This window comes from Pseudotamlana haliotis, assembly GCF_008806375.1.
Taxonomy (GTDB): Bacteria; Bacteroidota; Bacteroidia; order Flavobacteriales; family Flavobacteriaceae; genus Pseudotamlana; species Pseudotamlana haliotis.
Genome location: NZ_WAAT01000032.1, coordinates 340 through 55,490 on the forward strand (window position 1 = coordinate 340; position 55,151 = coordinate 55,490).

60 protein-coding genes, 2 tRNA genes and 1 pseudogene are annotated in these 55,151 nt (G+C 34.1%); 28 read left to right on the forward strand and 35 right to left on the reverse strand.

Annotated features, from left to right (window positions below; translation table 11 throughout):
• Window positions 1–204 (reverse strand): annotated as a pseudogene (locus F6U93_RS14610) (hypothetical protein); the annotation flags it as partial.
• A gap of 54 nt (window positions 205–258) precedes the next feature.
• Window positions 259–332, reverse strand: a tRNA-Met gene (locus F6U93_RS05705).
• Window positions 333–464: 132 nt separating this feature from the next.
• Between F6U93_RS05705 and F6U93_RS05710 the strand changes: the two genes are divergently transcribed.
• Window positions 465–857 (forward strand): START-like domain-containing protein, encoded by a 393-nt coding sequence (locus F6U93_RS05710; RefSeq protein ID WP_150937732.1) that lies wholly within the window; start codon window positions 465–467, stop codon window positions 855–857.
• Window positions 858–924: 67 nt separating this feature from the next.
• Window positions 925–1,767, forward strand: coding sequence for an aminotransferase class IV (locus F6U93_RS05715; RefSeq protein ID WP_150937734.1), 843 nt, complete (start codon window positions 925–927; stop codon window positions 1,765–1,767).
• Here F6U93_RS05715 and F6U93_RS05720 read toward each other — a convergent pair.
• From F6U93_RS05720 to F6U93_RS05740, 5 genes are all read right to left on the reverse strand, one after another.
• Window positions 1,764–2,324 carry a YqgE/AlgH family protein gene (locus F6U93_RS05720; RefSeq protein ID WP_150937736.1) on the reverse strand — a complete coding sequence of 187 codons (561 nt, stop codon included), beginning with the start codon at window positions 2,322–2,324 and terminating at the stop codon, window positions 1,764–1,766. The two genes, F6U93_RS05715 and F6U93_RS05720, sit on opposite strands and share 4 nt — an antisense overlap.
• A 122-nt stretch (window positions 2,325–2,446) precedes the next feature.
• A complete protein-coding gene (locus tag F6U93_RS05725) occupies window positions 2,447–2,719 on the reverse strand; it encodes an HU family DNA-binding protein (protein WP_150937738.1) in 273 nt (90 codons plus the stop codon).
• Window positions 2,720–2,909: 190 nt separating this feature from the next.
• Window positions 2,910–3,857 carry a methionyl-tRNA formyltransferase gene (gene fmt / locus F6U93_RS05730; protein WP_150937740.1) on the reverse strand — a complete coding sequence of 316 codons (948 nt, stop codon included), beginning with the start codon at window positions 3,855–3,857 and terminating at the stop codon, window positions 2,910–2,912.
• Between the two features lie 33 nt (window positions 3,858–3,890).
• The gene (locus tag F6U93_RS05735) at window positions 3,891–5,792 is read right to left on the reverse strand and encodes a RecQ family ATP-dependent DNA helicase (protein ID WP_150937742.1); all 1,902 of its coding nucleotides are present in this window, start codon (window positions 5,790–5,792) and stop codon (window positions 3,891–3,893) included.
• Between the two features lies 1 nt (window position 5,793).
• Window positions 5,794–6,342, reverse strand: coding sequence for an AAA family ATPase (locus F6U93_RS05740; protein ID WP_394349743.1), 549 nt, complete (start codon window positions 6,340–6,342; stop codon window positions 5,794–5,796).
• Between the two features lie 170 nt (window positions 6,343–6,512).
• Here F6U93_RS05740 and F6U93_RS05745 point away from each other — a divergent pair, with 170 nt between their 5' ends.
• Genes F6U93_RS05745 through murA form a run of 3 tightly spaced genes read left to right on the forward strand, consistent with a single transcriptional unit; the run spans window position 6,513 to window position 8,842 of the window.
• The gene (locus tag F6U93_RS05745; RefSeq protein WP_150937745.1) at window positions 6,513–6,806 is read left to right on the forward strand and encodes a DUF493 family protein; all 294 of its coding nucleotides are present in this window, start codon (window positions 6,513–6,515) and stop codon (window positions 6,804–6,806) included.
• Between the two features lie 20 nt (window positions 6,807–6,826).
• Complete coding sequence (locus F6U93_RS05750; RefSeq protein WP_150937747.1) at window positions 6,827–7,525, forward strand: DUF4290 domain-containing protein; 699 nt, start codon at window positions 6,827–6,829, stop codon at window positions 7,523–7,525.
• Window positions 7,526–7,531: 6 nt separating this feature from the next.
• Window positions 7,532–8,842: a UDP-N-acetylglucosamine 1-carboxyvinyltransferase gene (murA, locus tag F6U93_RS05755; RefSeq protein WP_150937749.1), complete on the forward strand. Its 1,311-nt coding sequence runs from the start codon at window positions 7,532–7,534 to the stop codon at window positions 8,840–8,842.
• A gap of 160 nt (window positions 8,843–9,002) precedes the next feature.
• Here the strand turns inward: murA and F6U93_RS05760 are convergent, their stop codons facing one another.
• Entirely contained in the window at window positions 9,003–9,218 is a 216-nt protein-coding gene (locus F6U93_RS05760; protein WP_067147546.1) for a hypothetical protein, read from the reverse strand.
• 293 nt (window positions 9,219–9,511) lie between these two features.
• Between F6U93_RS05760 and F6U93_RS05765 the strand changes: the two genes are divergently transcribed.
• Window positions 9,512–10,363: a DUF2911 domain-containing protein gene (locus F6U93_RS05765; protein WP_150937751.1), complete on the forward strand. Its 852-nt coding sequence runs from the start codon at window positions 9,512–9,514 to the stop codon at window positions 10,361–10,363.
• Window positions 10,364–10,437: 74 nt separating this feature from the next.
• Here the strand turns inward: F6U93_RS05765 and F6U93_RS05770 are convergent, their stop codons facing one another.
• From F6U93_RS05770 to F6U93_RS05835, 14 genes are all read right to left on the reverse strand, one after another.
• Window positions 10,438–11,412 (reverse strand): Gfo/Idh/MocA family protein, encoded by a 975-nt coding sequence (locus F6U93_RS05770; RefSeq protein WP_150937754.1) that lies wholly within the window; start codon window positions 11,410–11,412, stop codon window positions 10,438–10,440.
• A complete protein-coding gene (locus F6U93_RS05775; RefSeq protein ID WP_150937756.1) occupies window positions 11,393–13,114 on the reverse strand; it encodes a sodium:solute symporter in 1,722 nt (573 codons plus the stop codon). Before F6U93_RS05775 ends, F6U93_RS05770 begins: the two co-directional genes overlap by 20 nt.
• A gap of 120 nt (window positions 13,115–13,234) precedes the next feature.
• Window positions 13,235–15,751 (reverse strand): PIG-L family deacetylase, encoded by a 2,517-nt coding sequence (locus F6U93_RS05780; RefSeq protein WP_150937758.1) that lies wholly within the window; start codon window positions 15,749–15,751, stop codon window positions 13,235–13,237.
• A 230-nt stretch (window positions 15,752–15,981) separates the two neighbouring features.
• Entirely contained in the window at window positions 15,982–16,254 is a 273-nt protein-coding gene (locus tag F6U93_RS05785) for a hypothetical protein (RefSeq protein ID WP_150937760.1), read from the reverse strand.
• A gap of 166 nt (window positions 16,255–16,420) precedes the next feature.
• On the reverse strand, window positions 16,421–17,416 hold the full coding sequence (locus F6U93_RS05790; protein ID WP_150937762.1) for a PQQ-binding-like beta-propeller repeat protein: 996 nt from the start codon (window positions 17,414–17,416) through the stop codon (window positions 16,421–16,423).
• A 412-nt stretch (window positions 17,417–17,828) separates the two neighbouring features.
• Window positions 17,829–18,146: a hypothetical protein gene (locus F6U93_RS05795; protein ID WP_150937763.1), complete on the reverse strand. Its 318-nt coding sequence runs from the start codon at window positions 18,144–18,146 to the stop codon at window positions 17,829–17,831.
• Between the two features lie 120 nt (window positions 18,147–18,266).
• Complete coding sequence (locus F6U93_RS05800; protein ID WP_150937765.1) at window positions 18,267–19,322, reverse strand: hypothetical protein; 1,056 nt, start codon at window positions 19,320–19,322, stop codon at window positions 18,267–18,269.
• Between the two features lie 203 nt (window positions 19,323–19,525).
• Entirely contained in the window at window positions 19,526–20,599 is a 1,074-nt protein-coding gene (gene corA / locus F6U93_RS05805) for a magnesium/cobalt transporter CorA (protein WP_150937767.1), read from the reverse strand.
• Between the two features lie 32 nt (window positions 20,600–20,631).
• A complete protein-coding gene (locus F6U93_RS05810) occupies window positions 20,632–21,180 on the reverse strand; it encodes a mechanosensitive ion channel domain-containing protein (protein WP_150937769.1) in 549 nt (182 codons plus the stop codon).
• A gap of 57 nt (window positions 21,181–21,237) precedes the next feature.
• Window positions 21,238–22,185, reverse strand: a complete 948-nt coding sequence (locus F6U93_RS05815; RefSeq protein ID WP_394349745.1) for a septum formation inhibitor Maf — start codon at window positions 22,183–22,185, stop codon at window positions 21,238–21,240.
• Between the two features lie 37 nt (window positions 22,186–22,222).
• Complete coding sequence (locus F6U93_RS05820; RefSeq protein WP_150937773.1) at window positions 22,223–22,816, reverse strand: Maf-like protein; 594 nt, start codon at window positions 22,814–22,816, stop codon at window positions 22,223–22,225.
• A complete protein-coding gene (locus F6U93_RS05825) occupies window positions 22,813–23,754 on the reverse strand; it encodes a geranylgeranylglycerol-phosphate geranylgeranyltransferase (RefSeq protein WP_317132834.1) in 942 nt (313 codons plus the stop codon). Before F6U93_RS05825 ends, F6U93_RS05820 begins: the two co-directional genes overlap by 4 nt.
• 297 nt (window positions 23,755–24,051) lie before the next feature.
• Window positions 24,052–24,582 carry a KdsC family phosphatase gene (locus F6U93_RS05830; RefSeq protein ID WP_150937777.1) on the reverse strand — a complete coding sequence of 177 codons (531 nt, stop codon included), beginning with the start codon at window positions 24,580–24,582 and terminating at the stop codon, window positions 24,052–24,054.
• Entirely contained in the window at window positions 24,563–25,330 is a 768-nt protein-coding gene (locus tag F6U93_RS05835; protein ID WP_150937779.1) for a Rossmann-like and DUF2520 domain-containing protein, read from the reverse strand. The genes F6U93_RS05830 and F6U93_RS05835 overlap by 20 nt, the downstream gene beginning before the upstream one ends.
• A gap of 57 nt (window positions 25,331–25,387) precedes the next feature.
• Between F6U93_RS05835 and F6U93_RS05840 the strand changes: the two genes are divergently transcribed.
• The 4 genes from F6U93_RS05840 (at window position 25,388) to F6U93_RS05855 (ending at window position 30,297) form a co-directional block, all read left to right on the forward strand.
• Window positions 25,388–25,774: a group III truncated hemoglobin gene (locus F6U93_RS05840; RefSeq protein WP_150937781.1), complete on the forward strand. Its 387-nt coding sequence runs from the start codon at window positions 25,388–25,390 to the stop codon at window positions 25,772–25,774.
• Between the two features lie 36 nt (window positions 25,775–25,810).
• Window positions 25,811–26,440, forward strand: a complete 630-nt coding sequence (locus tag F6U93_RS05845; RefSeq protein ID WP_150937783.1) for a class I SAM-dependent methyltransferase — start codon at window positions 25,811–25,813, stop codon at window positions 26,438–26,440.
• A gap of 156 nt (window positions 26,441–26,596) precedes the next feature.
• A complete protein-coding gene (ccsA, locus tag F6U93_RS05850) occupies window positions 26,597–29,800 on the forward strand; it encodes a cytochrome c biogenesis protein CcsA (protein WP_150937785.1) in 3,204 nt (1,067 codons plus the stop codon).
• A 74-nt stretch (window positions 29,801–29,874) separates the two neighbouring features.
• Window positions 29,875–30,297 carry a DM13 domain-containing protein gene (locus F6U93_RS05855; RefSeq protein ID WP_150937787.1) on the forward strand — a complete coding sequence of 141 codons (423 nt, stop codon included), beginning with the start codon at window positions 29,875–29,877 and terminating at the stop codon, window positions 30,295–30,297.
• Window positions 30,298–30,447: 150 nt separating this feature from the next.
• On the opposite strand, the gene F6U93_RS05860 is transcribed toward F6U93_RS05855, so the two are convergent.
• The 4 genes from F6U93_RS05860 to F6U93_RS05875 are packed head-to-tail and all read right to left on the reverse strand — an operon-like array spanning window position 30,448 to window position 32,327.
• Window positions 30,448–30,735 (reverse strand): type II toxin-antitoxin system RelE/ParE family toxin, encoded by a 288-nt coding sequence (locus F6U93_RS05860; protein ID WP_150937789.1) that lies wholly within the window; start codon window positions 30,733–30,735, stop codon window positions 30,448–30,450.
• The gene (locus tag F6U93_RS05865; RefSeq protein ID WP_150937791.1) at window positions 30,728–30,967 is read right to left on the reverse strand and encodes a ribbon-helix-helix domain-containing protein; all 240 of its coding nucleotides are present in this window, start codon (window positions 30,965–30,967) and stop codon (window positions 30,728–30,730) included. The genes F6U93_RS05860 and F6U93_RS05865 overlap by 8 nt, the downstream gene beginning before the upstream one ends.
• Window positions 30,968–31,008: 41 nt before the next feature.
• Window positions 31,009–31,731, reverse strand: a complete 723-nt coding sequence (locus tag F6U93_RS05870; protein ID WP_150937792.1) for a DUF3307 domain-containing protein — start codon at window positions 31,729–31,731, stop codon at window positions 31,009–31,011.
• The gene (locus tag F6U93_RS05875; protein WP_150937794.1) at window positions 31,725–32,327 is read right to left on the reverse strand and encodes a SatD family protein; all 603 of its coding nucleotides are present in this window, start codon (window positions 32,325–32,327) and stop codon (window positions 31,725–31,727) included. Before F6U93_RS05875 ends, F6U93_RS05870 begins: the two co-directional genes overlap by 7 nt.
• 229 nt (window positions 32,328–32,556) lie before the next feature.
• On the opposite strand from F6U93_RS05875, the gene mscL reads away from it, so the two are divergent.
• Window positions 32,557–33,000 carry a large conductance mechanosensitive channel protein MscL gene (gene mscL / locus F6U93_RS05880; RefSeq protein ID WP_150937795.1) on the forward strand — a complete coding sequence of 148 codons (444 nt, stop codon included), beginning with the start codon at window positions 32,557–32,559 and terminating at the stop codon, window positions 32,998–33,000.
• Window positions 33,001–33,032: 32 nt separating this feature from the next.
• Entirely contained in the window at window positions 33,033–33,197 is a 165-nt protein-coding gene (locus F6U93_RS14615) for a hypothetical protein (protein WP_191963458.1), read from the forward strand.
• Here F6U93_RS14615 and F6U93_RS05885 read toward each other — a convergent pair.
• Entirely contained in the window at window positions 33,194–33,850 is a 657-nt protein-coding gene (locus F6U93_RS05885) for an HAD family hydrolase (protein ID WP_150937798.1), read from the reverse strand. The genes F6U93_RS14615 and F6U93_RS05885 overlap by 4 nt on opposite strands.
• A 223-nt stretch (window positions 33,851–34,073) precedes the next feature.
• On the opposite strand from F6U93_RS05885, the gene rlmF reads away from it, so the two are divergent.
• From rlmF to F6U93_RS05960, 15 genes are all read left to right on the forward strand, one after another.
• The gene (rlmF, locus tag F6U93_RS05890; protein ID WP_150937800.1) at window positions 34,074–34,952 is read left to right on the forward strand and encodes a 23S rRNA (adenine(1618)-N(6))-methyltransferase RlmF; all 879 of its coding nucleotides are present in this window, start codon (window positions 34,074–34,076) and stop codon (window positions 34,950–34,952) included.
• Window positions 34,953–35,060: 108 nt separating this feature from the next.
• The gene (bshB1, locus tag F6U93_RS05895; protein WP_150937802.1) at window positions 35,061–35,777 is read left to right on the forward strand and encodes a bacillithiol biosynthesis deacetylase BshB1; all 717 of its coding nucleotides are present in this window, start codon (window positions 35,061–35,063) and stop codon (window positions 35,775–35,777) included.
• A 113-nt stretch (window positions 35,778–35,890) separates the two neighbouring features.
• Window positions 35,891–35,966 (forward strand) — tRNA-His (locus F6U93_RS05900).
• A 145-nt stretch (window positions 35,967–36,111) separates the two neighbouring features.
• Window positions 36,112–37,005, forward strand: a complete 894-nt coding sequence (locus F6U93_RS05905; protein WP_150937804.1) for a MerR family transcriptional regulator — start codon at window positions 36,112–36,114, stop codon at window positions 37,003–37,005.
• 201 nt (window positions 37,006–37,206) lie between these two features.
• Window positions 37,207–38,178 carry a fasciclin domain-containing protein gene (locus F6U93_RS05910; protein ID WP_150937805.1) on the forward strand — a complete coding sequence of 324 codons (972 nt, stop codon included), beginning with the start codon at window positions 37,207–37,209 and terminating at the stop codon, window positions 38,176–38,178.
• Between the two features lie 58 nt (window positions 38,179–38,236).
• On the forward strand, window positions 38,237–39,718 hold the full coding sequence (locus tag F6U93_RS05915; protein ID WP_150937807.1) for a phytoene desaturase family protein: 1,482 nt from the start codon (window positions 38,237–38,239) through the stop codon (window positions 39,716–39,718).
• Entirely contained in the window at window positions 39,702–40,544 is an 843-nt protein-coding gene (locus tag F6U93_RS05920; RefSeq protein WP_150937809.1) for a phytoene/squalene synthase family protein, read from the forward strand. Before F6U93_RS05915 ends, F6U93_RS05920 begins: the two co-directional genes overlap by 17 nt.
• Window positions 40,544–40,981: a hypothetical protein gene (locus F6U93_RS05925; protein ID WP_150937811.1), complete on the forward strand. Its 438-nt coding sequence runs from the start codon at window positions 40,544–40,546 to the stop codon at window positions 40,979–40,981. The genes F6U93_RS05920 and F6U93_RS05925 overlap by 1 nt, the downstream gene beginning before the upstream one ends.
• Window positions 40,978–41,433 (forward strand): sterol desaturase family protein, encoded by a 456-nt coding sequence (locus tag F6U93_RS05930; protein WP_150937813.1) that lies wholly within the window; start codon window positions 40,978–40,980, stop codon window positions 41,431–41,433. Before F6U93_RS05925 ends, F6U93_RS05930 begins: the two co-directional genes overlap by 4 nt.
• Entirely contained in the window at window positions 41,430–42,128 is a 699-nt protein-coding gene (locus F6U93_RS05935) for a lycopene cyclase domain-containing protein (protein ID WP_150937815.1), read from the forward strand. The genes F6U93_RS05930 and F6U93_RS05935 overlap by 4 nt, the downstream gene beginning before the upstream one ends.
• Window positions 42,118–42,591, forward strand: coding sequence for a TspO/MBR family protein (locus F6U93_RS05940; RefSeq protein WP_150937817.1), 474 nt, complete (start codon window positions 42,118–42,120; stop codon window positions 42,589–42,591). Before F6U93_RS05935 ends, F6U93_RS05940 begins: the two co-directional genes overlap by 11 nt.
• A 9-nt stretch (window positions 42,592–42,600) precedes the next feature.
• Window positions 42,601–44,019, forward strand: a complete 1,419-nt coding sequence (locus F6U93_RS05945; RefSeq protein ID WP_150937819.1) for an SDR family oxidoreductase — start codon at window positions 42,601–42,603, stop codon at window positions 44,017–44,019.
• Window positions 44,020–44,029: 10 nt separating this feature from the next.
• The gene (locus tag F6U93_RS05950) at window positions 44,030–44,530 is read left to right on the forward strand and encodes a CIA30 family protein (RefSeq protein WP_150937821.1); all 501 of its coding nucleotides are present in this window, start codon (window positions 44,030–44,032) and stop codon (window positions 44,528–44,530) included.
• Between the two features lie 34 nt (window positions 44,531–44,564).
• Entirely contained in the window at window positions 44,565–45,050 is a 486-nt protein-coding gene (locus tag F6U93_RS05955; RefSeq protein WP_150937823.1) for an SRPBCC family protein, read from the forward strand.
• Window positions 45,040–46,332, forward strand: coding sequence for a cryptochrome/photolyase family protein (locus F6U93_RS05960; protein WP_150937825.1), 1,293 nt, complete (start codon window positions 45,040–45,042; stop codon window positions 46,330–46,332). The genes F6U93_RS05955 and F6U93_RS05960 overlap by 11 nt, the downstream gene beginning before the upstream one ends.
• A gap of 88 nt (window positions 46,333–46,420) precedes the next feature.
• On the opposite strand, the gene F6U93_RS05965 is transcribed toward F6U93_RS05960, so the two are convergent.
• Window positions 46,421–47,431, reverse strand: coding sequence for a M28 family metallopeptidase (locus F6U93_RS05965; protein WP_150937827.1), 1,011 nt, complete (start codon window positions 47,429–47,431; stop codon window positions 46,421–46,423).
• Window positions 47,432–47,639: 208 nt separating this feature from the next.
• Here F6U93_RS05965 and F6U93_RS05970 point away from each other — a divergent pair, with 208 nt between their 5' ends.
• On the forward strand, window positions 47,640–49,229 hold the full coding sequence (locus tag F6U93_RS05970; protein ID WP_150937829.1) for an aspartate:alanine exchanger family transporter: 1,590 nt from the start codon (window positions 47,640–47,642) through the stop codon (window positions 49,227–49,229).
• Here the strand turns inward: F6U93_RS05970 and F6U93_RS05975 are convergent, their stop codons facing one another.
• The 7 genes from F6U93_RS05975 to gldF all read right to left on the reverse strand — a co-directional run bounded on the left by F6U93_RS05975 (window position 49,230) and on the right by gldF (window position 55,060).
• Window positions 49,230–49,937 (reverse strand): LrgB family protein, encoded by a 708-nt coding sequence (locus F6U93_RS05975; RefSeq protein WP_150937831.1) that lies wholly within the window; start codon window positions 49,935–49,937, stop codon window positions 49,230–49,232. It lies immediately after the preceding gene.
• A 9-nt stretch (window positions 49,938–49,946) separates the two neighbouring features.
• On the reverse strand, window positions 49,947–50,309 hold the full coding sequence (locus F6U93_RS05980) for a CidA/LrgA family protein (protein ID WP_150937833.1): 363 nt from the start codon (window positions 50,307–50,309) through the stop codon (window positions 49,947–49,949).
• Window positions 50,310–50,419: 110 nt separating this feature from the next.
• A complete protein-coding gene (locus F6U93_RS05985) occupies window positions 50,420–50,815 on the reverse strand; it encodes an FUSC family protein (RefSeq protein WP_150937835.1) in 396 nt (131 codons plus the stop codon).
• Window positions 50,816–50,907: 92 nt separating this feature from the next.
• Window positions 50,908–52,026 (reverse strand): DNA polymerase III subunit beta, encoded by a 1,119-nt coding sequence (gene dnaN / locus F6U93_RS05990; protein WP_150937837.1) that lies wholly within the window; start codon window positions 52,024–52,026, stop codon window positions 50,908–50,910.
• Between the two features lie 172 nt (window positions 52,027–52,198).
• Window positions 52,199–53,866, reverse strand: coding sequence for a gliding motility-associated ABC transporter substrate-binding protein GldG (gene gldG / locus F6U93_RS05995; RefSeq protein ID WP_150937839.1), 1,668 nt, complete (start codon window positions 53,864–53,866; stop codon window positions 52,199–52,201).
• Window positions 53,859–54,344, reverse strand: a complete 486-nt coding sequence (locus F6U93_RS06000) for a hypothetical protein (RefSeq protein ID WP_150937840.1) — start codon at window positions 54,342–54,344, stop codon at window positions 53,859–53,861. The genes gldG and F6U93_RS06000 overlap by 8 nt, the downstream gene beginning before the upstream one ends.
• Window positions 54,341–55,060: a gliding motility-associated ABC transporter permease subunit GldF gene (gene gldF / locus F6U93_RS06005; protein WP_150937842.1), complete on the reverse strand. Its 720-nt coding sequence runs from the start codon at window positions 55,058–55,060 to the stop codon at window positions 54,341–54,343. The genes F6U93_RS06000 and gldF overlap by 4 nt, the downstream gene beginning before the upstream one ends.
• Window positions 55,061–55,151 lie beyond the last annotated feature (91 nt).

Consider the following 55,151-nt stretch of genomic DNA (forward strand, 5'->3'; position numbering starts at 1 on the left):
CGCTTTTCCATAGATATTACCCATTCGTTTCAATCGACCAGTTTCAGGATTTCTAAAGCTGTAATACACAAACCAACGTTGATTTAAATCTCCGTTTGCAGTATAAATTTTTGGTGTAGAAAAAGACTTTTTAATTGACAATTTGTGTTCGTTTCCGTGTTCGTTTCTGTGTTCCAAGGTAAGAAATTCAATTAATTTAGGCATAAAAAAACGGCTTAGTGAACACTAAACCGTTAAACCTCAATTCTTTAAAACTTGTAGCGAGAGCGGGGCACGATCCCGCGACCTCCGGGTTATGAATCCGACGCTCTAACCAGCTGAGCTACCTCGCCATAATTTGAGGCTGCAAATATAGAAACATTATTAGAGTTACCAAATAGAACTGATAAAAAAATAATATTAAATTTTATAGGCTCACTTATCAATTAATGTATATATTGGCAATATAAATTTCTAAATTACCTATGGACGACAAAGTTAGATTTGATATTGAATTCGTAATACACGCATCCCCTCAACTTTTATACAATTATATTTCTACACCTTCTGGCTTATCAGAATGGTTTTCTGACAACGTAAACTCTCGTGGTGAAATGTTTACTTTTATTTGGGATGGTAGCGAAGAAAAAGCAAAATTATTAAATAAAAAATCAGGAGAACGTGTGAAGTTCAGATGGTTAGAAGATGAAGAGGACGGACAGTCTTATTACTTTGAAATCAAAATTCAAGTAGATGAAATTACTAAAGATGTCTGCTTGATGATTACCGACTATGCTGAAGATGATGAGGTTGATGAGGCTAAAATGCTTTGGACCAACCAAATATCTAGTTTAAAGCAAGTATTAGGTTCGGCTTAATTACAAATCACATATTTTAAATTATATTTGTCCCGCTTACTCAAAAAACGTTTAAGCGGGATTTTTTATGACGAATTTTAACGGAACACTTTTAGACGGAAACACTTTTTTATCAATAAATAATAGAGGTTATGCCTATGGCGATGCTCTTTTTGAAACGATAAAAGCGAGTAGTGGTAAACTCTTATTTTGGGAAGATCATTATTTCAGATTAATGGCTTCTATGCGTATTATGCGTATGGAAATCCCGATGAGTTTTACGATGGAGTTTCTAGAAAGTGAAATTTTAAAAACTTTAGAGGCTAACGATTTAGAAAAAGCTTCGGCACGTGTAAAATTAACAGTTCATAGAAACGAAGGTGGCTTATACACTCCAAAAACGAACAACGTAAGTTTTGTGATTGCCGTTAATGAACTTTCAGATAGTTTTTATACGCTTTCTGAGGACTTCTACGAGGTTGATTTGTTTAAAGATTATTATGTGTCACCAAGTTTATTATCGACTCTAAAATCGAATAACAAGGCTTTAAACATAGTAGGAAGCATTTATGCGAAGGACAACAGTTTAAATAATTGCCTGGTATTAAATACCAATAAGCATGTGGTTGAAGCCCTAAATGGTAATGTGTTTCTAGTAAAAGGAAATACCATTAAAACGCCTGCGTTAACTGATGGCTGTTTAAAAGGAGTGATGCGTTCACAACTTTTAGAAATTATTAAATTAATTCCTGAATATGAATTGGTAGAAGATTCTATTTCACCTTTTGAGCTTCAAAAAGCAGATGAAATGTTTATTACAAATGTGATGGTAGGGATTCAGCCCGTGAGTAAGTACAGAAAAAAGACCTTTAAAAACGAGGTTTCTAAAAGTTTACTTCAAAAGTTAAATGTGAAAATTCGATTGAGTTAATTGTAACTCGGGTCTTCTGGGGCGTTAGACCAAATACTGTATTCGCCACCAAATTCTAACATTTTTTCTTTCCAAAAGGTCTCATAGTCTTTTTCTATGATGTTCTTTTTATATACGTTTTCAGAAACGACCCAAGAGTTTGATTTTAATTCAGAATCTAATTGGTTGATATCCCAACCTGAGTAACCTAAAAAGAAACGAATATCATTTTCGTTAATCGTATTGGTTTTAATAAGCTCAGCAACACGATTAAAATCGCCACCCCAATAAATACCTAAAGATATTTCAATACTATTAGGTATTAAGTGCGGAATTTTATGAATAAAATATAAGTTATCCTGCTCAACAGGACCACCATTATAAACTTTAAACGTAGCTTCCAATTCAGGAATTAACTCGTTAATTGTATAATCTAGGGGTTTGTTAAGGATGAAGCCTATAGACCCTTCTTCTGAATGATCTGCTAATAAGACTATCGAGCGGTTAAAAGAAACATCTCCAATAATTGCTGGTTCAGCAATTAATAAATCTCCTTTTTTGGGTTTGATTGTCACCATATGTAGAGGAATTTAGTAACTAAAACTAAGATTAATTTATGGAAAATGCAACTCTTTAGTTAATATATAAAAAAAAAGCCTCCTAAATAGGAGACTTTTTCTAAATATAAAGAAGTAAATGATTAGTTTACTGCGTTTGATAAATCAGAACCAGCTTTAAACTTTACAATGTTTTTAGCTGCAATTTTGATAGTTTCTCCTGTTTGAGGGTTTCTTCCGTCTCTAGCAGCTCTATTAGAAACTGACCAAGATCCGAAACCTACTAAAGAAACTCTATTTCCTTTTTTTAAAGCTCCTTCAATTTCAGTTAAAGCACATTCTAAAGCTTTCTTAGCAGCTGCTTTAGTAATTCCTGCTTGCTCTGCCATTGCGTCGATTAAATCTGTTTTGTTCATAATGTATAATTTAATTATTAATAAAAGTTGGATTACATTTTTGTTTAAATCCTTTACAAATTTATACGGATTATGCAACCACGCAAGTAATAGCAAGGGAAATACACTGTTTTGTTAATAACTTCAGGTATTTGTTAATAAAGCTCATACACTTTATCGGATATTTAATAATATCAATGGTAATAGGGGTTTACAGCATTTTTGCATTTTCTTCAAAACGGTATCCGTTTAAAAGAGATTTTATATCCATGGCACGTTTCCCTGGGAGCTTAATTTCTGTCAGAATTAGGTAACCTTCTGTTACTGCTACTTTTAGCTCTTTTTTAGTGGAGATAACAGTTCCTAAGGCTAAATTATGATCTGATAGTTCCTTTTCAGAAGCATAAATTTTAACATCTAACGCATCTTCACCATTAATTAAGGTCGTCCAAGCGGCAGGGTAAGGGCTTAAACCTCTAATATGATTGAAAATGGCGTCGATCGAAGCTTCCCAATTAATTTTACAATTGGTTTTATTGAGCTTGTAAGCGGTTTTAATATCTGATGAATCTTTCTGCGGAATCGTTGTTACTGTGCCTTTTTCTATGGCTTTAACCGTTTTTAAAACTAAAGCGCTTCCAGTTGTCATTAATTTATCGTGAAGACTTCCGGCATTTTCATTGGTGTCAATAGAAAGTTCTTCCTGTAGAATCATATCGCCGGTATCAATTTCTTCGTCTATAAAAAAGGTGGATACACCTGTTTTAGTTTCTCCATTAATAATAGCCCAATTGATAGGTGCGGCTCCGCGATAATTAGGTAATAAAGAAGCGTGCAGGTTGAAGGTGCCAAATTCCGGCATGTTCCAAACCACTTTTGGTAACATTCTAAAAGCGACTACAATTTGTAAATTGGCATTTAAGGCTTTTAGTTCGTCTAAAAAATCATCATCTTTTAAATTGGAGGGTTGTAATACCGTTAAGTTTTGTGAAACCGCATATTTTTTCACAGCACTTTCGTTAAGCTTTCTTCCGCGTCCAGCTGGCTTATCAGATGCAGTAATTACACCTACTATATTATGGTTGTTTTCTACTAAAGTTTTTAAGGTGTCTACCGCAAAATCGGGTGTGCCCATGAATACGATTCTTAACTCTCTCATCTTTTGATGTTTTATTTTGATGTCTTTGTAAGCTTACAAATGACTTAATTTATATGTGTTTTTTGGTGTAATAATTATAATTTGATGTTCCAAAAGTAATTTTAAAACGTCTTTGAGTTCGTCTTCAGAACAGTTTAATTTTTCTAAAAGACTTCTGGAATTGTAATCTCCAGATTCTAAAATTTCAATTAACTTTTTTCGAAGATTATTAAGGTCTTGTGGGGTTTTCTTTTTCTGCTGAATGCAAACGGAGCATATCTTACAATCCTTAACTTCGGTTTCTCCAAAATAAGAGAGGAGCTGCACGCTTTTGCAAACCGAATCATTTTTAACATAATCAAGCATGGCTTTAACCTGATTTTGTTTCAGCTTATTTTGTTGCTTAATGATTGGTGCAATTCTATTGATGGTGATTTCATCTTCCCGAGGCTCAATAAAAGTGATTTGAGCATCGGTTTTGGCTAAATTGAGCGCGATAATTTCATCGTCTTCCAATTGCTGTAAGGTGTGGATGAGTCGGTTTTCTGGGGTAGAAGCCTTTTTCGAGACCTTTTTTAAATCTACTTTGGTGAGATTATCAAAAATACCACCATACATTCTTAAAATAGATTTTACAATGATACCGTATTCTTGATGGGTGTCTAGGTAATTAAAAAGTGCATTATTCGAAATGATGAACTGAACCGTTACCTTGTTTTTAAATTGTTTTGAAAGCGTAATCACACTATTTCTATCCAAATAAAGCAAGGCATTGTAGCATAAAATTGACGGAAAGTTATAGGCTTTACAAAAACTGCTAAAATCAAAATCAAAAGTTTCATATTCACCCTCTCCATAAGAAACTTGAAAATAGTTACAGAGTTTTCGGTAGACCTGTTTAATAAAATCTACAGGAGGAAGCACGCTTAAAAACTGATTTTTAACGAGGTCTTCATCGCTATTATTTTTTAAAATAACCGCAAAAGCTTTATTGCCATTTCGCCCGGCACGTCCAGCTTCTTGAAAGTAACTTTCAAGGCTTTCGGGTAAATTTAAATGGACAACGGTTTTCACATCGGGTTTGTCAATGCCCATACCAAAAGCATTGGTAGCCACCATAACCTGACTCTGGTTTTGCAACCAAGCCGTCATGTTTTTATCTTTTTCGGCATTGGTGAGTCCGCCGTGATAAAATGTAGCGCTGATGTTTTTTGATTTTAAAAAGGAAGCGACTTCAATGGTTGCTTTTCTGTTACGGACATACACAATGGAAGATTCCGGGTTCTTTCTTAAAATAGCTTCGAGCTTGTAATATTTGTCATTTTCATGAAAAACCATGTAAGACAGGTTGCTTCTCCAAAAAGACGTTTTAAATATTTTAGGCTGAATAAAATCAAGTTCCTTAATGATATCTTGAACCACCTCTGGTTTTGCTGAAGCTGTTAAAGCTACCACATTAGCCGTAGGTCGCAGTTGCCTGAGCAAAGCAATATTTTTATAGGCAGGCCTAAAATCGCTACCCCATTGCGAAATACAATGGGCTTCGTCAACAGCAATTAAATTGACATTCATTAACCGAATACGGTCTTGAACAAGTTCTTGCTGTAAACGTTCTGGCGACAAATATAAAAACTTGTAATTGCCATAAATACAATTATCAAGCATGGTGTCAAGTTGATTATAACTGATGCCACTAGTTAGCGCCATAGCTTTAATGCCTTTGTCATTTAAGGTTTGTACCTGGTCTTTCATTAAGGCTATTAATGGCGAAATGACAATACAAATACCATCTTTGGCTAAGGCTGGTATTTGAAAACACAAGGATTTTCCGCCTCCGGTTGGAAGTAGAACAAAAGTGTCTTCGCCCTCAATAACGGCATTGATAATGGCTTCCTGTTCTGCTCTAAAACTGGTGAAATTCCAATAACGCTCTAATATGTTAATGGGGTGTTCCATATTAAAGTTTACAAGTTTTTAATATGAAATTGGTTCGGTTTTCAACAGTATCAAAAGGCACATCAATCAATTGATATTGATAAGCCTCATAAGTTTTTACCAAATATTTATAGATGTCTTGCGCTTGTTCGAAGGTTTCGTAACGCTCGCTGTCACTGATGTAAATGGCTTTCCAAGGTTTTAAAATAAAAACCATGTCGTATCTGGCGTTTTTACAAGTTTCTGTAAATTCAGTAGGGTAGGCGTCTCCAATAAAGTCCATGTAAGCCAAAACATCATGAACCCCTCTATCAAAAAAAACAGTCTGGTCTTTTATTTTTTGAGCATCATAAAACTGTTGCGCTCTGCCTTTTAAAAGCATGTTGCTAAACTGCATGGGGTCGGTTAAAAACAACTGATCAATGCCTTTTTTCTGGGCTTCAATAATTACCTGGCGTGAAATTTCTTCCATACACAGGAAACCACGGGCTATTAAGGCATTAATTAAAGTTGATTTTCCAGTTCCGGGTCCACCAGTAATAAGAATTTTTCTTGTGTTCAAATCCACCATATTTGTTGTAAAAATCGGAATTTAACAGCGATAAAAAAAATGGAAAGTTAAATCGGGTGATTTATTGTAAACCTTAGCCTCGAAATCTATTTTTACTAGAAGATTTCAATACGTTAATAGAGTGGGATAACAACGAATGAAATTGTATCTTTGTCGCAGAAAAAAATACTATGAGCACACCACCAAATTCAGAAGCCTTTTACAAGAAATTAAAAGAACAATTATACGACACAGCAAAATGGCCCTCAGAATATCTTTATAAGTTTATTGTGATTTCAGAACAGGATAAAATCAATCAAATTGAAGATATTTTCGATAATTTAGGTGCTGTCATTCAAACTAAAGCCTCTAAAAACGGCAAATATACCAGTGTTTCAATTAATGTGACCATGAAAAGTCCAGAGGCCGTAATTGCCAAGTACAAAGAAGTTACAGAAAATATTGAAGGCGTTATCAGTCTTTAGATATTTTTTGTATTTTGCACATGCAGAAACACTTCATTCAATACCAAAACTCTACAACTTTTATTTTGATAGATACCTTAGAATACAACACAGAGCGTGAGCATTTAATCATTCCAGAGTACGGAAGACATATGCAGAAGATGATTAATTACGCCAAATCACTAGAATCAAAAGAGGAACGCAATAAAGTAGCCAAGGGGATTATAGCTGTAATGGGCAATATGCAACCGCACTTAAGAGACGTTCCAGATTTTCAACATAAATTATGGGATCAAATGTTTATCATGTCTAATTTTGAATTAGATGTTGATTCACCATACCCAATTCCTACCAAGGAAATTTATGAAGAACGTCCAGAACCTTTAAAATATCCTCAAAACTTTCCTAAATATCGTTTCTACGGAAACAATATTAAAACCATGATTGATGTGGCTAATACTTGGGAGGATGGTGAGCTTAAAGAAGCCTTAACCTATACCATAGCCAACCACATGAAGAAGTGTTTCTTGAATTGGAATAAGGATACGGTAGAAGATAATGTGATTTATGATCATTTATATGAACTTTCAGGTGGAAAAATTAATTTGAAAAATTCAGAAGAAGATTTATCAGATTCTTCAAGTTTAATGCGTTCAAAATCGAAGTTTTCTAATAACAACAATAAGAAAACGCATCATAAAAAAAGCAATTCTAATAACCGACAAAGAAAACGCTACTAAAATTTCATGGGAACATTTAAAATTGAAGGCGGTCACGCGTTAAAAGGAAGTATTCAACCTCAAGGAGCAAAAAACGAAGCTTTACAAATTTTATGTGCTGTTTTACTAACGCCAGAAGCTGTAACCATTCATAATATTCCTAATATTATTGATGTCAATAAATTGATGTTATTACTTGAACATTTAGGTGTGAAAGTAAATAAAATAGGGAAGGGCTCTTATACTTTTCAAGCAGATGAAGTTAATTTAAAATACTTAGAATCTGATCAATTTAAAGTGGACGGACGCGGTTTACGCGGCTCTATCATGATTGTTGGTCCGTTACTAGCCCGTTTTGGGAAAGGTTTTATTCCTAAGCCTGGCGGTGATAAAATTGGTCGTCGTCGTTTAGATACCCATTTTGAAGGTCTTATTAAATTAGGAGCGAAATTTAGATACAGTAAGGAAGAGCAGTTTTATGGTGTTGAAGCCGAAAAGCTAAAAGGTGCTTACATGCTTTTAGAAGAAGCATCGGTGACAGGAACCGCTAATATTTTAATGGCAGCTGTTTTAGCCGAAGGCAAAACCACTATTTATAACGCGGCTTGTGAGCCTTATTTACAGCAATTGTGTAAAATGCTGAATAGAATGGGGGCTAAAATTAGTGGTGTAGGCTCTAATTTATTGGTGATTGAAGGTGTTGATAGCCTTGGCGGAACTGAGCACACCATGCTTCCTGATATGATTGAAATAGGAAGTTGGATTGGTCTTGCTGCGATGACTAAAAGTGAATTAACCATTACCAATGTTTCTTGGAATGATTTAGGATTAATTCCTGAAACTTTTAGAAAATTAGGCATTACCGTTGAAAAACGTGGCGAGGATATTTTCATTCCAGCACATAAAGATGGTTATGAAATACAAAATTTTATAGATGGTTCTATTTTAAATATTTCTGATGCGCCATGGCCAGGATTCACTCCAGATTTATTAAGTATCATTCTAGTAGTAGCTACACAGGCTAGAGGAAGTGTTTTAATACATCAAAAAATGTTTGAAAGTCGCTTGTTCTTTGTAGATAAGTTGATTGATATGGGGGCTAAAATCATTTTATGTGATCCGCATCGTGCAACAGTTATTGGTCATGATTTTAAATCGACTTTAAAATCCACAACCATGACTTCCCCTGATATCCGTGCTGGTGTTTCTTTGTTAATTGCAGCGCTTTCAGCAAAAGGAACCTCACATATTCAAAATATTGAACAAATAGATCGTGGTTACGAGCATATAGATGATCGTTTACGTGCTATTGGTGCTAAAATTGAGCGTATCGATTAGGGAACGGTCAGTTTTTATAATATATAAAAGGACTTGTTTGTTTTAAAGCAAGTCTTTTTTTATGGCTAATAATTGGTATAATTAGGTAATGTAAATATGCGGTGTAGAGATAAAAAGCCCTTGCTCATTGATATAAATTAGCAAGGGCTTTTTGAGTCGTTTAAGGTCTACCTTTTAACCTTTTTTCAATTTTTTGTTTAATTGCGGTTAAGCGTTTCATCAAATCCATAATTTCAGGATCTTTTTCTTCTTTATAAATGGTATTTAAACTTAAAATTAGGTCTTTTACTTCCCTAGACGATTCAATGCGTTCACTAGTTGTTTTAAAGGTGTGCTTACGCTGCTCGAATTCTAAAGCTCGGTCTATTATCTCCATACGGTGTATTTAATCTTTAATCAATTTTAAGGGACGTGACAAATAGTTCTCTGTCACAATTCGCCAATATAATAAAATCTGTGATATATTCGATTTTTATAGTGAATAATTATGTTAATTTTAGTATTCTATCGATAATAAGACATGTTTTTTTGATATATTCATTTTATTGATTGCAGATTTTAGCTTTTTTTGAATGCGATCTTGTGGTCTTTTTTTTATGTTTTTGTTAACAAAAATAGAATTTTCGATACGTAATTTTATAGCTAATGAAAATTTCAAAAAAAACAAAAATGAAAAAATTACTTTTACTTTTTATGGCTTGTGCTACAGTATATTCTGTGAATGCTCAAGTGCAAACGCCTCAACCAAGCCCTGCAGCGAAACTGGAGCAAAAGGTTGGTTTAACCGATGTAACTCTTGAATATTCTAGACCAAGTGTAAAGGGCCGTACTATTTTTGGTGATTTAGTACCTTTTAATAAAATGTGGAGAACGGGAGCTAATAAAAACACAATAATTACATTTAGTACTGATGCCATGGTTGGTGAGTATAAATTAAAAGCGGGATCTTACGCTATTTTTACAGAGCCAGGTGAAAGTCTTTGGAAAGTATATTTTTATGCTGATACCGATAACTGGGGTGTTCCAAAAAAATGGGACGAATCTAAAGTTGTAGCCGTGACTTCAGTAAAAGCTTATAAAGTACCTTTTAATGTAGAGACGTTTACATTAGACATTAACAGTATTACTAATGGTGGTGCTACGCTTGAACTTATTTGGGAAAAAATGTATATCGGTGTACCTTTTACTGTTGGTACGGATGATGCTGTTTTATCAAGTATTAATGACGTTTTAGGTGGATCTCCAAAAGCTAGTGATTACTATGCAGCGGCTTCTTACTACTTAGAAGAAGGTAAAAGTCCGAAACAAGCGATGGAGTGGATTGATAAAGCTGTAGAAATGACCAAAGAGAAACCTCTTTTTTACTACTACAGAAAACAAGCTTTAATTCACAATAAAGCTGGTGACTCAAAAGGCGCTATTGCAGCAGCTAGAAAGTCATTAGAATTAGCTGAAATTGCTGGAAATGATAACTATGTTAAAATGAATCAAGAGTCTTTAGCTGACTGGTTAGGCGAGTAAGCTTCGTTTAATATTCATAAAATATAAAAAACGTAACCGAAAAGGTTGCGTTTTTTTATGGGAATAAGTGCCGTTTAGTACTCTAAATGTATAAGCTCTCGAACACGGTCTAAAGTGGTTATAAGTTGTTTGCTGAAGTCAAAAGTCATCAGATCACTTTCGGTTTTTCCTTGGTGAATTAAAGCGTTAAAATGACCTGCTTCATAACTGTAACCAATAGTTTTGTAATTAAAATCAATGGTTTCCTCGTTATTATTAGTTGTGACTGTAACGGTTGAAGGTTCATGAAACTTACCGTTTATTTTAACTGTAGCTTTTTCAAAATGAAAAATGGCTTCGGTAGGTAAATCTTCTTTCAGTGAACTTTTTAAATGGGCGATTACACCATTTTTATAATTGAAAATCATGTTACATGAAGAATCAGCACCATTGTCGAAATAGGTAGCTTGAGCGTTAATATGTTCTGGAATACCTAAAGTTGATAGGGCTGCAAAAATAGGGTAGATGCCAATATCTAATAAGCTACCTCCTCCTAAAGATTTATTGAATAATCGTGAGTTATCATCAAAAGCTCTGTAAAAACCAAAATTAGCCTCTAGTTTCTTGATGTTTCCGAAGGTTTTTTGATGAACACAATCTAAAACATATTGATAATGCGGTAAGAAGTATGTCCAAAGCGCTTCCATTAAAAGGACATTGTTTTGCTTTGCTTTAGCAATCATGTCATTGACCTCTTCAGCATTCATAGCGAAAGGTTTTTCACAAAGTACAGGTATACCGTGCTCTAGACAAAGTAAGGTGTTCTCTATGTGTAGGGCGTGAGGGGTGGCTATATAAACCGCATCCACCTGATTGTCTTTAGCCAATAAGTCATAACTGTTATACGCTTTTGTAGCCTGATGTTTTTCCGCGAAAGCGTTTGCTTTATTTTGAGTGCGTGAAGCGACTGCATAAAGTCTTGCACCAGGAACACATTGTAAATCTGTGGCAAATTTATCTGCAATTTTTCCGAGGCCTATAATGCCCCAATTAATTGTTTTCTGTGTCATAATTCGTCTTACTTGGTAATATGAATTGTAGGATACAGGCTAAGGTAATCACGATGATACAGCCTACAAAATTTAACCATAAAAAAGGCAGGTTAATGTATTCATATTCATTGAGTAAGAATAAACTAATCACGATAACTTGTGTGATTAAGGCGGCAACAAATACGGCATTTCCTTTAACAAATTTGAAGAAAAAAGCTAACAGGAATATTCCGAGAACGTTACCATAAAATATAGACCCGATGATGTTAACTAGCTGAATTAAATTTTCTGCTAGATTGGCTACACAAGCAATACCAATAGCGATGAGGCCCCAACCAAAAGTGAACCATTTAGAGGCAATTACCATAGCTTTTTCAGTTTTTTCACCAGCATTACGCTTGTATAAATCCATGGTGGTTGTAGAACCTAAGGCGTTTAACTCACTGGCTGTACTAGACATGGCTGCGCTTAAAATAACGGCCAATAATAAACCAATTAAGCCACGAGGTAAGTTGTTAAGTATGAAATGAATAAAAACATAATCTTTGTCATTGCTTTCTACTTTAACGCCTTCACTTTCTGAAGCTTTATCAATCAACAATCGGGCTTCACTTCTAATATCCTCTTGAACCGCGTTGGCAATAGCCATGTATTTTCTGCTATTTTCATCTTCCGAATTAATGAAAGACGTGATAATCTTTTGTTTGTCGTTAAAAACTTCTTGCTGTTCCTTCTGAAGGGTTTGGTATTCATTGGCGTATTCAGAATTTAAAACCACTTCGGTTGCTGTAGGATTGAAATTGACAGGTGATGCGTTAAACTGATAAAACACAAAAACCATAACCCCAACAAGTAGAATAAAAAACTGCATCGGGATTTTTAAAATACCATTAAAAATTAAACCCAATTGCATTTCTTTTACCGATTTCCCGGAAAGGTAACGTTGCACCTGACTTTGGTCTGTACCAAAATAGGAAAGCATTAGAAAGGTTCCTCCAATAATACCACTCCAAAAGGTGTAGCGATTATTTAAATCGAATGAAAAATCAAGGACTTCCATTTTACCACTAGCACCGGCAATATCTAAAGCTTTTTTAAAGGTAATATCCTGCGGAAGTTTATCTACAATCAAAAAGAAAGCCACTAACATACCAAAGAAAATAACAACCATTTGGTGTTTTTGCGTAACGTTAACGGCACGTGTTCCGCCAGAAACCGTGTAAATGATAACTAGTAAACCAATGATAATATTGAGGGTGAGGAGGTCCCAACCTAAAACAACAGACAATATAATAGCTGGGGCAAAAATGGTAATCCCAGCTGCTAGTCCGCGTTGAATTAAAAACAAAATGGCGGCTAAAGTTCTGGTTTTTAAGTCGAAGCGGTTTTCAAGAAATTCGTAAGCGGTATAAACTTTTAGTCGGTAGTATAATGGAATAAACACCATACAAATAACCACCATGGCAATAGGTAAACCAAAATAAAATTGTACAAAACCCATACCGTCGTTAAAGGCTTGTCCGGGTGTGGATAAAAAAGTAATGGCACTAGCTTGTGTTGCCATTACCGATAAACCAATGGTCCACCATTTTGAGGTGTTTCCACCACGTAAATAATCGGTAACATTTTTACTACCTCGAGTTTGCCAAGTGCCGTAAGCCACAATCGCAATTAATGTGGTACATAAAACGGACCAGTCAATCCAACTTAAAGTTTGCATGAATTAAAAAGATTTTGTGATGAAGTAGAAGGCAATAAAATAAAGGGCATTGGCAATTAAAACCACTGTATATAATTTAAGCCAGGTTTGTTTTGGTGCTTCGTCGTTATCCATAATATTTTATTTTTCAGAAGGATTTAGGTCTTCTTTGCCTAGAGAAAGCATGTTTGCAAAGAGTCTGTAAGCGCCAGAAACCCCTGCAGGAAACTCTCTAAAAAAGCTTAATCCAGTGTAAATATAATAGCCTTTTCCGTGTTTAGCGATGAGTAAGCTGCCTTTTTTATCAGATTCTTTTTTGTCATGTAGTTCTAAAATAGGTGTAAATTCTCTTCCCCATGAATCTGGGAAATATAAACCACGCTCTTGAGTCCAACCTTCAAAATCATGTTGGGTGATTTTATTAGGGGTGTTTAAAACCGGATGATTTGGTTTTAAAAAGCGTACTTCGGCGTTTTCATCAGTGACACGGTCTCTAGAAAGATTGAGTTTGTAAGGCGCAATGTTTTCAACTTTTAAACGACGGTTGGTATTGTATTGCACGATCATATTTCCGCCTTGAGCGACAAAATCAAATAATTCTTGCTGTTTAAATTGTAAATTATCTAGAATGTTATAGGCGCGTATGCCCACCACAACAGCATCGAACTGACGTAATGTTTGAGCTGAAATTTGCTCAGGAGTTATATATTCAACTTGGTAACCAATTTGTTCTAAGCTTTCAGGAACCACATCACCGGCGCCTTCAATATAGGCAATACGTTTCCCTTTTTTCTTGATATCTAAACGGACCACTTTGGTTTCACTTGGCAATAAAACGGTTTGCTGTGGCACGTGGCTGTACACCATGCTAATAAGTTCTTTGCTGTAAGCTTCGTTACCCACGTAAACAATAGGGGTGATGTAGGCTTCGCTACCTGTTTTTGGAGGCGTTACCGTAAATGTGAAATTTTGGTCGGCGCCTTTGTGAGCGATATTTACCTTTTGAGATTTTGGTGTAATTTGCCAATCTGCAGGATGTTCAATTTCTATGGTGCCCTCTAAATTGTCATGACCCGCTTTTACAGTGACATTAATAAAACGCTTTGCGTCAGTATTAAAAATAATAACCTTTTCACTAATGGATGCTGAAGCTTCAGGGATGATTTCAAATGGGCGGTACAATTCGCCTTTGTCGGGCTTAGAATAACGCTGAATCACATCTTTTGTTATAGTAAATGGCGCATTGTTAATTAACAGGTTGAAATCCACTTTATAGGCTCTAGGGGTTTCTGGCAATCCGATGAGGTTTTCATCTTCAACGTAATACATGCCTAAACTGCCTTTTTTATTTAACCAATATGGCGTTGTAGGTTCTTGGCTGTCTTTGATATTTAAAACCTCGTTGAAATTGTATTTGATATTGTTTTTTAGGTTGATGTTTTTTGAAATATGAAGGCCTTCGGAAGTTTTAAAACCTACTAAAGTTACTGGCGTTTCACTTCGGTTTAAGACTTCAATTTCGAGTTTTACAGCTTCACTAGGTGTGGCCCAGTTGGTTTCTGCGGAAGCTTCTAAATAGAGTCCGGCACACATTTCAATGATGTGAATCAGTTCTTTTGATTTTTGGGTTTTCCAGTGTTCATCTTCAATATTTTGAAGTAATTGGTAAGCTTCAACTAACTGCGGAAGATGGGCTCCCGGGTTTTTAAAGTTGAAGTTTTTTTCTATTTCATATAGAATCTCTCCAACAGCATTACCGCCTTTTACACGGCTCCAAGACGTGTCTATACCTTTAAAAATATTTTCGTCTTTTTTAAGGGGATCACCTTTTAGAAATTCTAAATACTCCTGTTGAGTACCACGCTGGGTTAAGTTTCCAAAACCTTGACATAAATGCTGACTCCTAGCTAAGGCAGCGACTTCGTTGTTGGAAAGCCCTTTAAGCGGGTAGTAGGTACCTATGTCTACGCTATGCATATCACTTTTATCGGCTTTCTCAAACTTTTCCTTACCGCCGTAAAACCAGTAACTGGTATTGAAAAACAGACGCTTAGGCTGCCATAAACTGGTTCTGTTTAATTGATTAGGGAAAGCGGTCTTATCGTTTGCTAATTCGAAAGCTTCTACGCTAAGCACGGCCGAAGCCGTATGATGACCATGTGTGGTTCCTGGAGATCTGTGGTCAAAACGGTTAATAATTATATCGGGTTTGAAAGTTCTAATGGCTAAAACCACATCGCTTAGCACTTCGTCTTCATCCCAAATTTCGAAGGTTTCTTCAGGATGTTTTGAATAACCAAAATCGTTAGCTCTTGAAAAAATTTGTTCGCCACCGTCAATACGACGCGCCGCTAGTAATTCTTGGGTTCTTAAAACTCCTAAAAGTTCTCTCAGATCTGAACCAATTAAATTTTGTCCGCCATCACCGCGGGTTAATGATAAATAAGCCGTTCTGGCCTTTACATGGTTAGACATGTATGAAATTAAGCGTGTGTTTTCATCGTCTGGATGTGCCGCAACGTAGAGTACAGACCCTAAAAAGTTGAGTTTTTGTATGGATTCGTAAATTTCAGAAGATGAGCTTTTTACTGGGGCTTGTGCATGTATTATGGATAGCGAAAAAAGTGCAATATAAACGGCAAGTATAATTTTTTTCATTTGGGTTGTTTAGTAAAAAACCAAATATAAAAAGTTGCTCGCGGCTTGGCTAGGTTTTAATGTTTCTTTAACGGTTTATGTCTGATAATTAAGTTTTTTTAAATTATAAAATAAGTAGAGATTGCACACAATTTTACACAATAGACCCATGCTGTATATGAATAAGTAAATAGGATAATTGGTAAAGGTCTCTCTATATTCACCTGTTAGCAGGACGATTCCTAAATAAGCTAATTTTCTTTAAATATTTTCAGACCATTTTTAAAACTAATTATTGCAAATAAAAAAAAGATTACAACCAATACATACCTCCAGTTGCTCTGTTCTATTACGGATATAGAGTATGCAATAGCTGACTGTTTAGAAGAGCTTATTTCACTATACGACTTACCTCCAAGCGTAGAAGAAAACCATTTAAAAGCAATTGCTAAAGCCATTAAGGTAAAAATTATTGATGTAATTATATAGTCATACCAATTCATTTTATAATTTGTTTTTGCCATTTGTTTTAGGTTATTCTTTGTTATAAAATTTATATTTTTTACTCATATTAATTATTTCTGCTACTCATAGAATCAACTAATTCTTTTAATAGAACACAGTAATATTCGGACGACCAAAAGAAAACAGTTATGGATTTACTTTATGGGTTCATGTTTAAACTTAATCTTAAACATCAGTCGAGGTAGTTTCTTTTTTGAATATATGGAGAGTGTTCAAGCTATCTTTCACGTACAACTTATTATCTACTACAATTGGTTTTTCCAAGCCAATTCTAAATGATTTTTCTCCTTCAATTTTTACTTCTTGTATAAACTCTAGTTTTCCTGATTTTACATTAACTGCGCCAAATACAGGAATGTTCGTATCTCGATAACCTGAGAAGTATAACAAGTCTTTGCTATTGAAAGTAAGATGTGATGCTATGTGTAAATTCTCACTAAACTTTTGGTTGACTTCTTTCTTGCCTGTATTTGCATCAATTACCTCAAAGAAATTACCCGTTATACCATAAAGGTTATCATTCTGCTCCGCGTAACTATAATGAGATAAGGAATTTTTATTACTCCAAACTTTTTCCCCTGATTGCCTATCAAACGCGATCAAGCTATCTGACATAGGAATAATGATATATTTCTTTGTTTCTATACTTTCCCCATTAATGATACTATTTAAGTCTGTTTGCCATAATATATTACAGTTTTCAAAATTTAAATATGCAATCTTATTTCCACCCCTGTTCGATAATAATAAATGTGATTGATAAACATTTCTAAATGACATTTCTCCATTTATGGCCAATAATAATTTGCAACTTTGATCATAAATGGAGTTATCATACTTTTTGTCTTTTCTACGGTAAGAGGAAGATATATACCTATGATTTGATAAAGCCATAATATATTGATCATTAGATTTGCATACTTTTTCTAATTTCAAGTTTTCAACATCCAAAGATAAAAGGTCACTATCAACAGAAATATACAAATGACTATTAATAAGCTTACAATCAAAATCCCTTGTAAATTGATGCTCGAACTTTAATGTCAAATCTCTGATATCAAAAAATTTTAATACATGCTTACTTGAATAGTAAACAATACATTCATCATTTATGCTTGGGCAGGAATAAACATCATCTATTTTTGTAACTTTTTTAAACATTACTTTACTGAGAAAATTAAATCAAAATTGTCATCAATTAAATCTATCAATGCGTCTTTGGTTTTGGGTCCTATTTTAACTAACTTATTAATCACATCTTGAGAAATTATGCCCCTCCCGCTAGCGCTCGACTGTGTCGGGTGCCCGTTATTGTGTCTACTTCATAAAAAAATCTAATCCCGCTAGCGCGTACTTGTAGTCCGTGCAACACAAATAGCTCAAAACAAATATAATGTAAAAACATCTAGCCAACTTGCTGTTGTTTTTGATGTAAATAGGCGACGTCCTTTTCTGTAGTTTTATATTTTGTAGACTTCTTTTATTGTTTTTTAGAAACTTTCTTGTGGTGCTGCTTTTGTATTTTATGTTTGGCACGTACTATATGTTCGCTTTAGCGGGGTTCTTAAATTAATTATTTTTCATTAAACATTTTTAGACCATTTTTAAAACTAATTATTGCAAATAAAAAAATGATTATAACTAATACATACCTCCAGTTGCTCTGTTCTATTATTGATATAGAGTATGCAATAGCTGACTGTTTAGAAGAGCTTATTTCACTATACGACTTACCTCCAAGCGTAGAAGAAAACCATTTAAAAGCAATTGCTAAAGCCATTAAGGTAAAAATTATTGATATAATTATATAGTCATACCAATTCATTTTATAATTTGTTTTTGCCATTTGTTTAGGTTGTTCTTTGTTATAAAATTTATATTTTCTACTCATATTAATTATTTCTGCTACTCATAGAATCAACTAAGTCTTTTAATAGAACACAGTAATATTCGGACGACCAAAAGAAAACAGTTATGGATTTACTTTATGGGTTCATGTTTAAACTTAATCTTAAACATCAGTCGAGGTAGTTTCTTTTTTGAATATATGGAGAGTTTGTTCTGTATCTAATTGGTACAAATGAGTATTGGTAATCTTTGGAACGTTTGTACCAAGCCCTACATCCTTAAAAATATGAATCCAATCCACTTTTTTTGTTTTTCTATTTAAAGAAAGGACCGAGCTTAAATCAACATTTGGAACTTCCTCTAAATAAGTATGTGCCGTTAAAAAAAGATGCTCTGGTGTAAAAGAGTTATTATTAAAAGGACGAAAATCGCTTACACCATACTTGGACAACTCATCTTTCAACTGATGATAGCTGATTTCTTTAGAGTCTAGGTTAATTTCAAAATAAAAGGTATCAAAAACACCAATCAGCTTAGAAGCACTTTTGTCCAATACAAAATTCGTTGGGTCTGGAAGTACGTCTTTGTAAAATGATCCAACCTCAAAACCTTTCAGCTCACGCCATTGGTGAAGTATTCCTCCTGTATTCACATCAATCGATAATAGTAAATGATTACTACAGGCTACTAATAATTGATCCTGATATATACCTAAAACCCTTTGGAGTTCAACTTCTTCAAATTGATTAAGCATTAACTCCCACTTAATTTGACTTTCTTTGATATCTAAAGCAGATATTTTATTCTTATCAAAATATCCGATGCCAACACCTGCAACTACCAATTCTATAGTATAATTTTCAAAGGGAAGTTCTCTTGCTTCGCTACAAGATTCAAGATCGAACATTCCAAGATTCCACATCCATTTCCTATTTTCTCTCCGAAAATTAATACAACAGAATACCTGATTGTTTGTAAGTGATTTTGGAAACAACGGAGTTTCTATTTCTTTGATTCGATTTCCAACCTTTAGAAACTCAATCCCATCATTATTATGGAAATAAATCGAATCATATAAAAACCAAAAAGAATAACCTTCAACATCTTTTATCAATTCAACATTATTATTATACAGGATGTTATTTTGATTTATAAAGACGTTACCCTTGAAGCATTTCAACCCTGATACATTACTCTTTCTTTCTATAATTTTATACATATCCCTATTCGACTTTTATAAACTTGAACAAAGCATCATCTTGGAATTCTATCATTTCTAAAAATTCAGTTTTCGCTCTTGCTTTATTAGTTGTAGAAAATAAACTTTCCTTTAAACCTCTTTGATTTCCCCCGCTAGCGCTCAACTGTATCAAGTACTCGTTATTATATCTACTTCATAAAAACAATCTAAAAGAATTGGCACTACAACCACTTTTTACGTTTAAAATAATACAGCATACCTAAAAACATGGCAATCATAACCCCCCAAACTACAAAATAACCGTATTTGAAATTGAGCTCTGGCATGTATTGAAAGTTCATACCATAAATACCAGCAATAAAGGTGAGGGGGATAAAAATGGACGCCATAATGGTTAAAACTTTCATGACTTCATTCATTTTATTGCTGATGCTCGTCATGTACATATCCATTAAACTGGCAGCCATTTCTCTGTAAATATCAATACTTTCTATGACCTGAATAAGGTGGTCATAAATATCTCTAAAGAAGGTAACGGTTTTTTTCTCTATAAGTGGATTTTCATTTTTGTCAATTTTAATAAGCATTTCACGCAGCGGAAACATAGCAAGTCTTATTTTTAGAATTTCATGCTTTAAATCACGAATGTTTTTACTAGTTTGATCATTCACATCACCAGCAAAAATAGCGCTTTCAAAATTTTCGACTTTATCGCCCAAAATTTCAATCACACTAAAATAATGATCCACAATGGCATCAATAAGTATGTATAAAAGATAATCTGAGCCCAAAGATCTGGCACGACCTTTACCTGCTTTTATACGAGCTCTTACCGCATCAAAGACATCGCCTTCAGATTCTTGGAAGCTTAATACATAATTTTCACCTAAGACAAAACTGATTTGCTCTGAAATAATATTATCATCATTCTCGTCATGATAAAGCATTTTTAAAACCACAAAAAGGTAATCGCCATAATCATCTAGTTTAGGGCGCTGAGATATACTCACTATATCTTCAATCACTAAGGGGTGGAGGTTAAAGTGATTTCCAAGATTTTGAATGGCGCTTACATGGTTAAGGCCATTGAGGTTCACCCAAGTAACAGAGTCAGAGTTTTTAAAGTTATAGCTTTCTTCAACCGAAATTAATTCTGTGATGTTACAGCGTTGCTGATTGTAATCAAAAGCTTCAATAAAGAGTTTTTCTTTGGAGCGTTCACCGGTGTAAATAGGACTGCCAGGAGCTTGTCCTAACTTTTTTTTAGAATGCTGTGTGCGTTTTTTTTTAGACATAGAAAAAATAATATTATAAATATAATGAAATATTAAACCGCATCACCATCGTCTTCTTGAGGTTTTACAATGGCATCTTTCTTAATGAGCGTGACTGCTTTTTGAAGCATTAAATTATTGGGGTAGGTTACTAAATTGCCATTGTCTAAGCGTAAAAGTATTTGAAAGGCACGAATGTCTTCAATAATAGCGGTAATAGGGAAGTCCTGATCGTGAATTTCTATTTTGTCACCTACTTTATAAGGAAAGTTGAAAAACATGATAATTCCTGAAGTGACATTGCTTAGAATAGACCAAATCGCAAAAAGCCCAATACCAATAACTGCAAAGATGGAAGAAAATAAAACGGTGAGCTCTTTTAGGTTGGCACCGAAAATTATGGACTCAAACAGTAAGCCAATTATAAAAAAAATGACGGTAACGTAACGACGCATTAATCGGATACGGGCTTCATTAATTCCATTTTTTCTAGCCACCTTTGAGATGGTAAAATTGACGATAAAACGTAAAATGAGCAGCGCAATAATGATTAGTGCTGAAATAATTAGCTCGTTTTGATATACCTTATGAAAATCTAGCATATGAGTTGTTTTAGTTTTGGGTTTAATGAGAAGTGTAATCGTTTTGAAGCGGCAAATTTACTCTAAAAACAGTGTGTCTCGTAAAATTTCATGCTTGTTTGCATTCTTTTTCCAATAAGCAGATTTTATGGTTTTTAGCTTGCTAGCCTTAGTTGTAATTTCCTTAGTATTTTCTCCAAAACCACTTTGGAAGGTTTCTTCCCAACTTAGTATGTCATAAGGAAATTCTGGGTTGAATGTAATTTTTAGGTTTCGGTTTAATTCTGGGTACTTAATAATGTACTGGCCGGTTTTTAATTCCGCGAAAGCGTGATAGGCTTTGATATCAATATGTTTTAATCGTGTAAATTCAAAAGAAGGAATAATTTGTTGTTCACCGGTAGGTAAAGACTTTGGGTCGATACGCAACTGTGTCCATAATTCGTTTTCTAAAATGGTTTTGTTGAGGTTGAATTTTTCATCAGCTTCACCTTCAAAATAGGAATGCGAAGTGATTTCAAATTGCTCACGATTATTGAGTTGTGTATATACTTGTCCGCACCACTCCTGTACCGAATTTGATACTTTCAAGGCGTGTTGTTGGTTAGATACGGGGTAGAACACGCTTTGCATGATGGAATACGGATAAATTCCGGTATTAAAATTTTTGGTTGCATTCAGCTTTAAAACGGGAATATTTTCTGGGTTTTGACGATCGGCTTTGACTTGCTTTTGCGGAAGAAAATCTTCAGTCACATAAATTAAAACAGCGGTGCCTTCACGAAGTTCACCATAACGTGCTTGTTCGAGTTTGTATGATGAAATTTCAGCTTCACCCGCATACCAATAGGTTTTGAATGCTGAAGATAAATTTGATTTGGGATTTGAAGTTTCTGTTTTAGCTTCTGCAGTTTCTTCAGTTTTGGTAGTTTCTGAAGTGTTTTCCGTATGCGTTGATTGGTTACAAGAAAACAAAAAGGTACATAGCAGAAAGCTTGTCAAACAGTGTTGTTTTATAGTTGACATTTTGCTCATAATAACTTTTAACCCTAAAGTTAAGAAGTTATTTGCCTTCCGCAATGGCGTTTAAGGTTTTATAAACTTGATGAACGGGTAAACCCATCACATTGAAATAAGAACCTTCAATTTTTGTAACGCCTATTTGCCCGATCCAATCTTGAATACCATAAGCCCCAGCTTTATCGAAAGGTTTGTCGTTTTCAATGTAATATTTAATTTCAGCATCACTTAAAGCTTTAAAAGTCACTTTGGTGATGTTGTGTATGGTTTTTTCAAAGGTTGTGGTGGTAAAACACACTGAGGTAATCACTTCATGCGTGGTGTCACTAAGCGACTTCAGAGTTTCAAAAGCATCTTGGGCGTCTAATGGCTTGCCTAAAGCTTTGTTATTGTGCCAAACAATGGTATCGCTGGTTATTAATATATCATTTTCTTGAAGCTCATTTTTAAAAGGCAGGGCCTTAAGTTGTGCTAAGTAGTTACTAATTTCAAAATGTGTTAAGCGATTTGGATATTCTTCTTTAATGGGTTTTAGCCGAATTTCGAAATCTAAATCTAAATTTTTGAAAAATTCTTGTCTTCTAGGAGAACCTGAAGCTAAAATAATATGGTAGTCTTTTAAAAGGTCTTTAATCATGAACTCAGAATTACAAACTTGTATAAAAGTAAGGAAAGCATTCCGAAAAGCATAACGATTTTATAGACCGAACTTATATGGTGAAAATCTTGCTTTGTAGTTGCCGAAAAGGTTTTTATGATGATATAAATGAGTGGTGCTACAATAAGAATTAAGAAATAAATCACAGCCGTTTGTTGTTTGTATAATACAGATGTGATGTAATAAATGGTAGCGAATAAAGGGATGAAATTTAGTCCGATTAATATGTTTTTAGTACGATCGCGACCTAGGACAATAGGCAAGGTGTTCATACCTGCTTTGTAGTCACCGTCAATGTCCTCAATATCTTTAGCTATTTCCCGTAAAAGGTTAATTACAAAAGCGAAAACGGCATAATCCCAAAGGATTTTAAAAAAAGTGAGCTGCATGGAACGGTTTTCGGGTGTCATGACCGGAAGCAAATCGAAAACACCAACAATAAGAATGCTTGACGCAACTAGTAAAGAAATGACTAGATTCCCTATTAAAAGTGTTCGCTTTAAAGTATTGGCGTAAACATAGAGTAGTGCTGAAATTAAAACGAAAATGGTAAAAAACGGTGCTTTTCCAACGTGATGCGATAAATAAAAACCAACACCAACACCTATTAAATTTAGTACAATAAAAAGATTATAAGCGGCCTTTTCAGAAACGGTTTCACCTACAATAATTTTATCTGGTTTATTAACAAAATCGGTTTCAATATCCTGTATATCATTCATTACATTTCCTGCTGCTGCAATACAAACGGTAGCTAAAGCTAGTAAGGAAATACCAAAAAGATCTAAAGCCGTTTGTACGCCAAAAGGTTCTAAAAGCGCGTATTTAATTAAGAATTGCACAAGGGCAATCATTATTAAATTTTTCCAACGAATGAGGTTTAATATGGCGTTTAGTTGGTTGATGGTTAAAATGATATATTATAAGTTAAATATAAAAAGTTAGAAGTGAACTCTGAAGTTTCAATTTGTGTTTTCGGTTTCACGATTAAACAAATAAACATATTTAAGTTAAAAGTTAAAAATGAAATATTAGAAGTTAAATATAAAAAGTTAGAAGTGACCTTTGAAGTTTCAATTTGTGTTTTCGGTAACACGATTCAACAAATAAACATATTTAAGTTAAAAGTTAAAAGTTAAGAGTTATGAAGTTTCAATTAGTGTTTTCGGTTACACGATTAAACAAATAAACGAATAAACATATTTAGTTAAAAATCAGTCATAGTTAGCCGAAAAATGACCACTCCAATTGTTTTGTACCTTTAATACCTGTTCAATAACATCGCGTACGGCACCTTTGCCACCTTTTTTATGTGAAATGTATTTAGAAATATTTTTTATTTCAGGAACGGCGTCTTGTGGGCAACATGGTAAACCTATGAGTTGCATGACCGGATAATCAGGAATGTCATCGCCCATATACAAGACGTTTTCTGAAGTAATATTTTTTTTCTCAAAATAATCTTGAAGCTGCTCAATTTTGTTATGAGCGCCTAGATAAATATCAGTAATGCCTAAACCTTGTAAACGAATGCGAACCCCCTCGTTAGAACCTCCAGAAATAATACAAACATTAAAGCCTTTGTCTACAGCTGTTTTTAAGGCATAACCATCTTTAATATGCATGGTTCTAAGCATTTCTCCTGTGGTGGTTACAGTCACCGAACCGTCGGTTAAAACCCCATCAACATCAAAAATAAAAGTGGTAATGTGTTCGAGGTATTCTTTATAGCTTTTTTCTTCCATGGGTGTTTTGAATTGAATCGGTTAGGAGTTTGTAGATCTCTTGATGTTGCGGCTTTTCGAGCAACTTTAAATGTGCCTTTATTGTTTTTTTATCGTTTCGTTTGGCTGGGCCAGTTTGTGCCATGAATGGCGACATGTCTTGCACTTTTTTAGCGGTTTCTAAAATAAGCGGTTTGAGCATGTCAAACTCGGCACCTTCACCTTCTGTAATTTCATGTCCGATACGATACAACTGATTCGTGAAATTATTCACAAAAACCGCAGCCAGGTGGAGCACACGGCGTTGGTCGCTGTTTACACGTTTTGTTGGGCTACCAAGACTTTTTGCCACTTGTTTTAAAAGCGGATAACTTTTTTTGTCTATGGTTTCAATACAGATAGGCACATTGGCAAAATCAACTTTAGCATCTTTACTAAAGGTTTGTAAAGGATAAAGCACGGCACGTTTGTGTTTTTTGTCTAAATCATACACACTCACGCTTCCTGAGGTATGGGCAACTAGTTTATTTTCAAAAGGTAATTTTGAAGAAAGTTCACCAATCACATCGTCGCTAACGGCTAAAATATAAATATCGGCATCCTTTAAAGCGTTTAAATCATTGGTTATTTCAACCTGATTACTAAATGGTCTTAGAGCATCTAAATTTCGGTTATACCATTGTATTACAGAAACTTCAGAAGATGTTTTAAAGGCTTTGAATAGGTGCGTGGCTACATTGCCAGCACCAAGAATTATTACTGAAATCATGGGGCTAAATTAAGCATAATTCGTCTATTTAAAAACCTATTGCCTTATCTTTGTTAGATGGAGAAAAAAGATATTAAAACGAGAGAAGATGTGTTTTTACTCGTGTCTTCATTTTATGATGGCATTCGAGCCGATGAAGAATTAGGGCCTTTTTTTAATAATTTGATTCACGATTGGGATGCACATATTGAAAAACTAACCAGCTTTTGGGAGGCGAGTTTGTTCTTGAAAACCAAATATAAAGGTGATCCTTTAGCTGCACATATTAAGGTAGACCAAGATAATAATAACGTGATTAATGAGCGTCATTTCGGACTCTGGTTAAACCTGTGGTTTAAAACCATTGATGATCTTTTTGAAGGCGATTATGCCCAAAATGCTAAACATCGGGCTAGAAAAATGGGCACTTTTTTATATATGAAAATATTTGAGGCGCGCCAATAGAGCATTGATTTTTTATTATAAAAAAAATTAAATACCATGGCAGAATTTTGGGAAGAAAATTTTAAAGAAAAGCAAGCAATGTGGGGGCTTAATCCGTGTGATTCTGCTGTGTCTACGGCAAAATTGTTTAAAGAAAGTGGCGTACATTCTGTTTTAATTCCCGGGTTTGGCTACGGCCGAAATGCCCAAGTTTTCCTTAAAAATGGCTGTGAGGTTACAGGTATAGAAATTTCTGAAACCGCTATAAATTTAGCTGAAGAACATTTTGATAATGACCTTACGATACATTCTGGTTCAGTAGGAGAGATGCCTTTTGATGGTGAGTTTTATGATGGTATTTTTTGTTATGCGCTCATTCATTTGCTTGATGAAGCCGAACGTATTAAATTTATCAAAGATTGTTATAATCAACTCAAACCTGATGGGCTCATGGTTTTTATAGCGATTTCTACGGAAGACCCCAATTTTGCAAAAGGTGAAGTTTTAAGTGAAAACCGTTTTAAAACCAAACATGGCGTAAATTTGTTTTATTATGATGCTGAAGCTGTAGAAAGTGAATTTGGAGATTTCGGACTCATTGATGCCGAGGAAATATCTGAGCCCGAAAAAATAATTGAAGGAAAGCCGTATCAACAATTTTGGAAAATTATTTGTCAAAAGTATTAGAGTTTAGTGTTTTGGTTTCTTTATTTTCCTACTAAATCCAATAGCTCAGGAAGCACTTTGTGAGCCTGTAAAGTCTTTCTTCTTTTTTGAAGACTTTAACAATTGAACTAAACTTAAATCCTTAAATTTGCGCGACCTCAAAATAGGCTAACTATCATGCAAAAAAAACTTGCCAACATTTTATTTTCGACCAAACTAACAGCTGTTTTATTTATCGTTTTTGCTGCGGCTATGGCTGTAGGCACATTTTTAGATGCCGGACAAGAAACATCGCCTACGCCGTACACTCGTAATTTAATTTATAACGCATGGTGGTTTGAGGCTATTATGGTGTTTTTTATTGTCAATTTTATTGGAAATGTATTCCGTTTCAGACTTTATAAAAAGGAAAAATGGGCAACCTTTATTCTGCACTTATCCTTTATCTTCATCTTATTTGGGGCGTTTATTACCCGTTATGTGAGTTTTGAAGGCATGATGGCTATTCGTGAAGGGGCTACCGAAAATACTTTTCTTTCGCAAAAAACATACGTTACGGCCTTTATTGACGGTGATTATGAAATAGATGGGGTACCACAACGTCTTCCAATAGAACGTGAAGTTGATTTTTCTGGACGCATGGAAAATCATTTTGAAATTGAAACGAATTACAATCAGCAACCTGTAAAAATTGAATTAGAAAAATTTATTGTTGGTGCTGAAGAAGATATTATTCCTAGTGAAAATGGTGAAGAATACCTTAAAATTGTTGAAGCCGGAAGTAACGGTCCGCACAACCATTTTCTCAAAGTAGGCGAAGTACAAAGTGTTCATGGTATTTTATTAGCCTTGAATAAACCAACCGATGGTGCTATTAATATTACTCATAAAAATGGTGAATTAACCATACAATCACCTTTTGAAGGCGAGTACATGACCATGGCAACCATGGCACAAGGGAAATTGGTTAAAGACAGTTTACAGCCATTAATTTTACGTTCACGGTATGTGATTGGAAACATGCAAATGGTGTTTCCTAAGCCTGTGGTTAAAGGCGAATTTGATATTGTTGAAGGCTCAGCTTTACTAAAAAATAGTTCAACCGATGGTGCCAAATTACGCATAACTTCAAACGGAGAATCTAAAACCGTTGGTGTTTTAGGGAACAAAGGAAGCAGCGGTACATTTAAACAAATTAGTGTTGGTGGTTTAGATATTGCCTTAAAATATGGTTCTAAAGTATTGGAGTTGCCATTCGCCATCAAGTTAAACGATTTTGAAGCCGAGCGTTACCCAGGAACCGAACGTGGCTATTCAGCCTACTCCAGTGAGGTGACGGTTATTGATGAAAATCAAGAAGATTACGACTATAAAATTTACATGAATAACATTTTAGATCACGGAGGATACCGCTTTTTTCAATCGAGTTTTGATCCCGATGAAAAAGGAACCATTCTTTCTGTTAATCACGATTATTGGGGGACTTTAATCACTTACCTTGGTTATTTTATGCTCTATTTTGGTTTGTTAGCTATTATATTTACTAAGCATTCACGTTTTGGAGATTTAAGGCGCCAGTTGGAAAAAGTAAAATCGAAGAAATCGAAATTATTAAGCATTTTTATTTTGTGTTTTGGATTAACAGCTGTCGCTCAAGATCACGATCATGGGGCACATTCAGCAGATGATGGTCATAACCATTCGCAACCTACAAAAGCACAAATTGACTCTATACTTCAGAAAAATATAACGCCTAGAGAACACGCCGAGAAATTTGGAAATTTAGTGATTCAAGATCTTAGCGGACGAATGATGCCAGTGAATACTTATGCTTCAGAGATGCTTCGTAAGCTAAGTAAACACGATACTTATGAAGATTTTGATGCCAATCAAGTGTATCTGTCCATTCAGGAGAGTCCGATGCTTTGGTATAATGTGCCTATCATTTACCTAAAACCTAAAAAAGGCGATTCTATTAGAAGTTTAATCGGAGCTCCAAAAGAAAAGAATTATGTGGCTTTGGCAGATTTCTTTTCAGAAAGAGGCGAATACAGGTTAGCACCGTTTTTGGATGAGGCTTATAAAGCACAAGTACCAAACGGATTTCAAAAAGAATTTAAAGAAACTGATCAGCGTGTGAGTTTGTTGTACAATGCGATTGAAGGGATGTCTTTAAAAATATTCCCAATTCCAGAGGATGCTAATAATAAGTGGATTTCTCATTACGATTTTACACAGGATATTTCGGTGATTAAAGACTCACTTTATAGTAATTTTGTGAAAAATGGATTTAGAACCTACTTATTCACCTTAAACCAAGCTAAAAAATCTGGAGACTACCAAGAAGCTGAAAAGCTTTTAACAGCATTTAAAAAGACGCAACACCGTTATGGAGGTGAGGTGATGCTTAGTGATGATAAGATTAAAGCGGAGGTGCTTTATAATAAGTATGACATCTTCAAAAAGTTATTCAGTTGGTATTTATACGCCGGAACCTTCATGTTTATCTTACTTATTTTTCAAATATTTAACGATAAACGTAAATGGGTAAATACTGGGGTAAATGTCTTTAAGTACATCATTTTTGCACTGTTCATATTACATACAGCAGGCTTAATTGCACGATGGTATATTTCTGGTCATGCGCCTTGGAGTGATGCCTATGAGTCTATGATTTACGTAGCTTGGGCCACTATGTTGTTTGGTTTAATTTTTGGTAGAAAAAGTGATTTAACGCTGGCGTCTACGGCCTTTGTGACGGCCATGATTTTAATGATTGCACACTGGAACTGGATGGACCCTGCTATTGCCAATTTACAACCTGTTCTAAACAGTTACTGGTTAATGATTCACGTGGCAGTTATTGTGGCGAGTTATGGGCCGTTTACCTTAGGAATGATTTTAGGTATCGTGGCTTTATTCCTTATGATTTTTACCAACAAGTCCAATAAAACAAAGATGGACTTAAACATAAAAGAACTTACCGTAATTAATGAAATGGCTTTGACTGTTGGTCTAGTAATGCTAACTATTGGAAACTTCCTTGGTGGTATGTGGGCTAATGAAAGTTGGGGACGCTATTGGGGTTGGGATCCTAAAGAAACGTGGGCGCTTATTAGTATCATGATTTATGCTTTTGTTATACACATGAGATTGGTACCTGGTTTACGCGGACGATGGATTTACAATTTACTTTCTATTGTGGCCTTTGCAAGTATTATTATGACCTACTTTGGGGTGAATTTCTACCTTGCAGGACTTCATAGTTATGCTAGTGGCGATCAAATTGTAAGTGTGAAGTTTATTGCAATCGCTTGTGTTTTAGTCGCTATTTTAGGGTTTTTCTCTTACCGTGGCTATGCCAAACACTATAAAAAGTAATTTTTGTTATAATTTAGTGTAAAGTTTGTAGTTTTTTCCGACTTACTTGATGATTCTAACTTATACTAAATTTTATGAAAACCTATTTTTTACTTTTTTTTAGTCTTGTAGCTTTAATGTCATGTTCATCTGATAATGATGATAGTCCTTCTATGGATACCTCTGGTGATGACGTTATGGAAATTGTTGCTTATAGTGGAAATTTTGTTTCCGTGGTACATCCTACCGAAGGTACTGCAGAAATTAACAAAGAAGAAGCGACTTTAACTTTGTCTAACTTTAAATCGGATGAAGGTCCGTCTTTGGAATTATATTTGTCTACCGATGCATCTGCTACCAAATATGTTAGTTTAGGTGCTTTACAGGGTTTAGATGGAAACTATACATATGATTTGTCGGCAAATATAGATTTAGACTTTTCGGAGTATAACCATGTTATCGTATGGTGTGTACCGTTTGGTGTGAATTTTGGGAATGCCGTTTTGGAAATGAATTAAATTATATCTGCTACTGGCTATGAGTAGAGGCGTGGTTTAGTACTTAATTTTATAAGTACCCATCAAACTGAAAATGGAAAGGATTTTTCCAAATAGGAAGGAATAAGCAATTACTTATAGCCATTTTAGGAAACAGTTTTTATGGTTTCCTTATAGTTTTTCATTCAAGTCTTGTCTTCCTACAATCGCCATGATTTCAATAATATCTTCATTTACTTTAAAATAAATACTATCAGCTCCACAGGCACAGCGTCTATAATCTTTTTTTATATATTCTACAGATTCAAAGGAATAAGGTCTTTGGGCGATAGTGTCAAAATATTCAAAAAATGATTCAAAATACTTATCCGCTTGAGTCATTCCAAATTTTTCAACTCCGTAATGATGAATTCGTATTAAATCGTTTTTAGCTTCGTTACTTAACCTGTATTTAGCCATTCAGCAAGGACTTTGATTGAGCTAAAATTTCATTTTTATCATCATTTGTAAATCCACTTTCTTCTGCTTTATCCAGTTTGGCTCTAACCCAATCAATTTGGATTTGCTGTTTTCTGGCTTGTCTTATTAAATCATTTACTAATTCGCTTTTACTTGAATATTCATTTTTATTCACTTGCGCTTTTAGCCATTCGTCGTTTGGTTCTGTAAATGAGATACTTTGTCTAGGCATGATTTTATGTTTGATGTAAATATACACCAAATACGAATCGATTACAAGTCGTTGATAACTAATATATAGTTATAACCTAAAGCAAATAAAATAGCAAGACCGAAACTTAATAGGGTACCAATTAAAACGTATTCGGTTAATTTTCGGTCTTTTGCTTTTGATAAATCTCCAAAACGAAACACCGATTTGGCAGCAATTAAAAAGCCAACACCTTCCCAATGGTTGGTAATTATAAACATAAATACAAACAAACGCTCTAGAATACCTATATATGCTCCAGCGTTTTTTAGAGATGATTCATTGTCAAAATCGCGTAAATCCCACTTTGAAATGATGGTTTTCATAACGACTGAAGCTACCTGTGTTAAGCAAACCAAACTAGTTATAAATAGTAGTGTTTCTGCTTCAAATAGAAAATTTAAATCGAAGTCATAAGGTTCATAAATACAAACCACAAGGGCGATAATTATAAAATGCGCTAATTGATCTAAACCAAATAAAAGGCGGCTGTTTATGTACTTGTTGAGATAAAGTTTTAGAAGATCAATGCTGTAATGAGAAGCTACGATGATCAAAATACCTAACCAATAATTGAAGTTAAATTGTAAAACGATAATAAGCGCTAAAAAATGTACTAAAATATGCCAATATAGGAATTTTGATTTGTGTTTGTGTTTTTCTTTATGTTTCACCCATTGGTTTGGTTGAAAGAGAAAATCGCCAATGAGGTGCGCTAAAATCAATTTGAGGGCTAGAATTAGCATAAGGTTTGTATTTGGATTTTATAGTAGTTAAGTAACTTAGAAAGCTCATCTTGGCCAGCACGTTTTAGTCCTTGACTGATGTTTCCTTGGGTTTTCCCTAATGTTTCGGCTAGTTCGTTTTGTGTGAAACCTGGGTGATCTAATGTGGTTTTTATTAATAATGCTGAAGTGCTAGACCAGTGGTTTATGGTAAGCTGAGCTAATTCAAGCATGATGTTTATTGTAGTGTCAAATTCAGGAAAAGGTGATTTTATGGCTAAAGTTGTTTTCTTTAAATCTTCAAAACATTCACCAGAATTTACAAAGGCTTCACCGTTAGATTCGGTTATTTTTTCAGAGGTAAAAGATTTTTTACCAATGCCAATAGCGAGTCGCACATCAATATTTTTAAATTGTTTGATGGTTGCTTTTATAAGCAAGCAAGCTTTTAGGGCATCTTCTGGTGTCACTTCAAACTGAAAGCTGTCGCCTCTGTAAATCTCCCAAGTTGAAGGACTTGTACCAAATTGATTGAGCACGGCTTTAAGTGGTTCTAACCATTGTTTTGGTGAACTTTCTTTAGAGTTGATAATGTCGCCTGTAATAATGCTTGTCATGTATTTATGATAACTAATTGGTTACCAAATGTATTCTTTTTTATTTACAACGGCAAATTATTAGTTAATTAGCTAATAAAGTAGATTATTAGTTTTTAGGCTAATAATTGTAAATATAATCCTTTAAGCTGATATTAAAGTAGCTTTGAATGCCTTTATAGCTTGTAAATAGAAGTGAATATCTTTACCTTTAAATTTAAAATGGTATTAATTAGAAAAATAAGCGCGTATGAAGTTACTTAAAGAATTTAAAGAGTTTGCTGTAAAAGGCAATATGATAGATATGGCTATTGGTATTATTATTGGTACTTCCTTTAATAAAGTCATAGATGTATTAGTAAAACAAGTATTTTTGCCACCATTATCGGTATTAACCTCGGGTGTAAATTTTGAGAATAAAAAATTCATTCTTGAAGAAGCTGTTTTAGACGCATCGGGAGCAGTCACAAAGGAAGAAGTTGCTATTGGGTATGGTGCTTTTTGTGAAGTTGTAATTGATTTTTTGATTGTTGGGTTTACGGTGTTTCTTGTGGTTAAAGTTGTGAATAGACTAAAAAGAAAAGCAGATAACGCCAAAGATAAAACCGTAGTGACGCCTAAAGATATTGAGTTGTTAACAAAAATGACAACACTTATGGAGGAACAAAATAGCCTTTTAAAAACTAAAAAATAGTACTTTTTTTAAGAATACATTCTACATGAATTATGGCAAAAACAGGAAGAGAAAAAAACACTAAAAATAAAGCCAAGCATTCTAAACTTATGGCTAGAAAAATAAACAAAAAGAAAGCCGAAGAAGCCAATAGAAAAGCACGATTAAAAGCTATTATTGAAAAGGCAAATGCTGAAAAAGAAAATGGTCAAGCTTAAAAGTGTTCGACCATTTTTTTATAGCTAATGTCTTTAAAATCTGAAACCACCAAATCAGCCTGACTGTAATCTTGGTTTTTAGAATGAAAGCTATCATAACCTACACAAAAAAGATTGGCGCCTTTAGCTGCTTTTATCCCATTGGTAGAATCTTCAATAACAAAACATTCTTCGTTTTTAAAGCCCGTAGCTTCGGCAGATTTAATGAAAATTTCAGGATGTGGTTTTGATTCTTTTAAATCACCACCACTAAATTTAGCCGAGAAATACTGGTGTAAATCAAAGCGATCAAAAATCTGATTAATACTTGTCATGGCTGCAGATGAACCCAAAACTAGGGTTAAACCATTACTGTGGTAATCTTTTATTAAATCTAAAACACCATCAATAAGTCCTAAAGTAGAGTTGTGCTCAAAAAAGTGCTTAAAATGTTTACGTTTCAGCTGGACTAAAGTTTCCGGAGCTTCTTCCAAGTTAAAATGATCGCAAAGTTTTTTGCAAATATTTATAGTTGATTGCCCCGTAAAAGACTGATAAAGTTCAGGAGACACATCAATACCAACCTCATCAAACATATCGTGATAGGCTTGATTGTGCATAGGTTCACTATCAATAATAACCCCGTCCATATCAAAAATAACAGCTTTTAACATCTTAATTTTTTTTCAAATATACTAAGATTAAATAGCTTATTTAAACGCTCTTTTGAAAAATAACGGACACACTTCCGCGGAAGCAAAACACTAATATTTATAGATAATCATGTAAATAAAATGGACAAAACCGAAATTAAGCCGTTTTAGAACAAAAATTATTTTGACCTTTGTAACTTACAGGAATTATACGAGTTAATTCTATCATTCAAATTGAAGCGCTATCAAAACAAATTTAAATTTTCACTCTAAGAACAAACATAAATCAGGTTACGATTTGGAGGTATTACGAACGGTATTTCCTGAATTGGAGGCTTATGTTTTCGAAAATAAATACGGAACACAAACGATAGATTTTGCAAACCCGAAAGCGGTAAAGGCTTTAAATACGGCTTTGTTAATTCAGTATTACGGTATTAAGTACTGGGAGTTCCCTGATACGAATTTATGTCCGCCAATTCCTGGTCGAGTAGATTATATTCACCATATCGAGAGTTTGCTCAATAAATCTGGTGTTAAAGCACCTATTAAGGTCCTAGATATAGGTACAGGAGCCAGTTGTATTTACCCTATTTTAGGTCAAGCCGAATACGGTTGGCATTTTGTAGGGACCGATATTGATAAAAAATCTTTAGCCTGTGCTCAAAAAATCGTTGATAAAAATGATTTAAGTGCAGTTATAAAATTAAGGCAACAAGCAGCAGCTTCTTTAATTTTTAAGGGTGTGATTCAAGAAGACGACCAGTTTACGGTTTCGATGTGTAATCCGCCATTTTTTAATTCGGAAGAAGAAGCCTGGGAAGCTACAGAACGAAAGTTAAAAGGGCTAAAAAAAGCAGGGGATAAGCCGGTTAGAAATTTCTCTGGGACTCAAAACGAATTGTGTTATAAAGGAGGAGAAAAGGCTTTCCTTCATAATTACCTTTATGAAAGTTCGCTGTATAAAGATCAATGCCAATGGTTTACAACGTTGGTTTCTAAAAAAGATTTAGTGAAAGGCATGCAAGTTTCTTTGAAAAAATTAGGTGCTACAGCTGTTAAAATCATTCCAATGGGGCAGGGGAACAAAGTTTCTAGATTTTTAGCGTGGACTTTTGCATAGTTTTTAGCCAAATTTTATTTGAAAGGAATTCTTTTATTTTTAGACAAACTCCTTTAAACAGACCATTAAAATTAAAGTTTATTAATTTGTGATTATAAATACAAATACATGAAAGTAGATATTCTAGCTATTGGTGCGCATCCAGATGATGTTGAATTAGGTTGCGGCGCAACTATTGCGAAAGAAGTTGCTAATGGTAAAAAAGTGGGTATAGTAGATTTAACAAGAGGCGAATTAGGTACTCGAGGAACTGCTGAAACTAGACAAGTTGAGGCCACAGATGCTGCAGATATTTTAGGGGTGGCCTTTAGGGGAAATTTAGGTTTTGCCGATGCTTTTTTTGTGAACGATAAAGAACATCAGCTAGAAATTATAAAAATGATAAGAAAATACCAGCCCGAAATGGTGCTGTGTAATGCTATTGATGACCGGCATATAGATCATGGAAAAGCGAGTAAATTGGTAAGTGATGCTTGTTTTTTAAGCGGATTAACAAAAATAGAAACCACATACGATGGTTTTTTACAAACCCAATGGCGCCCAAAACATGTGTACCATTATATTCAGTGGAAAAATATAGAACCTGATTTGGTTGTAGATGTTTCTGGGTTTATCGATAAAAAAATGGAAGCGGTATTAGCTTATAAAACCCAATTTTTTAATCCGAGTATAAAGGGCCCTGAAACACCTATTTCAAGTGCTAATTTTACAGATAGTGTCAATTATAGAGCAAGAGACCTGGGTAGGTTGATTGGTGTAGAACATGGTGAAGGTTTTACAGTAGAACGTTATGCTGCTGTTGATAGTTTGTTCGATTTAAAGTAGTTAGCTTTTTGATATAAATTTTTTAAAAATTTATGTAAAATTTTTAAAAAAGTCTTTGCTGATAACGCTTAAAACGTTTACATTTGCACACGCATTACAAAATGCAGTTACACGGTGGTTGTAGCTCAGTTGGTTAGAGCATCGGTTTGTGGTACCGAGGGTCGTGGGTTCGAATCCCATCTTCCACCCAAAAGTAAAAGCCTTTCAAGAAATTGAAAGGCTTTTTTTGTGCTTATAAATCATTGTTTTTTATACTTTTTTAAAATTATCTACCACCAAAAGCCGTATGATACTATTTTAAATTATAACTTTGTTTATTAAAAAATAGATTTCGTTGAACAATATTAAGACAGATTTTACAATTAAAGATCTTGAGAACCTCTCAGGTATAAAAGCACATACCATTCGAATTTGGGAAAAAAGGTATAATCTATTAACGCCTAATCGAAGCGATACAAATATTAGGTACTACTCATCAGAAAGTCTGCAAAAGTTATTAAATGTCGCGCTTTTGTATAATAATAACCATAAGATTTCTAAAATAGCAGAAATGTCTAATGACACTATTAAAATGAAATCTAGAGAGCTTGCAGTGAAATCGGCCGCTGCAGATGAAGCCATTAATGCTTTAAAGCTCGCCATGTTTAATTTTGATAAAGTACTGTTTAATAACACGTATAATAAATTGCTTCACAGAAAAACCTTTCGTGAAATCTTCAAAGACGTGTTTGTACCTTTTTTAGATCATCTTGGCCTGTTGTGGCAAACAGGGACAGTGCTTCCTGCTCATGAGCATTTTATATCAAACTTAATTTCTCAAAAAATTCAAATAAGTATAGATCAATTAGAGTCTACTGTAACCAATTCAGGAGCGATATATGTGCTGTTTTTGCCAGAAAATGAAATCCATGAATTGGGTTTGATGTTTTTAAATTACGAATTAACGCTTAGAGGGTATCGTACCATTTATCTCGGACAAAGTTTGCCATTAAATAACTTAAATTACTTTTTTGATAGCGAAAATGATATTTGTTTTGTAACCTCATTAACTGTAAAACCGTATGATGATAAAGTTGTTCCTTACCTTCAGGAAATAGAAGCCGCTTTAAAGGGCACAAAACATAAGTTTATTGCCATAGGAAAAAAAACAGCCTTTGCTAATGATTTAAATTTAAGTTCTAATATGGCTATTTATCCATCACTTCTTGATTTTTTGAAAATATTATAATACCATATATAATTATTTTGTTTAACTTTATTTTGTTTTTATTAAACAAAAAGTCTAAATTTGACTAAAATTCTTCGCAAATTTTTTTTTGCTTGAATTTAAATTGTTTAGCTTTCAAGTAATTTTGTTAAACAAAAGTCTAGTTAACCGAAAATGGACTAAAAAAAATAGAGTAGGTTTTAATCGAAAAAATGTAATATCATGTTATTAAAAAAAAGATTACCTGTTTGGGCGCTATGTTTATTATTTTGTTTAAGTGTTTTTACTTCATGTAGTAGTGACGATGATTCAAATTCAGCCCCTGATCCTAAAACTATTGTGGATTTAGCTGTGGAAACTCCAGATTTAAGCATTTTAGTTGCAGCTTTAGAGCGTGCTGATTTAGTGGATGCTTTAAATGCAGATGGACCTTTCACTGTTTTCGCACCAAATAACGCTGCTTTTCAGGCCTTATTAGATTCTAATCCAGACTGGAATGCTCTAGAAGATATCCCAGTGGCAACTTTACAATCTGTATTATTATTTCATGTGTTGAATGCTGAAGTTATGGCTTCAGATCTATCGGACACCTATGTAAATACGATGGCTACTGGACCGAATGATGAGGCTTTGTCTTTACAAGTAGAAACAATTGGAGCTGTAGAGTTTAATGGGGATGCTAAGCCAATTACTACGGATATTGTAGCATCTAACGGCGTTATTCATATCATTGATAAAGTGATGTTTCCACCAAATATTGTATCTTTAGCTTTAAATAATGCTGGATTTTCAACTTTAGTAGCTGCATTAACAGATAGTAGACATACTACAGATTTTGTTTCTGTGCTTTCGGGAGATGGTCCTTTTACTGTTTTTGCACCAACAAATGATGCTTTTCAAGCCTTATTAGATTCGAACGATTCATGGAATGGATTAGGCGATATCCCTATTGAAACTTTAGATGCTGTTTTAAAATATCATGTGGTGAATAATGCAAATGTTCAATCCGATCAATTGTCTAATGGTGACATTACCATGTTAAGTGGAGGAATGATCACTATAGATTTATCAAGTGGTGCTCAAATTAAAACCTCAAGTAGTCAAACGGTCGACATACTTGTTGGTGATGCAACTAGCGATGTGCAGGGTACAAATGGTGTTATTCATGCTATAAACGCTGTGCTTTTACCATAGTAATTTCTATTATGTAAATCAATTAATAAGAACATTTAAATAAAAGTTGAAAAAGACATTGAAAAAAAACATTTACATTATTGGTTCGGGGTTTTCTGCCTTATCAGCCTCATGTTATTTAGCAAAAGCTGGATATCAAGTGATTGTTTTAGAGAAAAATAAAACAATAGGAGGTCGGGCAAGGCAGTTGTTAAAAGACGGATTCACTTTTGATATCGGACCAACCTGGTATTGGATGCCAGATGTTTTTGAGAAATTCTTTGCAGATTTTGGGAGAAAGCCTTCAGATTTTTATGAGTTAGAAAAATTAACTCCTGCCTATCAAGTCTATTTTGATAAAGCCGATTCTATTACCATTCCGGGAAACCTAGAAGGTATATATAAGGTTTTTGAAGAAGAAGAAAAAGGCAGCTCAAAACATTTGAAGGCTTTTCTTAAGTCTGCCGCTTATAATTACGACGTATCTATTAATGATTTGGTTTATAAACCAGGTGCCTCACCTTTAGAGTTGGTAACACCAGTAACTATTGGTAAAATCACCCAGTTTTTCTCAACGATAAGAACTCAGGTAAGAAAACATATAAAGAGTAAAAAGCTCATTCAAATTCTGGAATTTCCAGTATTGTTTCTAGGGGCTAAACCTAGTAACACGCCTGCATTTTACAATTTTATGAATTATGCCGATTTCGGATTAGGCACTTGGCATCCCAAAGGCGGTATGTATAAAGTTATTGAAGCGATGGTCGATTTAGCCACATCTTTAGGTGTCGAATTTAGAACGGATGCCAATGTTCAAGAAATTAAGCTAAATACAGATGGTGAAGTGAATGGTCTAGTTGTAAATGATGAAGTGATTGAAACGAACATCGTTTTAAGCGGAGCGGATTATCACCATACTGAAACCTTATTACCCGAATCGTTTAGGCAATATTCAGAAAAATATTGGGATAGTAAAGTCTTTGCGCCATCTTCATTGTTATTTTATGTAGGGTTTAATAAAAAATTGGAACATGTTAGTCATCATACTTTATTCTTTGATACCGATTTTGATGCGCATGCTAAAACGATTTATGACACACCAAGTTGGCCAGAGAAACCTTTGTTCTATGCCAGTTTTCCATCTATAACAGATGCTAGTTTTGCGCCAAATAGTCAGGAGTCTGCTACTTTTTTAATACCCTTGGCTCCTGGTATAAAGGATACACCAAAAATTCGTGAACATTATTTCAAACTCATTGTCGATCGGTTAGAGTTATTAACCAATCAAAAGGTTGAAGAACATATTCTTTTTAAAGAAAGTTTCTGTGTAAACGATTTTGTAAAAGACTACAATTCATATAAAGGAAACGCCTATGGTTTGGCAAATATTCTAACACAAACGGCTTTTTTAAGGCCGAAAATTAAGAGTAAAAAAGTGAAGGGTCTATTTTTCACAGGCCAATTAACGGTTCCCGGCCCTGGGGTTCCACCATCACTTATTTCAGGAAAAATCGCTTCAGATTCAATTTTAAAAACTTACAAGAATGAAACAATTATTTGATGATGTTTCTTACTCGTGTAGTAAGTTGGTCACCCAAAAATATAGTACTTCGTTTACTTTGGCAACTAGAATGTTGGCACCTAAAATACGTCCCGATATTTATAATATTTATGGTTTTGTTCGCTTTGCAGATGAAATTGTAGATTCTTTTCATGATTACAATAAAGAGCAATTATTTTTAGAATTTGAAAACGAATACTACGAATCAAAGTCTAGAGGTATTAGTCTTAACCCAATTATAAATGCATTCATTCATACGGTTTACAAATATGACATTTCCGAAGACTTGGTTAAGGCTTTTTTGAAGAGTATGAAAGCCGATTTATATAAAACTACCTATCATTCTGATGATGAGTATAAAGCTTATATTTATGGATCTGCAGATGTGGTTGGGCTTATGTGTTTAAAAGTTTTTGTAAATGGTGATCAAGAAAAATACGATGCATTAAAAGATGCCGCCATGCGCTTAGGGTCTGCCTTTCAGAAAGTGAATTTTTTACGTGATTTAAAGGATGATTTTGAAGTTTTAAACCGATCTTATTTTCCAAATATAAATTTTTCATCTCTAGATGATAATTCTAAGGCTTCCATTATTAAAGAAATTGAAGAAGATTTTGACTATGCTTTCCAAAATGGTGTTTTAAAACTTCCGGTTGAAGCCAAATTTGGAGTTTATATGGCATATCGATATTACCTGAGGCTATTAAAAAAATTAAAAAGTGTATCTTTTTCTGAAATTATGGAAACAAGAATTAGAGTTTCTAATACCATGAAAATAAATTTATTAGCAAGAAGTTACGTGAAGTATAAATTAAATATTATTTAATGACACTGTTAATTTTACATATAGTCATGATGCTTGTATCAAACTCGAATACTCCAGATTTTATTCAAGAATATCATAAGGCTTTAACCAAAGAGAAAGAGCAAGAATTCATTGCTAAGTATGAAAAAAGTAATGAAATTGATATTAAAGCTTATGTGGTTTCGTTTAAAATGAAGCAAGCAAAATACGAGCGCATGCCTTGGAATAAAATGAAAGTTTTTACTACTTATAAAAATCAATTAGAAGAACTAATTTCTAAACATCCAGGAAATATGAATTTAAGATATGTTAGGTTGGTTATTCAAGAAAATGTACCAAGTATTTTAAATTATAGTTCGGATATAGAAAACGATAAGGCCTATTTAAGCAAAATGATGAAACGTAAAGATGACACCGATTATCTAGATCCTTATATCAAAAAAAATACATCACTATGAACGCAGTGGTTTTTATAGGAATTACAATGCTAACCTTTGTTGTTATGGAAGGGGTAACCTGGTGTACCCATAAATATGTTATGCATGGTTTTGGTTGGTTTTTGCATGAAGACCATCATCAACCGGGATATCCGCATGTTTTCGAGAAAAATGATGCGTTTTTTGTCGTTTTTGCTATTCCTAGTATTTTATTGTTTTACTTTGGAATTAGACGTGAATTAAATTACCTTTTCTTTATAGGATTAGGTGTTTTATGTTACGGTGTAGCTTACTTTTTAATTCATGATGTATTGATTCATAGACGATTTAAATGGTTTAAAAACACTAAAAGTCGCTACTTAAAAGGGTTGAGAAAAGCTCATAAAATACATCATAAGCATTTAGATAAGCCTGACGGCGAATGTTTTGGTATGCTATTAGTGCCTTTTAAATATTTTAAAAAATCACAGTGAATACATATTTATACTTATTTCTAAATTTAGGAAGCTTAAGCATCCCATTGCTATACAGTATTTTTGAAAAGAAATTTCATTTTATACAGTATTTTAAAGCAGCATGTTTTAGCATACTAACGGTTGCTGTTCCTTTTTTAATTTGGGATGCCTTGTTTACCAAAATGGGAGTTTGGGGATTTAACCCAGATTATCACTTGTCGGTTATGGCTTTAAATGTGCCAATAGAGGAATGGCTATTTTTCTTTTGTATTCCCTATGCTTGTTTATTTACTTATGAAGTGATACGGTATTATTTGCCAAATTTTAAGTTGTCTAAAGCAGGTGCAGTACTGGTTTGTGTGCTGTTATTAATTTTAACAAGCACCTTACTGGTATTCAATTTTGGAAAATGGTATACCTCTGTTAATTTCATTTTTTTCATTATTTTAATTTTATACGGACTCAAAAATCATCTAGAAACCTTACAATCTTATTTACCTGTTTTTGCAATAATCTTGATCCCGTTTTTTTTAGTAAATGGCGTGCTAACAGGAAGTTTTATTGAGTCGCCAATTGTTTGGTATGACGATACTGAAAACCTTGGGTTTCGTTTATTCACTATTCCTTTTGAGGATGTTTTTTATGCCTTTAACTTGTTGTTTTTAGTTCAATTAGTCTTTAATTTTTTTAAAATAAAATACCATGCTAAATAACAAATACATTCGTTTTCTAATTTTTATAGCTGCTAATTTTCTAGCATTGGGTCTTGGGGTTATTTTCATGGAAAATGGGCCACAGTCAGAATGGTATACTTCGCTTAATCAAGCGCCGTGGACGCCTCCCAACTGGGCTTTTGGTGCAGCATGGTTTACGATCATGTTTCTCTTTTCTTTTTACATGACCAAGTTGAGCTTTCAATTTCAACTATTCAGTAAATACCTAATAACGATATACAGTGTACAATGGATTTTCAACGTGAGTTGGAATTATATTTTCTTCAATAAGCATGAGGTTTTCATCGGGTTGATTGTAATTACTTTACTTTGGTTGCTGGTGGGTTATTTTACATTTAAATTCTTAAAAGAACTTAAATGGTATACGCTATTAATAGTTCCTTATTTAATTTGGATGAGCATCGCAACCAGTTTAAATACCTATATATTATTTAATAATTAGAATACCTAAATGAAGATTCTCGTTACAGGAACTACTGGTTATATAGCAAAGCGTTTAATCCCGATTTTGTTAGAAAATAACCATGCTTTAGTTTGTTGTGTTCGAGATATAAATAGAGTTCCTTTAGAATTTAAAAATCATCCTTTAGTAGAATTTTTAGAAGTTGATTTTTTAAAGCCATCAAAAGTAAAATTTCCAGACGATTTAGATGCTACGTATTATCTAATTCATTCTATGTCCACCAGCAGTTCTAATTTTGAAGATTTAGAAAATACATGTGCTGAAAACTTTAAAAGTTTACTTGAAAGCACCCAGTGTAGGCAAGTGCTTTATTTAAGCGGTATTGTAAATGCAGATACTTTATCTAAGCACCTAAAGTCGCGACTTCAGGTTGAAAAAACACTGCGTTCAGATAGCTATAGTTTAACCACCTTCAGAGCAGGAATTATTGTTGGTAGCGGAAGTGCCTCCTTCGAAATTATTAGAGACCTTGTTGAAAAATTACCCGTGATGGTCACGCCTAAGTGGTTAGATACAAAAACGCAGCCCATAGCTATTCGAGATGTTTTAAGTTTTTTGGAAAAAGCTTTAGGACGGGAAGAAACCTTTAATAAATCATTTGATATTTGTGGTCCTGAAATTTTAACCTATAAAGAGATGTTGCTTCAATTTGCCGAAGTTAGAGGCTTTAAACGTTACATCTTTACTTTACCAGTTTTAACGCCGAAACTATCTTCATATTGGTTGTACTTCGTGACGTCTACTTCGTTTAAGCTAGCGCAAGCACTGGTAGATAGTATGAAAGTTGAAGTTATAGCAAAGCCTAGTGAAATTAATAAAATTATAGGCGTAGAACCCATAGATTATAAAACTTCTGTAGCATTAGCATTTCAAATTATCGAACAAAACACGGTCGTTTCTAGTTGGAAAGATGCTATAAGTAGTGGAGTTATTCACAACCAACTAAGTGAACACATTCAAATACCGGAATTTGGTTGTTTTAAAGATATTCGTTCTAGAAAGATAGAAAATGAAGCTCAGACCATGCTTAAAATATGGTCTATTGGTGGTAAAAATGGTTGGTATAAACTAAATGGCTTATGGAAGTTAAGAGGGTTTATAGATCAAATATTTGGAGGCGTAGGTTTGCGTAGAGGTAGGAGAGATGATACCGACTTAAGAGCGGGAGATGCCCTAGATTTCTGGAGAGTATTATTAGCAGATAAAGAAAAGAAAAGAGTATTGCTTTTCGCTGAAATGAAATTACCTGGAGAAGCTTGGTTGGAGTTTGAAATTATAGAAGGAAACTTGTACCAACGCGCTGTTTTTAGACCTAAAGGGCTCTTAGGAAGATTGTATTGGTACGCCGTACTCCCTTTTCATGCTTTTGTATTTAATGGCATGATTGACGAATTAGTAGCTACTTAAAAATATAGTAATGTCCAAAAATAACGATATAGAGATCTTCGATTTTAATTTAAATGTAAACCCAAACAAATGGTATCAAATTAGTGATACGGTTATGGGTGGCGTTTCTAGTTCAAACATGCTCATTGATGAACATGGTAATGGTGTTTTCACTGGAAATGTGTCACTTGAAAATAATGGCGGGTTTACCATGACACGCCTGCCAGTAAAAATTAAAAAAGAAAAGCATCATAAAAAAATAGAGCTACACCTGGTTGGTGATGCTAAGAGGTATCAGTTTAGAATAAAATCTACAAGTACTCAATTTTACTGGTACATACATCCCTTTGAAGCGGAAAAAGGGAAACATAAAGTTGAGCTTCTTCTAAAAGACTTTTACCCATCATATCGTGGTAATATATTAAAACTGGATAATTTTTCAGAAGATTCTATCATGGAAGTTGCCTTTTTCATAGGAAACAAAAAAAATGAAATTTTCAATTTAGTTATAGATAAAATAATCTTAACATAATTAAAGAGAACCTTTTAAACTTAATTGAAGTAAAATGATCCAATTCAAAAAACATTCAGGAATATATACGCTTAGTACTGAGCAAATTTTAAACATACCATTAGAGGAAGCTTGGGTATTCTTTAGTAATCCTAAAAATTTAGCTAAAATAACACCTTCTAAAATGGGTTTTGAAATCACCTCAGACGTTGAAAGAAGTGCTTATCCAGGACAAATCATCAGCTATAAAATAGGTGTTCTTCCTGGGATCCAACAAAATTGGGTCACAGAAATCACACAGGTAAAAAATCATGAGTTTTTTATTGATGAACAACGCTTCGGTCCTTATAAAATGTGGCATCATGAACATTTTTTTGAAGCACTTCCTGACGGAAAAACATTAATGCGTGATAAAGTGTCTTATAAATTACCGTTTGGTTTTTTAGGTCATTTTATACATAACATGTATATAAAAAGTGAGTTACAAACCATTTTTAATTACAGATATAGCACCTTAGAAACTCGATTCAATGGAAGATAAAATAGCTGTTTTTTGGTTTCGACGTGATTTGCGTTTGGAAGATAATGTTGCGCTTCATCATGCTTTAAACTCAGGGTTTAAGGTATTACCAATTTTTATTTTTGATGAAGAAATTATTAATACGTTACCTAAGCAAGATGCGCGCATAACTTTCATCTACAAGAGTTTAAAAGAAATCGATAATCAGCTTAAAACTATTGGCAGCTCATTGCGCGTTTTAAAAGGTGAGCCTTTGGAAATATGGGATAAGCTGGTTTTAGATTATAAGGTTAAAAAGGTTTTCTTCAATAAAGATTACGAACCCTATGCCTTAAAAAGGGATGAAAGTGTGAAGGCTTTACTTAAATCTAAAGGCATAGAAACTCACACGTATAAAGATCAAGTCATTTTTGAGGCGGATGAAGTTTTAAAAGCAAACCAAACGCCGTATACTGTTTACACACCTTATAAAAACCAATGGTTAAAACAATTTGATGTTGATAAACATGTTAAGTTATTCGATTGTCAAGAGTTTAAAAGTAATTTTGTTTCTGTAAATATAAATTTTCCAAAGTTAGTAAGTATTGGTTTTGAAGAAAGTTCTATTAAAGTAAAACCCTATAGCCTTGATGATTTGGTGCAGTATGATGCTGTACGTGATTTTCCAGCCTTAGATAAAACATCGCATTTGTCGCCTTATTTAAGGTTTGGTTTAGTAAGTATTCGTCAGGTGGTAAAACATGCTTTTAACACTAACGCAGTGTTTTTAAGCGAACTTATTTGGCGTGAATTTTTTATGCAAATATTATTTAATTTCCCTAAAGTGGTTACTCAAAATTTTAAACCAAAGTATGATGCCGTAATATGGAGAAATGATCCAACAGATTTTAAAAAATGGTGTGCTGGTCAAACTGGTTACCCTTTAGTTGATGCTGGTATGCGGCAATTAAACCAAACGGGCTATATGCACAATCGGGTTCGTATGATTACTGCTGGGTTTTTATGCAAACACCTTTTAATTGACTGGAGGTGGGGTGAAGCCTATTTTGCTGAAAAGTTATTAGATTTTGAGCTGGCTTCCAATAATGGAAACTGGCAATGGGCAGCAGGTACGGGTTGCGATGCAGCACCTTACTTCAGGATATTTAATCCGACCACTCAGATTCAAAAATTCGATAAAAATTTAGAATATATTAAAAAGTGGGTGCCAGAGTTTCAAGAGTTGACTTATCCTAAGCCTATAATCAATCACAAAGAAGCACGCGAACGTTGTTTAAAGGTTTATCGTGAAGCATTAAATTGAAAGTTGTTATCAATTTCATAAAAAAAAGCTGATTAAAAAGAGATACTTTCTAATCAGCTTCTGTAAGTTTATAATAGAAGTGAAATTTTTAATCCAACTTCACACGGTTTTCGCGGTTAGCCAATTCCCAAGCTGTATAAAAGATTAGGCGTGTACGTGTTTCTAAAAATTCATAGTTTATTTTATCTGGTGTGTCACTTGGCTTGTGATAATCATCGTGTGTTCCATTAAAATAGAAAATCACCGGAATGTTGTTTTTTGCAAAATTGTAGTGGTCTGAACGGTAATAAAAACGGTTTGGGTCGTTTTCATCATTATAAGTGTAGTCTAAATCTAAATTCACATATTTATTATTTACCGCTTCAGAAACATCATGTAGCTCTTGACTCAGCTTATCTGATCCAATAAGGTATAAGTAGTTATCACCACCTTCGTGGTTGTCGTCTACACGCCCAATCATATCAATGTTTAAGTCGGTTACCGTATTTTCTAAAGGAAAGATAGGTTCAACATCTGTGTAATATTTAGAACCTTGTAAACCAATTTCTTCTGCGGTAACGTGTAAAAACAGAATAGATCGTTTCGGGCCTTTACCATCTAATTCAGCGGCCTTAAAAGCTTTTGCGATTTCTAAAATAGCTACTGTTCCAGAGCCATCATCATCAGCACCATTATTTATATCGCCGTTAGCAGACACACCAATATGGTCTAAATGTGCCGAAATTACTAGAATTTCATCTGGTTTTTCAGAACCTTTAATGTAAGCCAATACATTTTCAGAATCTTTTGTGCCGTTAGGAAGGAAGGAAGCTGGAACTTTTTGATGATAATTACCTTCGGCAATAGGAGAAGGAATGTCATTTGCCACGTAAAAGTCTTTTAAAAATTCCACGGCTTTCTTTTGTCCGGGTTCACCGGTGCCACGACCTTCAAATTCATCAGAAGCATAAATATAAAGGTTCTTTTTAAGGTCTGCTGCAGTGATTTTTTCTGCATAGGTTTCAGCTGAAGCTGTTGTAGTCTCTACATTATTCTGAGATTCGCCTTTACAGGAAGTGAATAAAAGAGAAAGGCATACAAGTGTTAGTAAATTTTTCAAATGAAATAAAGTTTAAAATTGTACGGCTATATTACAAAATTGAATTTATTGAAATTTGATTTCAGCTTACTTTAACAGTTCAATATATGATTTTTAGTGCCATTCATTAAATTATTATCATTATGATAAAAAAGATAGAATGATAAATGTCAGTATCCGTATCTTTTTTATAAATTACATTTGTATCTTAAAATTTAAATTATAATTGATGGAGTTTTTAAACGCGACTTATCTAGCCTTATTTTTAATTATTTGTATCGGATTTATTATAGGAAACATTAAAATTAAAGGCATATCGCTAGATGTTTCTGCCATTATTTTTGTCGCACTACTCTTTGGCCACTTTGGCGTGGAACTCCCGGATATTTTACAGAAAATTGGATTAATACTTTTCATTTACACTATTGGGTTGCAAGCAGGGCCTGGTTTTTTTGATTCTTTTAAAGAAAATGGTAAAAACTTAGTGACTATAGCCGCATTGATTGTGGTGTCTGCTGCGGTGATTACCTTTTTAGCCATCCAGTTTTTAGCTATTGATAAGTCTATTGCTATTGGTTTGATGGCTGGGGCGCTAACGAGTACGCCTGGTTTAGCCACGGCTATTGATGTAACCCAATCGCCATTAGCGTCTATTGGTTACGGTATAGCTTATCCGTTTGGCGTTATTGGTGTTATTTTATTTGTAAAATTATATCCGAAAATTTTCAGAATTAATCTTACTAAGGAAGAGGAAGAATACGAAGAAAAAGCACACGGGCATTTTGATATAATAACCCGATGTAATTTTTTAGTGGAGCACGAAAGTGTGATTGGTAGAACGATAGAAGATTTGCAAATTGGTTCTATGACCAAAGGTGTGGTTTCTCGTGTAAAACATAAGAATGAAGCCTTTGTTCCGAAGAAAAATACGGTATTACATAAAGGTGATTATATACGAGTTGTAGGTACGGAAGATGCGTTAAAACGAGTGGAATTGTTAATCGGGCCTAAGTCTGATGTTGAAATTTCATTTGGAGAAGAATACGTTGTGCAGTCTTATTTAGTAACTAAAACTGAATTAGTAAATAAAACTTTAGGGGAGTTAAATCTTAAAGATAATTTTGGTGCGACTATCACTAGAGTTCGAAGAAGTGGTATAGATTTATCACCTAGACTTTCTTTGAAGCTTCAAATTGGTGATAAACTGATGATTTCGAGTCAGAAAAGCAGCGCGAAGCAGATTTCTAAATTAATTGGTGATAATAAAAGTAAGTTATCTGATACTGACTTCTTCCCATTAGCATTAGGTATCGTTTTAGGTATTTTAGTCGGTGGCGTTTCTTTATCTTTTGGAGATGCGTTTACATTCAATCTTGGATTAACAGGAGGTGTGCTTATTGTCGCTATGATTTTGGGTAGAATTGGTAAAACCGGAAAAATGCTTTGGGTGATGAGTGGTAATTCTAATCACTTACTGCGTCAGTTTGGATTAATGCTTTTTCTAGCCGTGGTTGGAACCAATGCTGGTTCGACCTTAGTAGAAACTTATTCACAATACGGGATTAAGTTATTTTTAATAGGTGGTGTTATCACTTTTGTGCCAATGGTTTTGGCAGCTATTGTAGCTCGCTTGTTTTTTAAAATCAATATTTTAACCCTTTTAGGAACTTTAACTGGGTCTATGACAAGTACCCCTGGTTTAGCGGCTGTAGATACGATGACTAAAACCGATGCCCCTTCTGTGGCTTATGCAACGGTATATCCTATTGCTATGGTGTTGTTAATTATTTGTACTCAAATTTTAGGCTTAATCTTTTAATTAAAAAGTAATCCAAATACCTAAAAACTGAATAATATAAGGGGCTAAAATAGCAGTTAAAATACCGTTTATAATAAGACCAATACTGGATAAGGCTCCAAAATTACCGCTGATTTCCATAGACTTGGAAGCACCTAAAACGTGGGATGCAGTGCCCATGGATATGCCTTGAGATATCGAACTTTTAATACGGGTGAGCTTCATGATTTCGTAGCCGAATATCGAACCAATAATTCCGAAGAGAATAACTACAGAGGCCGTTAATGGCGGAATACCACCAAGGGTTTTAGAAACTTCCATAGCGATTGGTGTGGTGACCGATTTTGGAGCTATTGAGAATATGATTTCTTTGGGAGCACCTAAAGCTTTTGCTATTAATACTACTGAAACTATACCAACAATACAACCTACCAATTGTGATACGATAATAGGAATAGCTTGTTTTTTTATCTTTCCCAATTGCTGATATAAAGGCACACCTAGAGCTACAATGGCTGGTTTGAGTAAAAATTCTATCATCCGACTGCCTTCTTTATACGTGTTGAAATCTATTTCAAAAAGCATCAAAAAACCAATAATAAAAATAATAGCGAGTAATACAGGGTTGAGAAAAATGAGTTTGGTTTTTCTTTGAATATTTTGAGCAATAAAATAGGCCAGAAAAGTAAGCGTAAGCAGAAAAAGTTCAGAATTTAGAATGTTTTCCATAGCTGTTATTTAAGCGTTTTTGTTCTTTTTGAAGCTGTTTTTATGACGCATAAACAACTGGTGTGTCCAACCGGTACAAGCAAAAACAATTATAGTTCCTAATGTTGAAGCGATAATAATAGACCAAAAATTCGATTGAATTAAATCTAAGTACAACAAAATAGCAACACCAGGAGGAACAAAAAAGAAAGCCATATTTTTGGTTAGAAAATGGCTTAATCCAGCGACCCATTTTAATTTTATCCAACCGATTTCTAGGGAAAAGGTGAGGAGTATCATACCAATAATACTAGAAGGCATTTTTAATCCTGTTAAGTGCACCACAATTTCCCCTATAAGTAAATAACCTAAAATAATGACGACTTGTCTCATAGTTTATCTCTGTTGATTTTTTATAATATAGTAATGTTTAGAGTAGCATTAATATCATGGTTAATATTTATGAACTTTCAGAGCTGTTTTGTAGATGAAAGCTCCATAGGCTAATCTTTAGGGTCTAAATTCTCTAAAGGCGCATCATGAAGGGCTTCCATTTCTGCAGGATCTAATTCAGTCGGCTCTTTGGTTTCTTTCTTTTCTTCTGATTCTTCTTCACTTTTGTCCGTGATCTGCTTTTCCAGTGCTTCGGTTTGAGGGGCTTGTGGGGTTGTAAAGAACGTTTTATAGGTACTTAAACCTAAAGCGAGTAAAGCCAACAGCATTGAAAACTGAATGATTTTCTTCACCTCACCTGTTTTTTTCGATAAGTTAAAGGCTATAAAACCAAAGATAAGTGCAGCTAAGGCAGGAATAAATGTAAATTTTGAATTTGGTAAAACGGCTATAATTACAGATATAACAGCCGAGATAAAAGCAATAATGGTAGATGTTTTTTTCATTTCAATTAATTTTAAGCACAAAAAAACAGCATCAAAAGAGTAATGCTGTTTTTAGTGTTCTGAAGGTTTTTCAGAATATGATATTGTAATTTTTAACTATTCAGCATTACTGGCATAACGAGCATGGTTACTTGTTCGCCTTCATCTAAACCATCAACGGGCGTTAAAATTCCAGCGCGGTTTGGCATACTCATTTCTAGTTGTACATCATCAGCATTTAAGTTATTCAGCATTTCGGTTAAAAAACGTGAGTTAAACCCAATTTGCATATCGTCACCTTGATAATCACAAGTTAAACGTTCTTCAGCTTTGTTACTGTAATCTATGTCTTCCGCAGAAATATTTAGCTCAGCACCAGCAATTTTTAAACGAATTTGATGTGTAGTCTTGTTAGAGAAAATACTAACACGACGTACAGAATTTAAAAATTGATTTCTGCTAATAACTAGTTTATTCGGATTTTCCTTAGGGATTACCGCTTCGTAATTAGGATATTTACCATCAATTAAACGACAAATTAACTCAGAGTTTTCAAAAGTAAACTTGGCGTTAGAGTCGTTGTATTCAATAGATACATCGTCTTCACTACCTGCTAAAATGCCTTTTAAAAGATTTAAAGGTTTTTTAGGCATAATGAATTCGGCCACTTGATTGGCTTTGATATCTTCACGTGTGTATTTTACTAATTTATGTGCATCGGTCGCTACAAAGGTTAAGCCTTCAGTAGAAAACTGAAAAAACACACCACTCATTACCGGACGTAAATCATCGTTTCCAGCTGCAAAAATGGTTTTACTAATGGCCGTAGCTAAAACATCACCAGTGACAACGGTTTGACTTGGATCTTCTAAAGATACCGCATTAGGAAATTCTTTTCCATCGGCATAAGCTAAAGCATACTTACCGTGGTTAGAGCTAATCTCGATAGTGTTATTGTCTTCAATAACAAATGTTAAGGGTTGCTCTGGAAAAGTTTTTAAAGTATCTAAAAGCAAACGTGCAGGAATCGCAATACTGCCTTCGCTATCACTTTCAACATCTAGTTTAGAAGCCATGGTCGTTTCTAAATCACTAGCAGAAACGGTAAGCTTGTTATGGTCTAATTCAAATAAAAAATTATCTAAAATTGGTAAGGTGTTCGAACTACTAATGACACCACCTAAAACCTGCAATTGTTTTAGTAAATAAGTACTTGATACTATAAATTTCATGTGAGGATATTATATTTTCTAAGTAGGTTGCTCATGTTCATAGTGATTTTGTCTATATAAAATCGACTATTAACTTTGTGATCATGAAACAAATGGCTTAGTTTTTATTATCATAATGCTTCATACAAATATATTCTAAACCGCTTATATTTCGAAACAAACTTATTAACATTTAAGCTGCGTATTTTTTCTTTCTGATGTAGTTAAATACAAAACCAAAAAGACCTAACAAAACCAATGGTAGCAGGATGTTAATGATTTGCCACTTGGTTTTTTCTTCGGCTATTTTTTGCTGATCTAAGAAGCTTACAGCAATTTCTTTGGAACGAATGTTTATAAGTCCGTTGTCATCTAAAAGGTAATTCACCGCGTTGAGTAAAAATTCCTTGTTGCCATAAGTTTGCCCAGTCCATCGGTCAAAACCTAATTCTTGAGGTGCGTTTCTAATCACGTCGTTCTTGATAATATCACCGTCAGCAATGATAATCATCTTTGTCGGTACACTAAGATCTTTACCTTTTGGAAGTTCAAAAGGTTTAATACGGTTGCTGTAAACGGATTCAAATTCGCCTTCTAACAGTACCGCTAAATTTTGGTTTCCAGCTCTAAAATCTTGTGGGTTTTGCTCTTTGGTAACCATTTCTAGGCTTATCATTCTTGGGGTGCCTTCAAGCTTCGTTAAAGGTGCCGATTGTAATAAAACCGTTTTATGAATGTTATTTTTAAGCGTGTCAATTGGATTTGCAAAATCGAACTTCACCAGATTTAAATTATTTACAATAGGGTGCGAGCTATTAGTGCCAGCTAAAGGGGAATAAGGCCATTGTAAATGCTGAAATTGCGACTGGCTACCTTCGCCCATGGCTAAGGTTATAGGGGCTGAATACAGTGTGCTTACTAGTTCCGGATTGATACGTGCCCCGTATTTAAAAAAGAAATCGGTAAGGTTTAAATCTCTCGGAATGGCCACATTACTGCCACTTGGGTTGTACAAACTATCTTTTTCCATGCTAATCGCATCAATGAGCCATAAGCTTTTTCCGCCATTCATGGTAAATTGGTCTAAAACCAGTTTTTCTTCTTCTGAAAAGGCTTGGGTAGGTTTTGCTGAAATGATTAAATCATAAGTATTTAGGTCTTTCAGTGTATTTTGCGGATTATTAGCCACACTATCTAATGTGAATGGTGCAATGAAATAGTATTCACCAATTTTTTTAACAAAATCGGCAATGTATTTATCTTCAAGTTGCTGGTTGCCTTTCAGAATAGCAATCTTACGTCTCTTTGGTTTAGTGAGTTTGCTAAACCCATCCGCGAAAGCGTATTCTAAATGTTGCACCGAGTTTGAAACCAATTCTTGCTGTGTGGCACCAATTTTATTCTTCACTAATGGAATAATAACTGTTTGGTCGTTGTAGCTCGCTAAAGCCCATGGAAAAATCATGGCTTTTGATGATTTTCCGCTTTCGGTCACACTTAATTGCATAGGTGTTAATCCGCGTTGGGTTAACTGCTCAATGTTACGATCGCGAGTAGCGTCATCTTCAATCGGATTAATAAAGTTGAAAATGATGTTGCTGTTTTCAGCTGAAAACTCTTCAAGAAGCTGTTGTGTTTCTTTTTTTAAGCGTCTAAATTCCGAAGGAAAATCGTCGCCTTCTAAAAAAACATCAATAATAATAGGCGCGTCTATATCAGCTATGGTTTCTAGAGCCGATTCACTTAAGGTATAGCGTTTGTCTGCCGTTAAGTCAAAACGTTCAAAAACTTTACTGCTTAAAAAGTTTATCGCTATGAGGGCGATAACAAGAATTAGGATATGTTTTTTATTGCTATTCAAAGGTCTTTTCTAATTGATAGGTTCTTATTGCCGTGACTTTATCATCTTCAAAATCAAGTTCAATACATTCTTGCTGTTCGTTAAAAGCGCCAGGTTTGAAGCCTAAGTTATAATTCCATTTATCTGGTGAATTGGCTTTTATGCTATCATCCCAGCCGTACCATTCACTTTCTCCTAATAGGTTTTCAACTTCCTTTTTAGGTTTCCCAATAAAGAGGCTGTCTTCGGTGATGTTATTTAACATTTCAAAACGTAACTCGGGACTTTCTTCCCAAGCTTCGGCTTTAAAATATTTTTCATGATGGTAGTTGCTGAAAATATTAATAACCGGATAAAAAATATAAAAATAGGCCAGTGGTGCTAGAGCTAAACTTACTAAAAAAGTAAGCCACTTGCGCTTGTCTATGGTGTTTACAAACAGCCAGACAAGCACAAACACGATAAGCATTGAAATAATAAAAATAGGAGTTAAAATCATGCCTTAGCTTTAGTCAGATTGATTTTGGTTAACATTAAAAAGAATAGGGTAATACTTAAAAAATAGATGATATCGCGCGTATCTAAAACGCCACGACTCATACTTTTAAAATGTGCACTCATACCCAATTGGTTTATAAATTCACTTGAAGCAAAATCTGCAATACCTTCAAAACCAACATAAAATAAGAAGCAAATAAAAACAGCACTTATAAAAGCTACAATTTGATTGTCAGATAATGTTGAAGCAAAAACACCAATAGCGGTATAGGCTGCAACCAAAAATAGAAGCCCGAAATAAGACCCTAAAGTACTTCCCATGTCTAAATTTCCAACAGGATTTCCTAATTCATAAACGGTGTATACATATAAAAGCGTAGGTAAGAGGGCAATTAAAATAAGGATAAAAGCGCCAAAATATTTACCTAAAACGATATTGAAAATTGAAATGGGTTTGGTGAGTAGTAATTCTAAGGTACCCTGTTTTTTTTCATCTGAAAAACTACGCATGGTCACTGCAGGAATCAAGAAAATTAAAATCCATGGCGCTAATAAGAAAAACGACGATAAATCTGAAAAACCATAATCAAGGATATTAAATTCTCCTTTAAATAGCCAAAGCAATAAACCATTTAAGGTTAAAAATATAGCAATAACCAAGTAGCCTATGGGCGATGCAAAAAATGAATTGATTTCTTTTCTTAAAATAGCTAACATTGGATTTAGTTAATAGTTATTTGTTAATGGTTGTTGGTTTTTTGATAATTTCAATAGTCAATAGTCAATAGTCAATAGTCAATAGTCAATA

Bases quoted from the DNA above. Each gene is read 5' to 3' on its own strand.
- F6U93_RS05795 (WP_150937763.1), bottom strand. From the start codon at position 18,146: ATGAGTAGAAAATATAAATTTTATAACAAAGAACAACCTAAACAAATG.
- F6U93_RS05710 (WP_150937732.1), top strand. From the start codon at position 465: ATGGACGACAAAGTTAGATTTGATATTGAATTCGTAATACACGCATCC.
- F6U93_RS05950 (WP_150937821.1), top strand. From the start codon at position 44,030: ATGTCCAAAAATAACGATATAGAGATCTTCGATTTTAATTTAAATGTA.
- F6U93_RS05780 (WP_150937758.1), bottom strand. From the start codon at position 15,751: ATGAAAAAAATTATACTTGCCGTTTATATTGCACTTTTTTCGCTATCC.
- F6U93_RS05840 (WP_150937781.1), top strand. From the start codon at position 25,388: ATGGAGAAAAAAGATATTAAAACGAGAGAAGATGTGTTTTTACTCGTG.
- F6U93_RS05985 (WP_150937835.1), bottom strand. From the start codon at position 50,815: ATGAAAAAAACATCTACCATTATTGCTTTTATCTCGGCTGTTATATCT.
- F6U93_RS05775 (WP_150937756.1), bottom strand. From the start codon at position 13,114: ATGCAAACTTTAAGTTGGATTGACTGGTCCGTTTTATGTACCACATTA.
- F6U93_RS05870 (WP_150937792.1), bottom strand. From the start codon at position 31,731: ATGCTAATTCTAGCCCTCAAATTGATTTTAGCGCACCTCATTGGCGAT.
- F6U93_RS05800 (WP_150937765.1), bottom strand. From the start codon at position 19,322: ATGTATAAAATTATAGAAAGAAAGAGTAATGTATCAGGGTTGAAATGC.
- F6U93_RS06000 (WP_150937840.1), bottom strand. From the start codon at position 54,344: ATGATTTTAACTCCTATTTTTATTATTTCAATGCTTATCGTGTTTGTG.
- F6U93_RS05945 (WP_150937819.1), top strand. From the start codon at position 42,601: ATGAAGATTCTCGTTACAGGAACTACTGGTTATATAGCAAAGCGTTTA.
- F6U93_RS05760 (WP_067147546.1), bottom strand. From the start codon at position 9,218: ATGGAGATAATAGACCGAGCTTTAGAATTCGAGCAGCGTAAGCACACC.
- murA (WP_150937749.1), top strand. From the start codon at position 7,532: ATGGGAACATTTAAAATTGAAGGCGGTCACGCGTTAAAAGGAAGTATT.
- F6U93_RS05975 (WP_150937831.1), bottom strand. From the start codon at position 49,937: ATGGAAAACATTCTAAATTCTGAACTTTTTCTGCTTACGCTTACTTTT.
- F6U93_RS05810 (WP_150937769.1), bottom strand. From the start codon at position 21,180: ATGCTAGATTTTCATAAGGTATATCAAAACGAGCTAATTATTTCAGCA.
- F6U93_RS05790 (WP_150937762.1), bottom strand. From the start codon at position 17,416: ATGTTTAAAAAAGTTACAAAAATAGATGATGTTTATTCCTGCCCAAGC.
- F6U93_RS05855 (WP_150937787.1), top strand. From the start codon at position 29,875: ATGAAAACCTATTTTTTACTTTTTTTTAGTCTTGTAGCTTTAATGTCA.
- F6U93_RS05765 (WP_150937751.1), top strand. From the start codon at position 9,512: ATGAAAAAATTACTTTTACTTTTTATGGCTTGTGCTACAGTATATTCT.
- bshB1 (WP_150937802.1), top strand. From the start codon at position 35,061: ATGAAAGTAGATATTCTAGCTATTGGTGCGCATCCAGATGATGTTGAA.
- F6U93_RS05885 (WP_150937798.1), bottom strand. From the start codon at position 33,850: ATGTTAAAAGCTGTTATTTTTGATATGGACGGGGTTATTATTGATAGT.
- F6U93_RS05930 (WP_150937813.1), top strand. From the start codon at position 40,978: ATGAACGCAGTGGTTTTTATAGGAATTACAATGCTAACCTTTGTTGTT.
- F6U93_RS05820 (WP_150937773.1), bottom strand. From the start codon at position 22,816: ATGATTAAAGACCTTTTAAAAGACTACCATATTATTTTAGCTTCAGGT.
- F6U93_RS05980 (WP_150937833.1), bottom strand. From the start codon at position 50,309: ATGAGACAAGTCGTCATTATTTTAGGTTATTTACTTATAGGGGAAATT.
- corA (WP_150937767.1), bottom strand. From the start codon at position 20,599: ATGTCTAAAAAAAAACGCACACAGCATTCTAAAAAAAAGTTAGGACAA.
- F6U93_RS05960 (WP_150937825.1), top strand. From the start codon at position 45,040: ATGGAAGATAAAATAGCTGTTTTTTGGTTTCGACGTGATTTGCGTTTG.
- F6U93_RS14615 (WP_191963458.1), top strand. From the start codon at position 33,033: ATGGCAAAAACAGGAAGAGAAAAAAACACTAAAAATAAAGCCAAGCAT.
- mscL (WP_150937795.1), top strand. From the start codon at position 32,557: ATGAAGTTACTTAAAGAATTTAAAGAGTTTGCTGTAAAAGGCAATATG.
- F6U93_RS05925 (WP_150937811.1), top strand. From the start codon at position 40,544: ATGACACTGTTAATTTTACATATAGTCATGATGCTTGTATCAAACTCG.
- F6U93_RS05875 (WP_150937794.1), bottom strand. From the start codon at position 32,327: ATGACAAGCATTATTACAGGCGACATTATCAACTCTAAAGAAAGTTCA.
- F6U93_RS05860 (WP_150937789.1), bottom strand. From the start codon at position 30,735: ATGGCTAAATACAGGTTAAGTAACGAAGCTAAAAACGATTTAATACGA.
- F6U93_RS05735 (WP_150937742.1), bottom strand. From the start codon at position 5,792: ATGGAACACCCCATTAACATATTAGAGCGTTATTGGAATTTCACCAGT.
- F6U93_RS05815 (WP_394349745.1), bottom strand. From the start codon at position 22,185: ATGTCAACTATAAAACAACACTGTTTGACAAGCTTTCTGCTATGTACC.
- fmt (WP_150937740.1), bottom strand. From the start codon at position 3,857: ATGAGAGAGTTAAGAATCGTATTCATGGGCACACCCGATTTTGCGGTA.
- dnaN (WP_150937837.1), bottom strand. From the start codon at position 52,026: ATGAAATTTATAGTATCAAGTACTTATTTACTAAAACAATTGCAGGTT.
- F6U93_RS05845 (WP_150937783.1), top strand. From the start codon at position 25,811: ATGGCAGAATTTTGGGAAGAAAATTTTAAAGAAAAGCAAGCAATGTGG.
- ccsA (WP_150937785.1), top strand. From the start codon at position 26,597: ATGCAAAAAAAACTTGCCAACATTTTATTTTCGACCAAACTAACAGCT.
- F6U93_RS05750 (WP_150937747.1), top strand. From the start codon at position 6,827: ATGCAGAAACACTTCATTCAATACCAAAACTCTACAACTTTTATTTTG.
- F6U93_RS05865 (WP_150937791.1), bottom strand. From the start codon at position 30,967: ATGCCTAGACAAAGTATCTCATTTACAGAACCAAACGACGAATGGCTA.
- gldF (WP_150937842.1), bottom strand. From the start codon at position 55,060: ATGTTAGCTATTTTAAGAAAAGAAATCAATTCATTTTTTGCATCGCCC.
- F6U93_RS05970 (WP_150937829.1), top strand. From the start codon at position 47,640: ATGGAGTTTTTAAACGCGACTTATCTAGCCTTATTTTTAATTATTTGT.
- F6U93_RS05770 (WP_150937754.1), bottom strand. From the start codon at position 11,412: ATGACACAGAAAACAATTAATTGGGGCATTATAGGCCTCGGAAAAATT.
- F6U93_RS05835 (WP_150937779.1), bottom strand. From the start codon at position 25,330: ATGATTTCAGTAATAATTCTTGGTGCTGGCAATGTAGCCACGCACCTA.
- F6U93_RS05725 (WP_150937738.1), bottom strand. From the start codon at position 2,719: ATGAACAAAACAGATTTAATCGACGCAATGGCAGAGCAAGCAGGAATT.
- F6U93_RS05940 (WP_150937817.1), top strand. From the start codon at position 42,118: ATGCTAAATAACAAATACATTCGTTTTCTAATTTTTATAGCTGCTAAT.
- F6U93_RS05715 (WP_150937734.1), top strand. From the start codon at position 925: ATGACGAATTTTAACGGAACACTTTTAGACGGAAACACTTTTTTATCA.
- F6U93_RS05720 (WP_150937736.1), bottom strand. From the start codon at position 2,324: ATGGTGACAATCAAACCCAAAAAAGGAGATTTATTAATTGCTGAACCA.
- F6U93_RS05910 (WP_150937805.1), top strand. From the start codon at position 37,207: ATGTTATTAAAAAAAAGATTACCTGTTTGGGCGCTATGTTTATTATTT.
- F6U93_RS05745 (WP_150937745.1), top strand. From the start codon at position 6,513: ATGAGCACACCACCAAATTCAGAAGCCTTTTACAAGAAATTAAAAGAA.
- F6U93_RS05740 (WP_394349743.1), bottom strand. From the start codon at position 6,342: ATGGTGGATTTGAACACAAGAAAAATTCTTATTACTGGTGGACCCGGA.
- F6U93_RS05785 (WP_150937760.1), bottom strand. From the start codon at position 16,254: ATGGCAAAAACAAATTATAAAATGAATTGGTATGACTATATAATTACA.
- F6U93_RS05955 (WP_150937823.1), top strand. From the start codon at position 44,565: ATGATCCAATTCAAAAAACATTCAGGAATATATACGCTTAGTACTGAG.
- F6U93_RS05830 (WP_150937777.1), bottom strand. From the start codon at position 24,582: ATGGAAGAAAAAAGCTATAAAGAATACCTCGAACACATTACCACTTTT.
- F6U93_RS05920 (WP_150937809.1), top strand. From the start codon at position 39,702: ATGAAACAATTATTTGATGATGTTTCTTACTCGTGTAGTAAGTTGGTC.